Origin of the sequence: Actinobaculum sp. 352, from assembly GCF_003957265.1 — a bacterium.
GTDB lineage: Bacteria > Actinomycetota > Actinomycetes > Actinomycetales > Actinomycetaceae > Asp313.
On record NZ_RQSN01000007.1, the window covers coordinates 1 to 57,671 of the forward strand.

General features: G+C 60.2%; 45 protein-coding genes, 4 tRNA genes, 1 rRNA gene and 1 pseudogene (1 of these 51 running past the window's edge). 15 read left to right on the plus strand and 36 right to left on the minus strand.

Annotated elements, in window-relative coordinates; all coding sequences use genetic code 11:
• From EKN07_RS12575 to argH, 5 genes are all read right to left on the minus strand, one after another.
• Positions 1 to 193, minus strand: a 16S ribosomal RNA gene (locus EKN07_RS12575); the annotation flags it as partial.
• A gap of 750 nt (positions 194 to 943) precedes the next feature.
• Positions 944 to 2,200, minus strand: a complete 1,257-nt coding sequence (tyrS, locus tag EKN07_RS08120; RefSeq protein WP_108715683.1) for a tyrosine--tRNA ligase — start codon at positions 2,198 to 2,200, stop codon at positions 944 to 946.
• 118 nt (positions 2,201 to 2,318) lie between these two features.
• A complete protein-coding gene (locus tag EKN07_RS08125; RefSeq protein WP_125482454.1) occupies positions 2,319 to 2,783 on the minus strand; it encodes a hypothetical protein in 465 nt (154 codons plus the stop codon).
• A gap of 239 nt (positions 2,784 to 3,022) precedes the next feature.
• Positions 3,023 to 3,670 (minus strand): DNA-3-methyladenine glycosylase, encoded by a 648-nt coding sequence (locus EKN07_RS08130; protein ID WP_108715685.1) that lies wholly within the window; start codon positions 3,668 to 3,670, stop codon positions 3,023 to 3,025.
• Positions 3,670 to 5,094, minus strand: coding sequence for an argininosuccinate lyase (argH, locus tag EKN07_RS08135; RefSeq protein ID WP_240611193.1), 1,425 nt, complete (start codon positions 5,092 to 5,094; stop codon positions 3,670 to 3,672). Before argH ends, EKN07_RS08130 begins: the two co-directional genes overlap by 1 nt.
• Before the next feature lie 59 nt (positions 5,095 to 5,153).
• On the opposite strand from argH, the gene argF reads away from it, so the two are divergent.
• The gene (gene argF / locus EKN07_RS08140) at positions 5,154 to 6,143 is read left to right on the plus strand and encodes an ornithine carbamoyltransferase (RefSeq protein ID WP_108715687.1); all 990 of its coding nucleotides are present in this window, start codon (positions 5,154 to 5,156) and stop codon (positions 6,141 to 6,143) included.
• A gap of 291 nt (positions 6,144 to 6,434) precedes the next feature.
• Here argF and EKN07_RS08145 read toward each other — a convergent pair whose 3' ends face one another.
• The 11 genes and pseudogenes from EKN07_RS08145 to EKN07_RS08195 form a co-directional block, all read right to left on the minus strand.
• Positions 6,435 to 7,193 (minus strand): NADPH-dependent oxidoreductase, encoded by a 759-nt coding sequence (locus EKN07_RS08145; RefSeq protein ID WP_108715688.1) that lies wholly within the window; start codon positions 7,191 to 7,193, stop codon positions 6,435 to 6,437.
• Positions 7,194 to 7,342: 149 nt separating this feature from the next.
• On the minus strand, positions 7,343 to 8,584 hold the full coding sequence (locus tag EKN07_RS08150) for an argininosuccinate synthase (protein WP_126146135.1): 1,242 nt from the start codon (positions 8,582 to 8,584) through the stop codon (positions 7,343 to 7,345).
• Positions 8,585 to 8,697: 113 nt separating this feature from the next.
• Positions 8,698 to 9,189 carry an arginine repressor gene (gene argR, locus EKN07_RS08155; protein WP_126146136.1) on the minus strand — a complete coding sequence of 164 codons (492 nt, stop codon included), beginning with the start codon at positions 9,187 to 9,189 and terminating at the stop codon, positions 8,698 to 8,700.
• Complete coding sequence (locus tag EKN07_RS08160; protein WP_126146137.1) at positions 9,186 to 10,367, minus strand: acetylornithine transaminase; 1,182 nt, start codon at positions 10,365 to 10,367, stop codon at positions 9,186 to 9,188. The genes argR and EKN07_RS08160 overlap by 4 nt, the downstream gene beginning before the upstream one ends.
• A 236-nt stretch (positions 10,368 to 10,603) precedes the next feature.
• Positions 10,604 to 11,488: pseudogene (gene argB / locus EKN07_RS08165) on the minus strand (acetylglutamate kinase); the annotation flags it as partial.
• A complete protein-coding gene (gene argJ, locus EKN07_RS08170; RefSeq protein WP_126146138.1) occupies positions 11,485 to 12,642 on the minus strand; it encodes a bifunctional glutamate N-acetyltransferase/amino-acid acetyltransferase ArgJ in 1,158 nt (385 codons plus the stop codon). The pseudogene argB and the gene argJ, both read right to left, overlap by 4 nt.
• Positions 12,639 to 13,685: an N-acetyl-gamma-glutamyl-phosphate reductase gene (argC, locus tag EKN07_RS08175; protein ID WP_126146139.1), complete on the minus strand. Its 1,047-nt coding sequence runs from the start codon at positions 13,683 to 13,685 to the stop codon at positions 12,639 to 12,641. Before argC ends, argJ begins: the two co-directional genes overlap by 4 nt.
• A 55-nt stretch (positions 13,686 to 13,740) precedes the next feature.
• Entirely contained in the window at positions 13,741 to 15,354 is a 1,614-nt protein-coding gene (locus EKN07_RS08180; RefSeq protein ID WP_164546639.1) for a GTPase, read from the minus strand.
• Positions 15,351 to 17,075, minus strand: coding sequence for a dynamin family protein (locus tag EKN07_RS08185; RefSeq protein ID WP_126146141.1), 1,725 nt, complete (start codon positions 17,073 to 17,075; stop codon positions 15,351 to 15,353). The genes EKN07_RS08180 and EKN07_RS08185 overlap by 4 nt, the downstream gene beginning before the upstream one ends.
• A complete protein-coding gene (gene hisS, locus EKN07_RS08190) occupies positions 17,072 to 18,391 on the minus strand; it encodes a histidine--tRNA ligase (protein WP_126146142.1) in 1,320 nt (439 codons plus the stop codon). Before hisS ends, EKN07_RS08185 begins: the two co-directional genes overlap by 4 nt.
• Positions 18,392 to 18,544: 153 nt before the next feature.
• Positions 18,545 to 19,276: an MBL fold metallo-hydrolase gene (locus tag EKN07_RS08195; protein WP_126146143.1), complete on the minus strand. Its 732-nt coding sequence runs from the start codon at positions 19,274 to 19,276 to the stop codon at positions 18,545 to 18,547.
• Positions 19,277 to 19,561: 285 nt separating this feature from the next.
• On the opposite strand from EKN07_RS08195, the gene EKN07_RS08200 reads away from it, so the two are divergent.
• Positions 19,562 to 20,914 carry a DUF349 domain-containing protein gene (locus EKN07_RS08200; protein WP_126146144.1) on the plus strand — a complete coding sequence of 451 codons (1,353 nt, stop codon included), beginning with the start codon at positions 19,562 to 19,564 and terminating at the stop codon, positions 20,912 to 20,914.
• Positions 20,915 to 21,592: 678 nt separating this feature from the next.
• On the opposite strand, the gene EKN07_RS08205 is transcribed toward EKN07_RS08200, so the two are convergent.
• The 20 genes from EKN07_RS08205 to EKN07_RS08300 all read right to left on the minus strand — a co-directional run bounded on the left by EKN07_RS08205 (position 21,593) and on the right by EKN07_RS08300 (position 41,379).
• Positions 21,593 to 23,902, minus strand: a complete 2,310-nt coding sequence (locus EKN07_RS08205; protein ID WP_126146145.1) for a bifunctional (p)ppGpp synthetase/guanosine-3',5'-bis(diphosphate) 3'-pyrophosphohydrolase — start codon at positions 23,900 to 23,902, stop codon at positions 21,593 to 21,595.
• Positions 23,903 to 24,066: 164 nt separating this feature from the next.
• Positions 24,067 to 24,612 carry an adenine phosphoribosyltransferase gene (locus tag EKN07_RS08210; protein WP_108715700.1) on the minus strand — a complete coding sequence of 182 codons (546 nt, stop codon included), beginning with the start codon at positions 24,610 to 24,612 and terminating at the stop codon, positions 24,067 to 24,069.
• Complete coding sequence (secF, locus tag EKN07_RS08215; RefSeq protein ID WP_108715701.1) at positions 24,609 to 25,739, minus strand: protein translocase subunit SecF; 1,131 nt, start codon at positions 25,737 to 25,739, stop codon at positions 24,609 to 24,611. Before secF ends, EKN07_RS08210 begins: the two co-directional genes overlap by 4 nt.
• Positions 25,739 to 28,060, minus strand: a complete 2,322-nt coding sequence (gene secD, locus EKN07_RS08220; RefSeq protein WP_126146146.1) for a protein translocase subunit SecD — start codon at positions 28,058 to 28,060, stop codon at positions 25,739 to 25,741. Before secD ends, secF begins: the two co-directional genes overlap by 1 nt.
• A gap of 46 nt (positions 28,061 to 28,106) precedes the next feature.
• The gene (locus EKN07_RS08225) at positions 28,107 to 28,523 is read right to left on the minus strand and encodes a preprotein translocase subunit YajC (protein ID WP_108715703.1); all 417 of its coding nucleotides are present in this window, start codon (positions 28,521 to 28,523) and stop codon (positions 28,107 to 28,109) included.
• A gap of 245 nt (positions 28,524 to 28,768) precedes the next feature.
• On the minus strand, positions 28,769 to 29,794 hold the full coding sequence (ruvB, locus tag EKN07_RS08230; protein ID WP_108715704.1) for a Holliday junction branch migration DNA helicase RuvB: 1,026 nt from the start codon (positions 29,792 to 29,794) through the stop codon (positions 28,769 to 28,771).
• A gap of 3 nt (positions 29,795 to 29,797) precedes the next feature.
• Positions 29,798 to 30,382 (minus strand): Holliday junction branch migration protein RuvA, encoded by a 585-nt coding sequence (ruvA, locus tag EKN07_RS08235; protein ID WP_126146147.1) that lies wholly within the window; start codon positions 30,380 to 30,382, stop codon positions 29,798 to 29,800.
• A 63-nt stretch (positions 30,383 to 30,445) separates the two neighbouring features.
• Positions 30,446 to 31,084: a crossover junction endodeoxyribonuclease RuvC gene (ruvC, locus tag EKN07_RS08240; protein ID WP_108715706.1), complete on the minus strand. Its 639-nt coding sequence runs from the start codon at positions 31,082 to 31,084 to the stop codon at positions 30,446 to 30,448.
• Between the two features lie 118 nt (positions 31,085 to 31,202).
• Entirely contained in the window at positions 31,203 to 31,961 is a 759-nt protein-coding gene (locus EKN07_RS08245; RefSeq protein ID WP_108715707.1) for a YebC/PmpR family DNA-binding transcriptional regulator, read from the minus strand.
• Positions 31,962 to 32,149: 188 nt separating this feature from the next.
• Positions 32,150 to 32,755, minus strand: a complete 606-nt coding sequence (locus EKN07_RS08250) for an NUDIX domain-containing protein (RefSeq protein WP_108715708.1) — start codon at positions 32,753 to 32,755, stop codon at positions 32,150 to 32,152.
• Entirely contained in the window at positions 32,748 to 34,193 is a 1,446-nt protein-coding gene (locus EKN07_RS08255) for a PrsW family intramembrane metalloprotease (RefSeq protein ID WP_108715709.1), read from the minus strand. Before EKN07_RS08255 ends, EKN07_RS08250 begins: the two co-directional genes overlap by 8 nt.
• 34 nt (positions 34,194 to 34,227) lie before the next feature.
• Positions 34,228 to 34,791 (minus strand): hypothetical protein, encoded by a 564-nt coding sequence (locus EKN07_RS08260; RefSeq protein ID WP_108715710.1) that lies wholly within the window; start codon positions 34,789 to 34,791, stop codon positions 34,228 to 34,230.
• Complete coding sequence (locus tag EKN07_RS08265) at positions 34,788 to 35,918, minus strand: glycosyltransferase family 4 protein (protein ID WP_276308069.1); 1,131 nt, start codon at positions 35,916 to 35,918, stop codon at positions 34,788 to 34,790. Before EKN07_RS08265 ends, EKN07_RS08260 begins: the two co-directional genes overlap by 4 nt.
• Positions 35,915 to 37,012, minus strand: a complete 1,098-nt coding sequence (locus EKN07_RS08270) for a phosphatidylinositol mannoside acyltransferase (RefSeq protein ID WP_108715712.1) — start codon at positions 37,010 to 37,012, stop codon at positions 35,915 to 35,917. Before EKN07_RS08270 ends, EKN07_RS08265 begins: the two co-directional genes overlap by 4 nt.
• Positions 37,009 to 37,641, minus strand: coding sequence for a phosphatidylinositol phosphate synthase (gene pgsA, locus EKN07_RS08275; RefSeq protein ID WP_108715713.1), 633 nt, complete (start codon positions 37,639 to 37,641; stop codon positions 37,009 to 37,011). The genes EKN07_RS08270 and pgsA overlap by 4 nt, the downstream gene beginning before the upstream one ends.
• Before the next feature lie 102 nt (positions 37,642 to 37,743).
• Positions 37,744 to 39,795, minus strand: a complete 2,052-nt coding sequence (gene thrS, locus EKN07_RS08280; protein WP_206435702.1) for a threonine--tRNA ligase — start codon at positions 39,793 to 39,795, stop codon at positions 37,744 to 37,746.
• 442 nt (positions 39,796 to 40,237) lie between these two features.
• Positions 40,238 to 40,831, minus strand: coding sequence for a hypothetical protein (locus EKN07_RS08285; RefSeq protein WP_108715715.1), 594 nt, complete (start codon positions 40,829 to 40,831; stop codon positions 40,238 to 40,240).
• 286 nt (positions 40,832 to 41,117) lie between these two features.
• Positions 41,118 to 41,192 (minus strand) — tRNA-Val (locus EKN07_RS08290).
• A 5-nt stretch (positions 41,193 to 41,197) separates the two neighbouring features.
• Positions 41,198 to 41,268 (minus strand) — tRNA-Cys (locus EKN07_RS08295).
• A 38-nt stretch (positions 41,269 to 41,306) separates the two neighbouring features.
• Positions 41,307 to 41,379 (minus strand) — tRNA-Gly (locus tag EKN07_RS08300).
• Positions 41,380 to 41,543: 164 nt separating this feature from the next.
• Between EKN07_RS08300 and EKN07_RS08305 the strand changes: the two genes are divergently transcribed.
• The 13 genes from EKN07_RS08305 to EKN07_RS08365 all read left to right on the plus strand — a co-directional run.
• A tRNA-Val gene (locus EKN07_RS08305) sits at positions 41,544 to 41,615 on the plus strand.
• 677 nt (positions 41,616 to 42,292) lie between these two features.
• The gene (glgX, locus tag EKN07_RS08310; RefSeq protein WP_108716678.1) at positions 42,293 to 44,683 is read left to right on the plus strand and encodes a glycogen debranching protein GlgX; all 2,391 of its coding nucleotides are present in this window, start codon (positions 42,293 to 42,295) and stop codon (positions 44,681 to 44,683) included.
• Between the two features lie 406 nt (positions 44,684 to 45,089).
• On the plus strand, positions 45,090 to 47,642 hold the full coding sequence (gene treY, locus EKN07_RS08315) for a malto-oligosyltrehalose synthase (RefSeq protein WP_126146149.1): 2,553 nt from the start codon (positions 45,090 to 45,092) through the stop codon (positions 47,640 to 47,642).
• A complete protein-coding gene (treZ, locus tag EKN07_RS08320) occupies positions 47,635 to 49,446 on the plus strand; it encodes a malto-oligosyltrehalose trehalohydrolase (RefSeq protein ID WP_108715717.1) in 1,812 nt (603 codons plus the stop codon). Before treY ends, treZ begins: the two co-directional genes overlap by 8 nt.
• 388 nt (positions 49,447 to 49,834) lie before the next feature.
• The gene (locus EKN07_RS08325) at positions 49,835 to 51,130 is read left to right on the plus strand and encodes an extracellular solute-binding protein (RefSeq protein WP_108715718.1); all 1,296 of its coding nucleotides are present in this window, start codon (positions 49,835 to 49,837) and stop codon (positions 51,128 to 51,130) included.
• A 57-nt stretch (positions 51,131 to 51,187) separates the two neighbouring features.
• A complete protein-coding gene (locus EKN07_RS08330) occupies positions 51,188 to 52,111 on the plus strand; it encodes a sugar ABC transporter permease (RefSeq protein ID WP_108715719.1) in 924 nt (307 codons plus the stop codon).
• Position 52,112: 1 nt separating this feature from the next.
• Positions 52,113 to 53,057, plus strand: coding sequence for a carbohydrate ABC transporter permease (locus EKN07_RS08335; protein ID WP_108715720.1), 945 nt, complete (start codon positions 52,113 to 52,115; stop codon positions 53,055 to 53,057).
• Positions 53,054 to 54,004, plus strand: a complete 951-nt coding sequence (locus tag EKN07_RS08340; RefSeq protein WP_126146150.1) for a glycoside hydrolase family 68 protein — start codon at positions 53,054 to 53,056, stop codon at positions 54,002 to 54,004. The genes EKN07_RS08335 and EKN07_RS08340 overlap by 4 nt, the downstream gene beginning before the upstream one ends.
• A gap of 415 nt (positions 54,005 to 54,419) precedes the next feature.
• Positions 54,420 to 55,454, plus strand: a complete 1,035-nt coding sequence (locus EKN07_RS08345) for a LacI family DNA-binding transcriptional regulator (RefSeq protein ID WP_108715722.1) — start codon at positions 54,420 to 54,422, stop codon at positions 55,452 to 55,454.
• 291 nt (positions 55,455 to 55,745) lie between these two features.
• Positions 55,746 to 56,327, plus strand: a complete 582-nt coding sequence (locus EKN07_RS08350) for a hypothetical protein (protein WP_126146151.1) — start codon at positions 55,746 to 55,748, stop codon at positions 56,325 to 56,327.
• A 16-nt stretch (positions 56,328 to 56,343) separates the two neighbouring features.
• Positions 56,344 to 56,589, plus strand: a complete 246-nt coding sequence (locus EKN07_RS08355) for a hypothetical protein (RefSeq protein WP_108715724.1) — start codon at positions 56,344 to 56,346, stop codon at positions 56,587 to 56,589.
• Between the two features lie 160 nt (positions 56,590 to 56,749).
• Positions 56,750 to 57,340, plus strand: coding sequence for a DUF3000 domain-containing protein (locus tag EKN07_RS08360; RefSeq protein WP_108715725.1), 591 nt, complete (start codon positions 56,750 to 56,752; stop codon positions 57,338 to 57,340).
• Positions 57,324 to 57,671: the 5' portion of an HRDC domain-containing protein gene (locus EKN07_RS08365; RefSeq protein WP_108715726.1), read on the plus strand. It continues 858 nt past the right edge of the window; only the first 348 of its 1,206 coding nucleotides appear in the window; its start codon is at positions 57,324 to 57,326; its stop codon lies beyond the right edge, outside the window. The genes EKN07_RS08360 and EKN07_RS08365 overlap by 17 nt, the downstream gene beginning before the upstream one ends.

Genomic DNA, 57,671 nt, shown 5'->3' on the forward strand with positions numbered 1-57,671 from the left:
CACCAAGGGAATACCCGGTATTAGACCCCGTTTCCAAAGCTTATCCCGAAGAAGAGGGCAGGTTACTCACGTATTACTCACCCGTTCGCCACTAACCCACCCCAACCCAAAAGCCAGAATGAGCCCGTTCGACTTGCATGTGTTAAGCACGCCGCCAGCGTTCGTCCTGAGCCAGGATCAAACTCTCCACAAAAAACAAAAAGAGAGCCAAACCCAACCCAACAAAAACAGCAACCAACCACCCACCACAACAGCAGACAGCCAGCCACCAAACAAAAAACAAAAACCAGACACACTATCAAGCACCCAAACACCACACCCACACCCCAGAAGACCTCGGCGTTACCGCCTTGGCCTCCGGAAGGGGCACTCAGCGAGTCTACCAGATTTCGCCTGTCGCGTCAAACGCGACCGCTCGATTCCTTCGAAGAACTCGCCACCCCAGAGCACACTGAACCCGCAGATTTTCCTCATTGGATTCCGCCGCGCTCCGGCAGCAGATAAGAGACTACTCAGCTGGCAGGACCTGGTCAAGCCAGGATCGGGTGAGACAGCCCACGCGCGCCTTTCCGCTGCAATCTTCGCTATATGGGCTAGTCACGTGGCGGGCCGCCATGGAATCGAGTCTGGCTACACCGCCCGCCACCGGTCGAAGAACCATTTGCCTCTTCGTAGATCGCTCCGTCGGCAGGTTCCGCGCCTGATGCGTTCTGGCGGCGCTGATCGTGGCCGGGGCACGGGCCGCGAGGCTCCCCTCGCGCCTTGCCTTCCGAGCCTTCAGATGAACACACGAAGGACGGGTCAATACGCAAGATGACGGCTCCGAGTACATTGCCTACGGCGCAGGCAAAGTCCGTGCCCCGATACCAGCGGGAACGGCCCGATGCCTACGCCGATGCGAAGAGAGCCAACTGCTTACATGAACAACTGGGACGGGCAAGCCCTATTGCACCCGCGCCACCGCAAGGTTCTTCTTGCCCTTGCGCAGTAGCACGATGCCGCCAGGTAAAACATCGCCGCTGCGCACCTCCTGACCATCGACCACCTTCCGGTTGTTAACGTAGAGTCCCCCGGAGGCAACGGTACGTCGTGCCGCGCCGATGCCCTTTTCGAGTCCGGCCTGAACAAACGCGTTGACGACAGGCTCCCCAAAAGCGATAGTCGCCTGTGGCAACTCGGCCACGGCATCGGCCAGGGTTTCGGCATCCAGCGCGCTCAACTCCTCACCGCCGAATAACGCCCGGGATGCCGCAATGACGCGCTCGGTGGCATCGGCTCCGTGGACCCACGTCGTCACGTCCTCCGCCAGAATGCGCTGTGCCTGCCGCGCCGCCGGGCGCTCCTGCACCATTCGCTCCAACTCCTCAATTTCCTCCCTTGTGCGGAAGGTGAAGATTTTGAGCATACGTATAACGTCGTCGTCGGCGATATTGAGCCAGAACTGGTAGAACTTGTATGGGCTGAACATCTCCGGGTTCAGCCAAATTGCCCCACCCTCCGTCTTACCGAACTTCGTGCCGTCCGCCTTGGTAATAAGCGGGTTGGTAAGAACATGCACGTCGGCGTTCTCCACCTTGTGGATGAGTTCCATTCCTCCCACAAGGTTGCCCCACTGATCATTGCCGCCCACTTCCAGCGTGCAACCGTAACGTCGGTACAGCTCCAGGTAGTCGTTGGCTTGCAAGATCTGGTAGCTGAACTCCGTGAAGGAGATGCCCTCGTCGCTGGCGAGCCTACGTGCGACGATGTCCTTTGCGAGCATCGTGCCAAGACGGAAATGCTTGCCCAGGTCACGCAGGAAGTCGACCGCGCTCATGGACGCCGTCCAATCAAGATTGTTGACGATACGCGCCGGATTCTCCCCCTCGAAATCGAGCAAGCTCTCCAGTTGTCCGCGCAGAGCGTCCGCCCACCGCGCCACCACGTCCTTCGTGTTCAGCGTGCGTTCCCCCTTGGCACGCGGATCGCCGATAAGACCCGTTGCTCCCCCTACCAACGCCAGCGGATGGTGACCCGCCAACTGCAGGTGCCGCATAACCTTCACCGCCACCAGATGACCGTGATGCAAAGAGGGCGCGGTCGGATCGAAACCGCAATAGTAAGTGACCGGCCCGTTGTTCAGAGCGCTGCGCAGCGCTTCCAAATCGGTGTGCTGAGCAATAAGCCCGCGCCACTGCAGTTCGTCGAGGACGTCAGTCACTTCTCCGCCTTTCCTACGGTTGGGCCCGACCATCGGGCACATGCCTAAGTCTGCCCTGTCAGCACTAAGATCGCTAATCTCGCCCTGCGCTTGGTCTACCCGCCCACGTCCTTTGCCATCATCGACGTACGAGCCGTTGCAATTCGAGTACCACCTGCATAGGAATTTCCGTGCCGGACATGCGCGGAGTCCACCGCACACCGGGGGCAACAAGCCGCAACATGCTCAATGGCACCGGGGCGTCTAACTCCATGAGATCCGTGAACTCTATATCGACGTAGCCCGTCTCACGAGAGCGCGCCAGCGGATTCCAATGCGGTCCCAGACGGATCTCACTGCAAATCTCCACAAGCGCCACCGCACCGCGTGGAGCCTGCCCGACCTTGACGACGACGCCGCGGTCTCCCGCGGCCATGCCGCGGCGACGCGCCCCGGTGTTCCATCTAGAACGAATCCGCGCACCAGCATCCAATTGCGGAATCCAGCGCCGCCAGTCAGGGTAAGGGTCATAGGCCAGCTTCGGATTCACCAGGAAAAGGAACGCCCGTTGCTCCCTCTCAGGCTCAGGTTCTCTCTCAGTCACCACGGCACCGCTTCTTTCTCACCGCAACACTGCCGCCCTCGGTGCGGTGGTGACCCGCAATACCGGCTGCACCGACGCTGGCGCTGCATCAACGGGTACGGCTGCCGACTTCAACCGAGCCGATTCCATCGCCGATCCGGCACTATCAGCACGACCGACGCCGTCCGCGCAAAAGGCCCGCACGACGGACGCAAGGCCCCCACCGAGGCGCCCGCTAATCACTTGCGCTCTCATAGCCTCTATGACCGCTTGGCCGAGCGACGCCGCGGAGGTGCTGCCCGACGATATGCCGACACCGTCGGGTCGCCATCAATCCAGTAGCGCCACGGGAAGGCTTGTCCGTCACCGCCAATTCCGGAGACTCCCACACGCCCACCACTGCGTATCGTGCCGGGAGCCGGTCCCTCCCTGCTCGTCACCGCGACGACGACGTCGTCCGGGGCGGCGGCGTCGTCAAAAAGCACGCCGTCGAGAGTTATCGGACTGCCATCGGCTGAGTGATCGATGCCGAGGCACCGCACCAAATTGGCAGGTCCACGCGCCAGTTCGCGATCTCTTATCACTCCCGGTCGCCGCTGACGCGCAATCTCCAGTCCCTCCACCACCTCACCGGCACGCAGAAGCACTCCCCCGGCCGTTCCTTCCGGCCACGCAACCAGATTTAGGCAATAGTGCATTCCGTAGGTGAAATACACGTAGGCATGGCCTGGAGCAAGATACAGCGAGTTGTTCCGTTCCGTCCTTCCCCGGAAGGCGTGGGAGCCGGGATCAACCTTGCCACAGTACGCTTCGACCTCCGTCAATCGAACACGCACTCCGGCAACGTCGATATAAGCGCCGAGCAGTTGCGGAGCCACCTCCACCGGACTCGCCGCCAGGTCAAGCATCAGCGCGCCACGATTCGTGACTCGGTGAAACCGCGGCGGTGTTCCACAACTGAGCGTGCCTTCGCGAGCTGTTCCGCAACGCGGACCGGGGCCGTTCCCCCTCGACCCGAACGCGCCGCTACCGCCCCGGCCACATTGAGAACATTGCGCACCTGCGCGGTCAGCCTACTATCGATACCGGCAAGGTCCTTGTCGCTCAGGTCCCACAGTTCTATTCCGCGCCGTTCGCATTCGCGCACGCAGGCACCGGAGATCTCGTGTGCCTGCCGGAAGGGAACCCCCTGCCGGACCAACCACTCGGCAATGTCGGTCGCCAAGGAGAATCCCTGCGGTGCCAGCTCCGCCATACGCTCCAGTTGCAGCGTCATAGTGGCGAGCATTCCCGCCACTGCCGGCAACAACACATCTAAGGTATCGACTTGGTCGAACACCGGTTCCTTGTCTTCCTGCAGGTCACGGGCATACGCCAGTGGAAGGCCCTTGAGTGCGGCCAGTAAGCCCGCCAAATCTCCGATCAGGCGCCCAGACTTGCCACGCGCGAGTTCGGCAACATCGGGGTTCTTCTTCTGGGGCATAATCGACGACCCGGTGGAATAGGCATCGTCGAGAGTGACGAAGCCGAACTCCTTCGTATTCCAAATGATGACCTCTTCGCTGACACGAGAGATATCGATACCGATCTGCGCCATGATGTACGAGAACTCGGCCACGACATCTCGCGAGGACGTGCCGTCGATTGAGTTCTCGCTGACAGTGGCGAAACCGAGGTCCGCGGCCACGCTTTCGGGATCCAGCCCCAGAGTGTTGCCCGCCAAGGCTCCCGAGCCGTACGGACTGGCTGCCGCCCGCGCATCCCAGTCCACAAGCCGGTCGATATTGCGCAGCATCGGCCAGACGTGGGCGAGTAACTGGTGAGCGACCAACACCGGTTGGGCGTGTTGCATGTGCGTTCGGCCCGGCATCACGGCGTCTCCGGCAGCCGCGGCCTGCGCCACCAGCGCGTCAACGACGTCGAGGAGCTTACCACCGACAACACGGGCCTCGTCACGCAGGTACATGCGGATCAAGGTGGCGATCTGATCGTTTCGGGACCGCCCGGCCCGCAGTCGACCTCCGAGTTCGTCTCCCGCTCGCTCCAGGAGCCCGCGTTCCAATGCTGTATGTACGTCCTCATCATCCGGAGCGGGAACGAAAACACCCGCCGCCACATCCCTATCGAGTTCGTCCAGTGCAACGAGCATGGCACGCAGTTGGTTGCTGTCCAAAAGTCCAGCGGCATGCAGCGCTCGCGCATGCGCCCGTGAACCCGCAATGTCATAACGTGCCAAACGCCAGTCGAACTGCGTGGAACGCGAGAGCTCGGTTAGTGCATCCGCCGGAGCGCCGGCGAAGCGGCCACCCCACAGTGCGATGTGATTACTCATAGTGACCATGTTATGCACCCGGCTGTGTTCGTGGTGTAGGCGCCCGCTACACTTGCGGCATGGATCTCAAGGGACGCTCTTTCCTCAAGGAACAAGACTTCACGCCGGATGAGTGGCTGTCATTTGTCGATCTGGCCGCGCAGCTCAAACACGAGCGGCGAACCGGAATGGAGACTCAGCGACTGGTCGGCAAGTCCATCGCGCTGATTTTCGAAAAGACTTCCACGCGTACACGTTGCGCCTTCGAAGTCGCGGCATTCCAGCAGGGTGCACACACCACGTACCTGGACCCGCAAGGCTCTCAGATCGGCCACAAGGAATCCATCGCCGATACTGCGCGTGTTCTGGGCAGAATGTTCGACGGCATTGAATTCCGTGGTGATCGCCAAGCCGATGCCGAGAAATTAGCGCAGTACGCGGGTGTACCCGTCTTCAACGGCTTGACCGATCACTGGCATCCCACGCAGATGCTTGCCGATGCACTGACGATTCGTGAGCACACGAATAAGCCGTTTACCGAGGTTGCGCACGCGTATCTTGGCGACGCCCGTTTCAACACCGGCCGTTCCTTGCTGGTATCTTCCGCGATGCTCGGAATGGACGTGCGGATCGTGGCACCCGAGGCCTACCAGCCCGATGCGCAGGCCGTGGAAATCGCGCAAGAGGCGGCGAAGATCACCGGCGCACGGATCACAATCACGGACGATGTGGAAAGCGGCGTGCGCGGAGCCGATGTGGTCTCCACCGATATTTGGGTATCCATGGGTGAGCCGAAAGCGGTGTGGCAAGAGCGCGTCAATATCCTGCGCCCCTATCAGGTCAATAGGGCCGTTATGGATCTGACAGGCAATCCGGATGCAATTTTCATGCACTGCTTGCCATCATTCCACGATCTTGAGACCAGCGTCGGCAAAGAGGTCTACGAACTCACGGGAATGGAGGCCCTCGAGGTAACCGATGAGGTTTTCAACAGCAGCCGCTCGGCCGTTTTCGACCAGGCGGAGAATCGTATGCACACCATCAAGGCAGTGCTAGTTGCGACGCTGTAGGCCAGCACTGTAGCGCATGCTCGCCAGAAGACCTCCGACGCTCATGCCGGGCTGGACGCGGGCGCAAACGTACACGGCAACCCATGTTTGCTGGACGCGGCAATGTGCATTAGTCGGGGCATCCTGGGCTCGACGCGCCACGTACACTTATCGCGCCACGTACACTTATCGCGGCCTTGTGCGTTCGATGCGAGCATTGCGCCGCATCGTGGGAGCACCGACTTGGCCATGCTATGCCTCCACACGCCATAGCATGGCCAAAGATCGCAGGGGCGTTATTCGCCCCGGGTCTCACAGCGCCAGATCGTAGCCCTGTTTGCGTACTACGCGCAGCAGTTGCGCACGGTTCGGCTTTACCACCGCCATGCGTGTGACCGTTTGCTTGGTGAACGAGTCCACCGCACGGCCCGGTTCGCGCAGGTCATAGTACGTCTGCAGGACGTCGTCGTAATCCACCAGCGCCTCGCCCCACGACTCCGGCTCGGCGTAATGGTTCTCCATCACGCGCAGTTTCATCTCCATCCGCGGCTTCAGCTGCGGTTCCTGGGCCGGTGTGCCAATGCACAATCCGACCACCGGGAAGGTCAGCGGTGGGAGAGCTAGTAAATCAATCACACGCTCGGCGTCGTTGAGAATGTTGCCGAAGTAATTGGTTCCCAGCCCCAGCGATTCCGCGGCGACAACTACGTTTTGTGCCATGAGGCAGGCGTCGGTGAAACCTTCCGTAAAAGCATCCATGGATGCCGGGCCGGGTCCGGGCGCGTCCTGTTCTTCCAGAATGCTCTGTGATCGATGCGTATCTACGATGAAAATCCACAGTTCGGGAGCTTCGGCCATATACGCCTGTGTCGCGACCTCTGCAAGATCCTCCCGTAGCGCCTGATCCGTTACACGGATGATTGAGGCATGCTGCATATTGCGCGACGTAGCAGTGCGCCGCGCCACCTCTAGCAGCTGCTCAAGCTGCTCGGGCGGAATCGGCTGCGTGCCGAACTTACGAATTGTTCGATGGTTCAACTGGCTGGCAATCGTGCTATTCAACGGGTCCATGCCCCAAGTATGACATCCCCGCAGCTGTCGCGACCATGCCTGGCACATTCCAGAGTCGACGGTGGTGACGACCAAGTAAACGCAATCCGGCACCCACTGCGAGCTAGGGCCTCGGCGGGCACCGGATCTACGTTATTCAAACAGGAGAATCAGTGGAGATTCGGCTTCCCCATGGCCTCACCGCGCCCGAACCGGACGTCGCGGGCGGCCGCCAGTTTCGAGGTCAGACCGAAGATCTCGATGAATCCCTTGGCGTTGGCCTGGTTATACGTGTCCCCGGCATCATACGTGGCGAGGTTGAAGTCGTACAGCGATGTGTCCGAGCGGCGGCCGGTCACAACGGCGCTTCCACCGTGCAGTGTCATCCGGATATCACCGGACACGTACTCTTGCGTGTCGTGAATGAAGGCGTCCAGAGATCGCTTCAACGGCGAGAACCACTGCCCCTCGTACACCAGATTCGTCCATTGGTCGGAAACGGTACGCTTGAAGCGCGCTTGGTCACGATCCATCGTGACATTCTCCAACTCCCGATGAGCCGTGATCAGCGCCATGGCGCCGGGAGCCTCATAGATCTCACGCGACTTGATACCCACAAGCCGGTCTTCGACGATGTCGATGCGGCCAATGCCCTGCGCACCAGCGCGTCGGTTCATCTCCTGAATGGCCTCCAGTGGTGTCACGGCCCGGCCGTCAATAGCAACCGGGATGCCTTTGTCGAATGTGATCGTCACCTCGTCGGGTAGCGGCGGATACGTCGGATCATCGGTGTAGTTGTAAACGTCCTTCGTCGGAGCATTCCATAGGTCCTCGAGGAAGCCCGTCTCAATCGCCCGCCCCCATACGTTTTGGTCGATGGAGAACGGGTTGTGGTGAGTGGTCTCAATGGGCAGCTTATGTTCATTAGCGTAGTTGATGGCGAATTCACGCGTCATGGCAAGATCACGGACCGGTGAAATGCAGGTCAGATCGGGTGCAAGCGAGGTGATTCCGTTTTCAAACCGTACCTGGTCATTGCCCTTACCGGTGCACCCGTGAGCCACCACGGTAGCGCCGAACTGCCGCGCTGCGGTCACCAGATGCTTGACGATAACCGGCCGCGAGACGGCGGAAATCAGCGGGTAGGCATCCATGTACAGGCCATTGGCCTGAAGTTCCGGCATGCAGTACTCGGTCGCAAACTCGTCGCGCGCATCGGCCACATACGCCTCGACCGCCCCGCAATCCAGTGCCCGTTGCCGCACCGTCTCAAGGTCTTCGCCTCCCTGTCCGACGTCGACGGACACGGTGACTACTTCCATTCCCGTCTGCTCACCGATCCACCCAATGGCCACCGACGTATCCAGGCCGCCCGAATAGGCAAGAACGACACGATCCTTGTGTTCCGACATCTCATCTCCTTGTATCTTCCGGCCCGCGCCGGAGCGTTTCTCATTATGCTTGACTTCACCGCCCGACGGCGGACAGCTCATTTCTCGAATATCGGCCGCGTGCGCGCTGCGTGCTAGGCCAATGCCAAAAGTTCGCGTAGTAGCCTCTCCGCCTGCCTCTCATCGTTGGCGATTACAAGGACGGTGTCGTCGCCGGCGATGCAGCCCAGCACGCCGTCCAGCATGGCCCGGTCAATTCCCGACGCCAGCAGTTGTGCCGCTCCGGGCGGCGTGCGCAGAACGACTTGATTGGCGGCATGTTGCGCGCTGATCAAGACCTCTGAGCACCATCTATCGAGCTGGGCGCGTGCGCCCTGCGCGGCAGCAACCGTTTCCCCCGGATCCGGGATCTGATACACCTGCTGACCGGAGCTGTTTCTTACTTTCACCGCTCGCAACTCCTCCAAATCGCGCGAGAGGGTCGCCTGAGTCACGGAGATTCCTTCGTCTGCCAGACGCGTGCGCAACGCTCTCTGGGATCCAATGGCATCCTTGGCCAATAGCTGCACGATGAGAGCCTGCCGTGCAGCGCGGGTCGTAGGAATCGCGACCTGCGACGCACTCATAATCCGGCCTGCAGTTCTGGTGCCAGTTCACTCATGGCGGCGACGAAGGGCGCCAGGTCTTCTTGCGTGACCACCAGTGGAGGTGCCAGCCGGATAGTCTGCGGATTCGGCGCGTTTACGATAATTCCCCGCTCCAGCAATGAGTCGCGTGCGCGAGCCGAGTCATTGACTTCGACCCCGAGGAGCAAACCGGCGCCGCGCACCCGGTATCCACATTCTTGCAACTGTGCAGCCAGCCAGGTACCGACCTCCCGCACATGTGGAAGCAACTTCTCCACCTCTTCCAGCACAACAAGGGAGGCCGCACTCGCCACCGGATTTCCACCGAATGTGGAACCGTGACTACCCGGGCCGAGTAGACCGGCAGCATTTCCCACCGCGACGCAGGCCCCAACCGGGAAACCGCCGGCCAAGGCCTTTGCCAAGGTGACGACGTCGGCGCGCACATGCTCTGCTGAGCAGAGCCACCGACCGGTTCGCCCCACGCCTGTTTGCACCTCGTCCATCACAAGTAGTGCGCTATGAGCATCGCAGAGTTCCCGCGCACGTATTAGTGCCTGCTGACTCAGTGGGATGACCCCGGCCTCTCCCTGAATCGGCTCGATGAACAGTGCGGCGACGTCGTCATCAAAGGCTTCTTCCAACGCCTGCGCCGTCGGCTCGACAAATGTGACATTATCGGGCAGCGGGACAAAGGGATCACGCATTGCGGGCTTTTCCGTGACCGACAACGCACCGAGTGTGCGCCCATGGAATGAGTGTGTTAGTGCCAGCACCCGGCCACCGGGCTTATGCAGCCGGGTCACCTTCAATGCGGCCTCATTGGCCTCGGTACCGGAGTTGGCGAAGAAAACCCGGAACGAGGCGCCGTCGTAACCCTCCGCCGCAAAAATGCCGCGCAGTCTTTCTGCCAGTTCCACCTGAGGCGGCGTCGTAAAGAAATTCGACACATGGCCGAGTGTGCGCATTTGCGTTGCCACCGCTTCGACCAGGCGCGGGTGCGCGTATCCGAGCGCGTTCACCGCAATGCCACCCAGCAGGTCGAGATAAGGCGTGCCTGCGTCATCCCACACCGTCACGCCTTCGCCTTTGACCAGCGCAAGCTGCGGCGGGCCGAAGGTATTCATCACAACCCGGCCGTACCGCTGGCTCAGCGTTGTTTCCGGTCTCGCTGTCATTCTGATTCTCCCTGGTGGGCCATATCTTTTTCTGAGCCCTCTCCAGGGTCTCGCTCCATTGTCCCGTCTGGTTCGGCCGCCCCGCCATGCCCGACCGCGACGTTCGATTCGCCTGCCACGCTGGTTTCCTTGTCAGAAATCCGCGCGACTGCCGGAGAATCTCCACCCTGCCTGCGGTGCGCATCAGCAGCCTTCTGCTTCTCCGCCGCCAGCCTGTGCACGTCGCCATCCCAGGAGACAACCGTTCCAATCCCGGCGTTGGTAAACACTTCCAACAACATGGAATGCGGCATGCGCCCATCGATGACATGTGCACGGGGCACGCCGCGATCAACCGCACGCAGCGCGGCCTCCATTTTCGGCGCCATGCCAGAGTCCAACGACGGTAACAGCTCACGCAGTCGACCGGCAGAGATCTTGTCGATGAGAGATGACTTATCAGGCCAGTTCAGATATAGACCCTCGACATCCGTCAACATGATCAACTTCCGGGCTCCCAATGCCACCGCAATCGCGCTGGCTGCGGTATCAGCATTCACGTTCAAGACGTCCTGCGGTCGCTCCACATCCACCGCCACCGTGGAGACAACCGGAATCCGGCCTGCATCCAGCAACTGACTGATGGCCTGCGGATTGACTTCGACGATGTCGCCCACATGCCCCACATCAACCAATCGTCCGTCGATCATCGCCCTTCGCCGTTGCGCGGTCAGAAGCCCGGCGTCCTCTCCGGACAGCCCAACCGCATACGGTGCATCAACATTCATCAAGGACACAATCTCGCGCTGCACCTTACCGGTTAGCACCATACGCACGACATCCATGGTGTCGCTGGTAGTCACACGCAGTCCGCCGCGGAACTCGGATTCGATGCCAACACGCTCCAACATCCGATTGATCTGCGGACCGCCGCCGTGTACCACCACCGGGCGGATACCGACGTGGTGCAGGAAGGTGACATCTTGCGCAAATGCCGCCTTGAGTTCTTCGGAGAGCATGGCATTTCCGCCGTATTTTATGACGAAGGTCTGACCTTCGAACTCCCGAATCCAAGGCAAGGCCTCGACCAGCACCTCGGTCTTCTCGCGCGCACGTTGCAGGCGATTCAGAATCTCACTCATGATGAATACGCCGAATTCTCCGTCACATAGTCATAGGTCAAATCGTTGGTCAACACGCGGACGGATTCCGCGCCTGCCTTCAAATCAATACCGATGGTCACCAAGCGATCATCCATATTGACGTTCTCACGTGGATCACCAATCCCGCCATTGCGGCATACCGTCACACCATTGATGATGACATCAACCGCATCCGGGTCAAACGGCGCACTGGCCTGGGGCACGGTACCCATTGATGCCAGAACCCTTCCCCAATTCGGATCATTGCCGAAAATGGCGGCCTTGAGCAGATTGGAGCGCGCGACGGCCCGGGCTACAGCCAAACCAGCGTCTTGCGACGACGCGCCGGTAACTTCGATCGCGATATCGTGCGAGGCTCCTTCCGCGTCCCCGATAAGCTGTGCCGCAAGATCTTGCGCCACTCTTGTTAATGCCGCGGTGAACTCCTCCGGCTCGGGGCGGTATCCCGAGGCGCCGTTGGCCAGCAGGATAACCGTGTCATTGGTAGACATGCAGCCGTCAGAATCGATGCGGTTGAATGACATCTCGACCGCCGCATCCAGGGCAAGTTGCGCGGTCTCACGACTCACCGAAGCATCGGTAGTAATCACCACAAGCATCGTCGCCAACTGCGGCGCGAGCATACCGGCGCCCTTTGCCATACCACCGATCGTGAAATCTCCGGTGAGTGCGGCCGTTTTCGGAACGGTGTCTGTTGTCATAATCGCACGGGCAGCCGCCTTTCCACCCTCATCCGTTAGCGCCTCGAGGGCCATCCCGACGCCGCGCCGGATAGCGCGCATATCCAACCGCTGCCCAATCAACCCGGTTGAACAGACGGCTACATCCGCCGCCGCCACATCAAGACTGCGGGCGACGAGGTGCGCGGTAGCCACAGCATCGGCGTAACCGGCCTCGCCCGTGCAGGCGTTGGCGCCGCCCGAGTTCAGTACCACGGCGCGTAGACTGCCGTCACTCACAGCTGAACGGGTCCACGCCACCGGTGCCGCATAGACACGATTTGAGGTGGTCACCGCCGCCGCACTGTATTCAGGGCCATCATTAACGACAACGGCGATGTCCTCGCGCCCATCTTCCTTCAATCCTCCGGCAACTCCGGCCGCACGAAATCCCTTGGCAGCGGTAACTGTCACGGTGCTACTCCATTCACGGTCAGGCCTCGGCCTTCGGGCAGGCCCAGCGCCACATTGAGGGACTGAATTGCGGCTCCCGCCGTCCCTTTCACTAAATTGTCGATAGCACATATCGCGGTCAATCGTCTCCCATCACGATCCAGAACCGCCTTGACCAGCGCTGTATTTGAGCCCTGTACCATGGCCGTGGTGGGCCAGGCCTGACTGATCCGGACAAAGGTTTCGGGGCGATACGCTGACGTATACGCGTCCACGACGTCGTCGGCAGTCGCTCCCGGCCGCACCGGAATTGACACCGTGGCAAGAATCCCGCGAGACATCGGGACAAGAACCGGAGTGAATGCCAGTGTCGTAGTTGTTCCACCTGCCGCACGCAAGTTCTGGGCGATCTCCGGAATGTGCCGGTGACTGCCACCGACAGCGTAAGGCGCACCGGATCCCAGCGCCTCGGCTGCCAGCAAGTGAGGCTTCAATCCTTTTCCGGCACCCGAATAGCCGACGGAAAGGATGGCCACAATATCCGCACCATCTGCCAGCCCCGCCTTGACCGCGGGCTGAGCGGCCAACGTTACAGCCGACGCGTTGCATCCCGGCGAGGCGATGTAACGTGATCGGCGGAGAATCTCCCGCTGCGATGGGCCCTGCGCCCTTGCCAATTCCGGCATGCCGTAGGCCCATGGCGCGGCTGCCTCGCTGCCGTAGAAGGATTCCCAGTCTGCCGCAGACTCGAGCCGATGGTCCGCACCAAGGTCAACGATGTAGCACTGCGGATTAAGGGATTGGATCTGCGCGGTGATACGCCCAGAGGTTCCATGGGGTAGGCCGAGGATCGCAATATCGGCGTCGGCGAGAACCTCTGCCTCGGTCGGCTGAACCTCCTGCTCGGCCAGCGAGCGCAAATGCGGTTGATACTGCTCCAATGCGCCGGTGGATGTTCCCGCGCATAGAGCACCGACCTCCAGATCCGGATGCGCTTCGATCAGGCGGAGAACCTCGCCTCCTGCATACCCGGTTGCTCCGGCAACCGACACCTTCCACGTCATGTGTATAACTATACGTGCAGGCGTATTATTCAGCGGTCGCGTCCAGCATCCGGCGTTAGTCGCTCTCCCCCGTGGCGCGCACACGCCGCAGGGATCCCACGCAGCTCCAGAATGTCGCATATTGCTCGCGTGCCTGCGTAATCGGTTGCAAGACATTCTCCTCCGCCTGCTGGGAGATCCCGGCCGAAAGACGCTTTGTCACGCGCTCACGCAGCCGGTCCTTTCCCCGGTCGATCAGCGCACCCGCCATGAGGGACAACATAATGCCCAGTAGCAGTCCGCCGACCGCCAGCAGAAGGGGCAGAGGGAAGATTCCCGCATACGGCGGCTCCGGCAGTCGTATGTGCAATACATCCACCAGCCATAGACCAAGCAACCAGACGATTCCAAATAGCGTGGTCAGGAAGGCCAGCCACTGCATCGCACCCAGCGGGAGCCACCACAACGGCCGACGTTCCTCCTCCAGATCTGCGCGTGCCAGGACCTCGTCGGCAGCTGCACGGAAATCCTGCGCGGAGGCGACGGCGGATTCGGCCACCCGCTCCCGCCAGACCCGCGGCATCGGGCTCACCGCCTCTTCCGCGTATCGTTGCACCGCACTGCGCGCACCCACGGCCAGTACGGGCGAGGTTGCCAAAGAGGTGACCGGGGCGATCCCCGACTCGGTGGTTTGGCGCCGCAGATGGAGGCGGGCAAGCGGATCCTCTGCACGCAGATGCCACAAGACCTTCAACGGACATGAAGTCGCTCGCTTCGCGCGCAGTTCGTAGGACCGCGCCGCCGCCTCGACAACAATATCGGAACCGCTGGCGCGCGCAATCGCAGCTCCGGCTTCCGCAAAACTCGGCTCCTGGGCAGCGCCGGGCTCCTGACCTCCCTGCTCGTACACGGCGTCCCGTAACTGGGTTCCCACCGTCCGCAGATCAGCCGCAAGCCGCTGCGCGGCCGCCTGTCTGGTTCGCGCGACGGAGAAGACGCGTTCGCGCAGCTCATCAATCCCTTCACCCGTTGCCGCCGATGTCGCCAAGACTTCGACAGTCACTCCATCGGCCTGCACCAGCTTTTGCGCGTCACTGAGTACGCAGGGCACCTCGGCGGGATCAATGCGGTCGATCTGGTTGAGAACGACTAGGAGAACAGCCGAGTGCTCGACCTGTGCTCGCAAGAAGTCCTCGTGAATTACCGCATCGGCGTACTTCTGCGGATCGAGAACCCACACAATCACATCGGAACGCGCTACCAGATACTCGGCCTGCCTCCGATTGTCTTCCTCCGTGGAGTCGATGTCCGGCAAATCCAGCAGTACTAGATTTCCCTCGTCCTCGGGCAGGTCCTCCACCGTGTGTTGATTCTCGACGCCCATCCAGTCCAGGAGAGCAAAAGATTGTCCCCGGCTGACCGCCAACGCTTCACTGGTGGTCGGGCGACGCATCGTCACCTCGGCCACGTCGTGGGCCGCAAATGCGTTCAAAAGTGAGGACTTTCCCGAGCCGGTGGCACCCGCAAAGGCAACCACTGTATGTTCGAGTCCCTGGGCTTGCCTGCCGCGCGCACGTTCCAGCAATTCGGCCGCCTCATCCGTGGCCCGGCCAGGAAGCTTTCCAACAGCGAGATTCACTGCAACATCCAGTTGCTCCAGACCGTCGACCAAGGTCACTGTGTCTGTCACCGCGATTCCTTCCCACGTGCTGCTGCAACAGCCGCAAACGCCGCCACGACGGCGTCGTAATTGTCAGAATCCAAATCGATACCGGCAACGGCATCGTCGAACGGCGCGGTATCGGCAGCCAGGAAAGCCGAGGCCCGAATAAGCAGGCTCTCGCGCGCCTGCCGTGCCATCCTCCTGACCGCATCATCGCCGAAAACGGCCTCGAGCAGTCGCTGCGCCAGCACGGCGGTTCCACCCGCCACCGCTACCTCACCACCTGTGAGCCCCGCCGTAGAAGCGAAGATGGTAATCATCAATGCTGCCCCGAGAAGGTTCACACCTACCGATAGCGCCCGGGCCGTCGCCATTCGACCGTGACCTTCCTCGCGAATCATATCGATCACATCACGTTGCCACGCCCGAATGGACTCAGTTGCTGCTTCGCTTCTTTCCACATGGCTGCGCACGTTACGGCGCGCCGCGTCCAACAGTGGCTGGGCGCCCGGAATGTTCGTCCACGCGGTGCTGATCGCGGCAAGGGTATCTTCACACTGGGCCACGAACAGGCTATGCAGCGAATCCTCAATGGCATCTTCCGTGGCAGCCCCGTCCGGCTTGCGTTTTCCGCGTATCCAACTCCCCATGCGGTCGCGCAAAGATGATACGCCGCCCTCCAGCCGTTTCATCCAAGCACCGGTACCGATGATTTCCTGCCATCGTTCCAGCACCTCGCCTCGTAGCATGCTTCCATCTCCAAGAGCAGACACAATGCTCTGTTCCGTGGCGGCGGACGCGTCCTCCACAGCGGCAGCGAGTCGGTCGCGGGTGCCGAATTGCTCGGTTAGTCCTTCGAGCACCGCCCGCCGCTGCGCCAGCAAACCGTCGACAGCTCCCCCGAGCGTCTGGCGTGCAACGGATGAACGGGCCCCAGCGTCGCGCGCAAGACCCTGCAACCAGCCACGCACAGGCGCAATGTCCTCGCGCGGGATGAAGCCCTCCTCGTCGAGGCGTTCGGTAATTGAGAACAGCGGTACGGCACCCAGTCCGCGTTCCTCGAGGCGGCGCGCCAGGTCCGGTCGTACTTCGGCTCCGGCACCCATCGGAAGCCGGTTCAGGACCACGGCCACCACCACATTACGTGCGGCCGCCTCGTCGAGTAAAGCCCACGGTATCGCGTCCGCGTAGCGGGCGGCGCTCGTCACAAAAACCCATAGGTCCGCGGCATTGAGGAGCTGCCCCGCCAAACGCCGGTTCTCCTCGACCACCGAGTCGATATCGGGAGAGTCGAGAAGCGCCAGACCGCTGGGGAGATGGTCACTTGCGGCCAAAGCCAGCTCACTGTGTGCATCTCCAGCACCGCGGTCCGCCGCCACACGCTCAAGACCGGGAAGGATACGCGTCGGCTCGAACCACTGCGCATCCTGCGTGTTATGAAGCAGAAGTGGGCGGCGGGTTGTCGGGCGGATCGCGGACACCGCAGCTACACACTCACGTACCAAGGAGTTGACCAAGGTGGACTTACCCGAACCGGTTGATCCGCCGACAACGGCTAGCAGTGGCGCATCCAACGACTTGTAACGCGGCAGGATGTAGTCGTCGAGTTGGCTGACGATGTCTCCACGCTGCTCGCGTGCTTCTGCCACCGCGGGCGTCTCCAGTGGATAGGTGGCGCGGTCCAGCGAGCCTCGCAGCTCTTCTAAGGGTTCCAGAATGTCGGAATATGACAGTGTTGGGATACTCACTCGGACTCACTTACAAGGCGCGGATAGAGGTCTTCCTCCGCCGGTTTCCACGTGGCCGGGTCGGCCGCGATTTGTTCTCCGGAACGGATGTCCTTGACCTGTTCGCCTTCCTCCGTGTTGAACCAGACATATGGGATGCCCCGGCGATCTGCGAAGCGAATCTGCTTGCCGAATCTGGAGCTGTTTGGCGAAACGTCTGCCGGGATGCCACGCCGCCGCAGTGCCATGGCCGTCCTCTCGGCATGCCTGCGTTCCTCCTCATTGTTCACAGCCACTAGCACAGCGGTCGGAACGGAGCGCGTCGCCTTGACGAGACCACGATTGATAACACGCGACACCAGGCGTGAGACCCCAATCGAAAGCCCCACACCCGGGTAGACACGCTTTCCGTCACTGGCCAATGAATCATAACGACCACCGGAACATACGGAGCCAAGATCCTCGTGTCCTACCAAGGTCGACTCGTAGACCGTCCCGGTATAGTAATCCAACCCCCGGGCGATCTTCAGATCGGCGACAACCGACCCGGGAAGCAGGTCATTCGCACCTTCAAGCAGAGCTGCTAGCTCTTCGAGTCCCTGCTCCAATAGCTCCGATGTGTAGCCCAATTCACGTACATGATCGACCACCGAGGCATCCGCACCGTAGATGTCTGCCAGCGCGAGGGCGAGACGCACCTGTTCTTCGGTGGCTCCCACCCGTTCCTGCAGCATTTCCGCCACGACCTGTGGCCCGACTTTATCTAGTTTGTCGACGACGCGCAGCGTTTCGTCCACGTCCTGGATACCGATGGCCTCGTAGAAGCCCTGCGCAACCTTGCGATTGGAAGCGCGCACGATAACGCGGGGAATGGGTAACTTACCGAGCGCATCAACCATCACCAGCGGCAGTTCGATTTCGTGGTGGAAGGCCAGTGTATCGGTGCCGATAATATCGACATCAGCTTGCACGAATTCCCGGTAGCGACCGTCTTGTGGTCGCTCACCGCGCCACACTTTCTGCATCTGGTAACGCTTGAAGGGGAACTCAAGCTTTCCGGCGTTCTCCAGCACATAACGCGCCAGTGGCACCGTGAGGTCGAAATGCAGTCCCAGTTCGGAGTCGCGCTCATCACCCTGCAGACGCCTGAGCAGGTAAACTTCCTTGGACGTCTCACCCTTGCGTAACAGTTGATCCAGTGGCTCAACAGCACGTGTTTCGATGCCGGCAAATCCGTGTAGCTCAAATGTTGAACGCAGGGTGTCCAGGATGCGCTGCTCGACAATTCGCTCAGCGGGCAACCACTCGGGGAATCCTGACAGAGGGGCAATCTTCATGGCGCATATTCTTTCACGATTCGGCCCTATACCTCATTTTGGCAGGCCGTAACAGGGCAAAAGGTAACTGTCGGCATCCATTCGATGCGCTTTCGATGCGAGGTGCATCGGCATGTGCCGACGTGGCGACGCCTCAATTGGCGTACTGACGTTCTATTCTCCAGCGGCCATCGCTTGGCGCAGGTAGTAAGAATGTCTAATCTCGCGCCCCATGGTCGAGGACGGCCCGTGCCCCGGGAAGAAGATCGTTGCCGGGTCGATAACCTGCACCAGTGTGCGCAACGACTCGGCGGCCGCCCGCGGGTCACCACCGGGAAGATCGGTACGCCCCACCCCATTGTTGAACAGAACGTCTCCGGTCAGCATAAGAGCTGTTCCCCCGGCCCACTCCGGAATTCCGGGGGCCTCACGGTCCTCGTTGATCGATCCCGAGAAGAGGAACACCGTTGACCCTTCGGTGTGTCCGGGCGCAGGAACCGCGCGTAGCCAAACTCCGGGCACAAGTTCCATCCCTCCGCCTTCGAACATGGCCGCCGGAACGCGCAAACAGACCCGCGGGCGTTCCCACTCGTGGCCCGAGAAGGTAACGAAGGCACTCGCGTAAGCCGCAGATGTACTCGTGGGGTCGTCAAGGCGGTACATATCCGGTTCCGGAATGTAGACGGGAGCGTCGCCCGCAACCAGAGCGGCATCCCATACGTGATCCGAATGCCCGTGCGTGCACAGAACGGATGCGAGTTCCAAGCCTCGCGTCTGTAAAGTCGCTTTCACCCACTGGGCCGCTCCCGCACCGGGATCAACAACCAGCGCCTGCCGTTGATCTGAATCGGCAAGGATATAGCAGTTGGCCTCGATAAGTGTTTGAGAGTATCGCAGCAGAATCATGTACCCACCGTATTACGTTGAGCACCTTCAATGCACGGAAGTTACTCATTCGGCCGGGTCATATCATTCCAGTCACGCTTCGGCTCTTCCTTCACTTGTCGCGTAGCAAGTATCACCGTGCACGGCCGCTTTGAGGCAGTACGCCATGTCCCGTCGCCTCCGCAGCCCTTCCGCTGGTAGATTATTTCAGTCAGTGGCCGAAGTCGACGGCGAAAGAACGTAGACTGGCATCGTCACTGCCGTACGAACGACGTCGACCGGCGTCGTCTCCTCTAAGGAGCCCACATGAGTGAGTCCACTCCCGCACCGAAGCCGCACCCTGTTCCCAAACCTATTCCTCGGCCACGTCCGGCCACCCCGCAGTCTTCTGGCACATCAACTCCCCTTGACGAGGCCGCAGCTGCCCGCGCCGCCGCTTGGGGCCGAGTCGACGATGATGGCAATGTCTGGCTGCGCTCCGGCGACGGCGAACGGATGGTTGGCCAGTATGCCGCTGGCGGGTCCGCCGAGGACGCGTTGTCCCTGTACATACGGCGATACCTCGATCTTGAGGCGCAGGTTACGCTGCTGACCACTCGAATTGAACACATCAGCCCCGAGGAGGCTTCCGCCTCGCTGAAGGCTCTGGACGAACAACTCGTCAATCCCGCCGTGGTCGGTGATGTTGATGCACTGCGCACCCGAGTTACCTCACTGCGTGAACGCATCAGCGCCCGTCGGGAGCAGTTGAACGCACAGCGGGAAGAGGCACGTGCCCAGGCGCTGGCCGAGCGCACGCGGCTGGTGGAGCGAGCAGAAACAATTGCCGCTGCGGATCCAGACAAGATCCATTGGCGAAACTCACGAGACGAACTCGGGCAGATTTTCGAGCGGTGGCAGGCCGCTCAGAAGGCCGGACCGCGCATCGATAGGCCCACCGAGGAAGCGCTGTGGAAGCGCTTCTCACGCGCGCGCACCCAATTTGATCGTATGCGTCGGCAGCATTTCGCAGCTCTCGAGACACAGCGCAGCGAAGTGACCGCGCGGAAGAATGCGCTCATTGAGCGCGCGGAAGCACTGTCTGCGTCGACCAACTGGAATGCGACCGCCGCCGAGTTCCGGCAGCTGATGGATGAATGGCGCCAGGCGGGCCGGACCACGCGCAAGGACGACGATAAGCTCTGGGAGCGTTTCCACCGCGCGCAACAGGCGTTTTTCGATGCGCGCTCCGCCCATTTCTCCGCCCGCGACGAGGAACTCAACGAGAATCTGGCCGCGAAGCTCGCGCTCGTCGCCGAGGCGGAGAAGATTCTGCCCGTACGCGATCCGGAGGCGGCACGCGCAACGCTGCGCGATATTGAAGACCGTTGGGACGAGATCGGCATGGTTCCACGCGGTGATATCACCCGCACCGAGGGGCGGCTGCGGGAGATCGAGGATGCGGTACGTGCCGCCGAGAACGAGCGGTGGCGGCGAACCGACCCCGAGAAGCAGCAGCGTTCCGACGGTATGGCGGCCCAGTTGCAGAAACTGATCGCTGACCTCGACGAGGAAATTGCGGCCGCGCAGGCTGCGGGTGATACCAAACAAGTAGCGCAGCTGGAGGAGAACAAAAAGGCCCGTCAGGCATGGCTTGATCAGGTCACGAAGGATCTCTGAGTCGCCTGACCTTTGAGTTCGCCAAATCTTCCGAGCTATCCAATTCGCCCTGTGGGAAGCTGCTGTTGGCGGTTTTCCACAGGGCGTTTTCCTGCCAATGCGGTGGATTGCAGATGCGGTGGGCCTGCCCCAACCGCTATGAATCATGCATGGCACAAAACGAAACAGTCAGTGGACCACAGCGAATCCTAGTCCGTGAGGGCCTGCTGGTTGAATACGCACCGGGAAGAGCCGCACCTGCGGATCTGACGACCAGACCTTGCCTCCGCGCTGCCCTACTCGTACCCCTGCTACCTGTTGGCGCCACGGCCGTTTCGTTGAGCGCGCTGTGGATCCACACCGGATGGTGGCCTCCCGACCGTCCGCCGACAGTTCTAGGTGCGCATTCCGGGCACAGTCGGCCACCTATCGTCTTGCGACGTAGCATTCCCACCGAGTATGTGCGAATGATCGGTGGACTCGCGGTGACGAACCCGGCTCGAACGGGCGCTGATCTGCTTCTAATGGAACGAACAGATGTGGCCATTGAGGGCATTCTCCGACTATTTGATACCTGCCTGAGTGTGCACGAGCTCCAGGCCCATCTCCAGCTGGAATCGCGGCGCCCGGGCCTGCCACGAGCCCGTGCCATAGCCGCACAGCTCCCCGCCTACGTGCGGCACCGCAGGCGGATTGCTATCAGGAGCGCTCACGCGCGCCTGTCCGCCCCTTCACGCCGGTGACACGGTGGGCGTCGTAGACCCCCTCGATCTTGCGCAGCTCACGTAACACCTGTTCGAGGTGGCGTGGGTCCGCCATTTCAAAGACGAAACTGCACACGGCTACGCGTTCCTTCGTAGTCGTCATGTTTCCTCGGAGCAGATTCACTCCGTGTTCGGAGAGAACACGGGAGATATCCGAGAGAAGGCCCTGCCGATCTAGCGCCTCGACTTGGACCTGAACCAGGTAGACGGCGTCGGCGCCCTCAGCCCAGGCGACGTCAATGAAACGCTCCGGCTCCTTGCGTAGCGATGTCACATTCGGACAGTCGGACCGGTGGACCGACAGTCCGTTGCCACGCGTCACGAAACCGACAATTCGATCCGGCGGCACCGGGGTGCAGCATTTGGCAAGTTTCACCATCACATCCGAGGAATCCAGGGACTGAACGACGACAGCAGAATCGCCGCCTACCGTACGTCGGTGCTGGATGCGAGTCGGAGTGACCGCTTCGGCCAGGGTCTCCTCGACGCCGGCCTCGCCCCCCTGCGAACTGATCAGACGCCGCACAACGGTCTCGGCGGAGAGGCCGCCCGATCCAATGGTTGCGTATAGGCCGGTGACGTCGTCGCAGTTCAAATCCTGCGCGACAGCACGCAGAGTGTCATGACTCATCAGGCGTTGGACCGGCTGGTTCTTGCGTCGAATCGCCTTTGCCAGTTTCTCCTTGCCCTGCTCCACGGCCTGGTCACGCTGTGAGTGCTTGAACCACGACTTGATCTTCGCGCGTGCCCGGGGAGAAGCAACGAAGTCGAGCCAGCCCTGTGAAGGTCCCGCATCGGGACTCTTCGCGGTAATGATCTCCACCGTATCGCCTGATTCGAGCCGGTGATCTAGGGTTACCAGCCGATCATTGACTTTCGCCCCCACCGTGCGATGGCCGACCTCAGTATGAACCGCATAGGCGAAGTCGACGGGTGTCGAGCCGACGGGCAGGCCCATGACCTGCCCCTTGGGTGTGAAAACGTAGACCTGGTTACCGGAGATTTCAAAGCGCAACGAATCGAGGAACTCTGCGGGGTCGGCGGTCTCGCGTTGCCAGTCCACCAGTTGCCGGAGCCAGTTCAGCTGCGTCTCCTGCTCCGATGCCTTCTCGTCGCCCTTCTTGCGGTTCGCGTTCGGGTTCTCCTTGTAGCGCCAGTGAGCGGCAACACCGTACTCGGCTCTCCGGTGCATGTCATATGTGCGGATTTGGATCTCCAACGACCTGCCTCCAGGCCCAATAACGGTGGTATGGATCGACTGGTAGAGGTTGAACTTCGGGCTGGAGATGTAGTCCTTGATCCGCCCTTGGATCGGAGTGAATACCGTATTGGCAACACCCAGCGCGGCATAGCAGTCGGGAATAGTCTCCACAAGCACCCGCACGCCGACGAGGTCGTAGATGTCCTCGAAGTCCTTACCGCGCAGAATCATCTTCTGGTAAATCGAGTAGTAGTGCTTGGGACGTCCCGTGATCGTGCATCGGATATGCGCGTTACGCAGTTCACGCTCGAGAATCTGCTTGATCTGGGTGATGTAAACCTCACGTTCTGGTGTTCGCTCGGCCACCAGCCTCTCGATTTCGGAATACACCGCAGGGTAAAGGGTGTGGAAGGACAAATCCTCCAGCTCCCATTTGATGGAGTTCATGCCCAGCCGGTGCGCGAGAGGAGCGTATATCTCCAGCGTCTCACGTGCCTTGTTTTGCGCCCGGTCTGCGGGCATGTATTTCCAGGTCCGGGCGTTGTGGAGCCGGTCGGCCAGCTTGATGAGTAGAACACGGATGTCCTTCGACATGGCGATAACCATCTTGCGGACCGTCTCCGCCTGGGCGGCTTCTCCGTATTCCACTTTGTCCAACTTGGTGACGCCGTCCACAAGCAGCTCCACCGTCGAGCCGAACTCGGAGCGCACCTGCTCCAAGGTGTACCCGGTGTCCTCCACCGTGTCGTGCAGCAGGGCGCCGACAATCGTGTCTTCGTCTAAGCCGAGTTCAGCGAGGATGGTGGCAACTGCAACCGGATGGGTGATGTACGGTTCACCCGATTTGCGGAACTGCCCTTCGTGGCAGCGGTTGGCGATATCAAAGGCGCGGATAATCCGCGCCTTGTTGACGCTCTTCGTGCCCAGCGCGCGCATAAGGGGTTCCAGAGCAGGCGGCACCGGTGAACTGCCCCGGTTCGCCAGCCAGTTCAAGCGCGAAAATACCCTGGGTGTTGTCACCTCGCCGCTTTGTTGCTCCGCCATGGAACAATGATAGCCGCCGGGAGGTACCAATGCGCTTTACCGTCAGCGATTGCCGCTCAACGGCCGCTGGCTCGCTGGCATCCCACCGCCTCGCTGGCGCCCCACCACCTGGGACACTGAACTGAATCCACCAACACGTGCGAGTCTATTGGATGTAACCTCACTCAGTAGGACAAGACCGAGTCGATACGCCGATTCTCCAACTTGCGCCGACCACCCAACGCGGTCAGTTCAATCAATACGCATAGTCCCACCGGAATGCCTCCCGCCTGCTCGATAAGCTCGAAGGCGGCATTCGCCGTTCCTCCCGTGGCAAGCACATCATCAATCACCAGCACACGCTGCCCCGGTGCGACAGTGAAAGGCTGCAGCTCCATACGCGCCGATCCATACTCAAGCGAATAATCGACCCCAACCACCGGGCCAGGGAGCTTGCCCGCCTTCCGGACAGTGAGCATACCGACCCCCATGCTCACCGCGAGCGGAGCGCCGAGAATAAAACCGCGCGACTCAAGGCCCGCGACCGAATCAACCTGTCCGCGGTAGCGATCAGCGAGCACGCGGATCAGTTCTGCAAACGCCTTGGGATCGGCGATCAAGGGCGTAATATCGCGAAACAGGACTCCTGGATTGGGAAAGTCCTCCACCTCACGCAGGTGGGATTCAACGAGTGCTGTGAACTCCGGAGAAAAGCCGTTATCGTGGGTCACTTCTTGCTCCTGCTCTTACGCTTGGGTTGTGCTCCAACACCGAGATGTTGTCCAGACACTCGAATCATGCCATGTGTCGGGTTGAGCGCGTCGTCGTATTCATCTCCGACATCCTCTCCGGCAGCGACACGTGCGTCGCGCTCCTCCAACCGTGCCGAGCGTGCCGCGAGCACTCTCTCCGTATGGTCCCGAATCTCCGGGCTACGCTCCATCAGGGTTACAGCCAACGGCGAGGCGACGAAGATCGATGACACGGTCGACAGAATCAGACCGACGAACATGACCAATGCCAGATCACGCAGCGTCCCCGCACCGAGAAGAAATACTCCGATGAAAAGGATAGAGGCGATCGGCAGAATAGATGTGACGGATGTGTTGATCGAACGGATCAGAGTCTGATTCACGGCGAGGTTAGTGGACTCCGCGAAGGTGTAGCTCGTCTGCACGGTCAGTTTTGCCGTGTTTTCGCGAACCTTGTCGAAGACCACGACCGTGTCGTAGAGCGAATAACCCAGAATCGTTAACAGGCCGATCACCGTGGAGGGTGTGACCTCGAATCCGCATAGACAGTAGACCCCCACCGTCACGGCTAAATCGTGGAACAGGGCAAGAATCGCACCCACCGCGTTGCGCCAACTGCGGAAATACAGGGTCAGGCCCACCGCAACAAGAAGGATGAACACTACGAATCCTTGGAGGGCCTTCACAGAAATGTTCTGGCCCCATGTAGGTCCGATATAGGTGGATGTCACATCGGATGTGTCAACGCCATAAGCTTCCGCCAACCGGGTGCGGATCTGCTCGGTCCGCGCGTTGGTGAGTTCCTTATCCGAGGTCTGAATACGCAACGTGGAGTCACCAACTTGAACCACCCGCACATCAGTTCCTGCGGTGTATTCCGCGAGCACATCCGAAGCGAGTTGCTGCTCCGTCGTCGTCGCATTCGACACGGTGAACTGCGAACCGCCCGTAAATTCGATGCCCAGATTCAGCCCTTTGACGCACACGGCAACAATGGACAACAGTACCGCCACGCCGGCGATGGTAAACCAGATCTTCCGCTTGCCGACAATGTCGAAGGACTTATCGCCACGGTAGAGATCGTTTCCCCAGGAGGCCAAAGACATCACACATTCTCCTCTTTCGAGTCGGCAGATGTACCACCGCCGGTTATTGCACCGTCGTTAGAAACCGCCGCAGCCGTTTCGCGAGCACGACGGCGTTGCAGCGCACGCCGCTGGGCCAGCGACAGTCCGACCATTTCCGGATCCTCCGCTGCCGCTTCTTCGTTCACCTGGCGCTCCTCATCGGATGTCGCCGCCTTGGCCGTCTGCGCTGCGACATCGACTGTTTCGGAAGCAGCGCGGCCTTCGGAGCCCTCCACTGCGGAATCCTCTTCCTCAGTGGCGGCCTCTTCACCTGCCGTGGACCGATCCGGCTCGGAACTACCGGCTTGGGCGCGCCTGGTTCCGGCGTCGGCCGCGTCGAGTGGCGCCTGATCCGACTTCTTCTTCCGACGTGCGGACCCCGTTTCCGCCGTAGTGGCCTCTTCCGCCTGGGCGCGACGCCGTGAACGAGGCCTATCCGAGAAGGAGCCCGCTCCCCGGTACAGTGGTTCGCCGCCCAGCGCGACCGGATCCATACCAGAGAAGCGGCGTCCCTGCCCGAAGAACTTGGTGCGAACCAGCAACATCATCACCGGGTAGGTGAACATGGTGACAATCACCAGGTCGAGGATGGTGGTCAGGCCGAGAGTGAAGGCGAAACCACGCACCGAACCCACCGCGAGGAAGTACAGCACCAGCGCGCATACCAGGTTGACGCTGTCGGCCACGATAATCGTGCGCTTGGCGCGATGCCAGCCACGATGGACGGCAACCCGCAGCGAACGACCGTCGCGAATTTCGTCGCGGATTCGCTCGAAGAACACAATGAAGGAGTCAGCGGTAATGCCGATGGAGATAATGAGTCCGACGACGCCGGCCAGTGACAACCGGTATCCGATGGTCCAGGACAACAGACAGACGATCAAATAAGACAGTCCGGTTGCCAGAGCAATAGATCCAATGGCGACAAGACCCAAACCGTGATACTGCCAGAGTAGGTAGATAACGATGAGGACGATGCCGATCAGACCCGCCAACAGACCTGCCTGCAATGATTCGGAGCCGAGCGTGGCCGAAATCTGTTCCTCGGACTGCACCTCGAAGCTCAACGGTAGCGATCCGAAATTCAGTTGATTCGCCAGGGTCGTCGTGGACTCCGATGTGAACCCAGAACCGGAGATCTGCGCGTTACCACCGGAGATAACACCCTCTGGCCGCGCTGCCGTGATGATGTTGCCGTCGAGTGTGATGGCGAAGAGATCGCGTGGCGATTCAAGACTGATAAGCCGTGTTGTCACCTCGGTGAAGGTGTCGGCACCCGACGAATTGAAGTTGATGTTAACAACCCAGCTGCCCTTCTCCGTGTCGAAACCGGAGGCAGCACGCGAGAGCTCGGTTCCCTCAATCTCCGCCGGGCCGAGGATGTACTTCGCACCGGTGTCGTGATCGCAGGCCACCATCGCCTTATCCGGATCATCGGACTCGGCCGACACGTGGGCACTCGGGTCTGTGCAGTCCAACAGATAGGACTGGTAGAGCACCTGCTCGGTAATCCATGCCGGATCTGAGGGGTTCTCCGGCGTTGTAGCGGGCTCATCGGAAAGCTGACCGTCGCCGTCAGTGTCTGCCAGAGCCTTGGCCTGTTCCTCGAGCTCCTCCGCGCTGTATGTTGCCTGCACGGAAGGCGTGGCATCGGCCGTGGCTTCCCCTGACGTGGCGTCGGACGTTGCAGCCTGAGTGCTGTCAGATTCGCTACCTTGCGCTGCGGCATCATCTGCCGCATCCGCGTCGGAGCCGTCGACCGCTGTATCCTCGCCCGTACCAGTTTCCGCGTCAACCGTTGCCTCAGACGTTGCCCCATCGACCGTTGCCTGCGAGGCGGCGTCGTCGGAGCCTTCGGACCCCTGCGAGACAGTATCCGGCCGCAAATCCGTCGGATTCACCATTTGCAGTACCGGCCGCATACGCATGACGGCGGAGGTACGGACCAGGTCCAGCGTCTCCTGGGACGGGGTCCCCGGAATACCGACGACGATGTTCTGCCCACCCTGCGACGTGATTTCTGCTTCTGCCACGCCAGATGCATCAATACGCTGCCGGATAATCTCAATGGCCTGGTTGACGTCTTCCTGCGTGACCGTCGACCCGTCAGTTGTCACCGGGGTCAGAATGATCTGGGTACCGCCTTCCAGGTCAAGCGCGAACTCGGGAACCCATTTCGACTTGTGCGTTGTCACGGTGCCGACTATGAGGGCAGCAAGAAGAGCGATGACGAGCACAATAAGAAGGATGAGCCGCCGCCACGGAGTTACCGCGGCTCGCTCACTGCGGTGCGAAGCCATATTGTTCGTATTTCTTTCAGAGCTGGTTACTACGTCGTGGACCTAATCAGAGAGCCGAAGTGCTCTCATCGTCGCTGCGGCTGGGGACATCGGTTTCCTCTGCGGCGGACTCGGCCACAACTCCGATGGACTCATCGGTGTCTTGCAGGCCGTCCGCAAGGTCGGCGTCCTCGACAGTTTCATCCCCAGAGGATGCCAACGGCAGATCGGAGGCGCCGCTTATCGCCGTGCGGATCCACACCGACTCATGCCCATCGGGGGACTGCAGCGTGATTGCATCCCCGTCGATATCCACGATTGTGCCGTAGAAACCGGATGTTGTGACAACGTTCGCTCCTACTTGAATAGCAGCGTCTCGTTCATTGGCCATACGCTCGCGCATCTTCTTGCTCGAGCGACTCATCCACCAGACCATCAGAATGAAGGGCAGGAAGATGACGAGCAGCATCAGTTCGGGTGGCACGTGGTCTCCTTTATCGTAGGCCCAGTCACCGTAGGGCGGTCTTGCGTATAAGAGCCGACCCGGTTCCGGGCAGACACATACGCCGCTAGTGTACTCGCCACACCCGGGTTCCTACGAAGCCGCACGCAAGCCGTGTCCTTGATCACGTTTAGCTAAGCGCCCTGCTAGGGTGCTGCGGTAGTCTTCCCACAGAACCACGACCAGCAACAATACCGTTCCGTTGTTCCCTGTGGCGCGCCGTACTGCTATCCGAACAGCGTGTCGTTGAGCGGCGGTGGGGTTAGCCCGAGATGACTCCATGCCAGCGCCGTCGCCGCCCGCCCCCGCGGTGTTCGTACGAGGAAACCCTCCCGTACCAGGTAGGGCTCGGCAACTGTCTCAACGGTTTCAGGCTCCTCTCCAACCGACACCGCCAAGGTGGTCAGTCCTACCGGCCCTCCTCCGAAACGCTTGCACAACGCCTCCAGCACGCCACGGTCCAAACGGTCCAGTCCACGCTTGTCCACCTCGAACATGTCAAGCGCCGCACGCGCCGCCTCCAGATCGAGAATGCCCGTCCCGCGAACCTGCGCCCAATCCTGCACACGCCGCAGCAGCCTATTGGCGATACGCGGCGTCCCGCGCGAACGGGAAGCTATCTCCCGCGCTGCGTCGGCGGTAAGTTCCACGTTCAGCTTCACCGCGTTTCGCCGCACAATAGTGCTCAAGTCCTGCTCCGCGTAATACTCCAGGTATCCGGTAAAACCGAAACGGTCACGCAGCGGAGCGGGCAGGAGGCCCGCCCGCGTCGTCGCCCCCACAACCGTGAACGGCGGCAGTGGTAACGGAATTGAGGTAGCACCGGGCCCCTTCCCCACCATGACGTCAACACGAAAGTCTTCCATGGCCAGGTAGAGCATCTCTTCAGCGGTGCGGGCCAGTCTGTGTATCTCATCGATGAAAAGGACGTCGCCCTCCTGCATCGAGGAGAGCACTGCGGCTAAGTCTCCCGTATGTTGTATCGCCGGGCCCGACGTTAGGCGCAGCGCGCCACCTGCCTCATTGGCGATAATCATGGCAAGCGTCGTCTTTCCCAAGCCGGGCGGACCGGCCAGCAGGACGTGATCAGGTGTTTTTCCCCGACCGATGGCCGCCTCCAACACCAAGGACAACTGCGTGCGTACCTTCTCCTGCCCAACAAACTCGGCAAGCTGGTGCGGACGGAGTGCAGCTTCGGCGGCCCGTTCAGAGTCACCAGCTTGCGGATTGACCAAGCCATCGTCTTCCAGCATTGACTATTTCCTCGCTCCAAGGAATTGTAGGCAGGCGCGCAGCAAGGTGGCCGTATCGGCTCCGGCCTGCTCCTGGCGAACCGCATCGAAAGCCACATAGGCGTCCCTCTCGGGCCATCCGAGGCCGGTGAGTGCCTCAATGACATCCGCGCCGTCCATCGCACTGCCCGCCGCCGTCTCTCCGCGCGCAGGTCCAAGTTTCTTATCCAGTTCGAGCAGCAGGCGCTGCGCGCCCTTCGCGCCGATCCCCGGCACGCGCTGCAACGCCTTCGCATCGCGTGCTCCGACTGCACGCCGGAGGGCGTCCGGGGTGTGCACGCTCAATATGGCGAGGCCTGTACGCGGGCCTATGCCAGAAACGCCTTGCAACACTTCGAAGGTGTCTCGCTCCTCCGCCTCATCGAAGCCGTACAGCGTCAGAGAGTCCTCACGCACCACCAAGGTTGTATGCAAGAAGGCCTCGACCCCTTCGCGCAGTTTCGCCAACGTTGCCGCCGTGGCACGGATAGTCAAGCCGATGCCGCCTACCTCGATAATGGCGACGGCCGCCTTCACAGCAAGCACTTTCCCACGTACCGTTGCGATCATCCGGCCCCCTATTCGAACATCTGTTTGAAGTAGCTTAACATGCCGAAACCCAAGCAACACCCACTAGGAACCGCGTCGCACACTTGGTGCCACGGCCCCGTGACGGCGTGACATCCGTTCGGCACCGGCCCACATGCGCTGCGCGGGCGTGAGGTCACCGCCACTTGCCCGTGGCAGTGTGCCGGCACCGCCATGCTGCATGCGATCCGGCTCCGCGTCCAGTGATGCGGCTCCCCCACGCCACGCCTGCGTGATGGCGATCGCAAGCGCGTCGGCGGCGTCGGCAGGCCGTGGAAACTCCTTCATACCAAGAATTCGTTGCACCATGAGCTGCACCTGCCGTTTCTCGGCGCGACCATTCCCCGACACGGCGGCCTTCACCTCTGAAGGGCTATGCAATCCGATAGGAAGATTAGCTCGTGCGGCGGCCAGCATCACAATGCCCGCGACCTGTGCCGTCCCCGTGACCGAACGAACATTGGCCTGGGAGAACACGCGCTCCACCGCGACAACATCGGGGCGAAAGATTCCCAATGCCTCATCGATTCCCTGCGCAATGATGAGGAGGCGCTTATGGGGTGCCATCTCCGGATGGGAGCGCACCACCCGCATATCGACCAGGCTGACGCGTCTACCGCTGTCGCAGTCGACAACCCCGACGCCACAGCGTGTCAGACCCGGGTCCACGCCGAGAATCCTCATGTCTTTAACCTATCGTCGCCCAGCCGAAAGTCGGTAGGAGGCACGGCGAAGGGCTGGCACATGTGCCAGCCCTCACCGTTGTGGATGTATACGTGACACTGCGCAGGATCAGCAGCCCCTACTCCGCATCCAGTTCGGCCAGAATCTCGTCGGAGATGTCGACATTGGAGTACACGTTCTGTACGTCGTCGCACTCATCGAGTGCGTCGAGTACGCGCAACACCTTTTGCGCCCCTTCCTTGTCGACCTCCACCTTCATCGATGGCACGAACTGCACCTCGGCAGAGTTGTAGTCGATACCGGCGTCCTGCAATGCCATACGCACCGCGACGACGTCGTTGGGTTCACTCTCCACCGAATAGCTTTCGCCCTCGTCAACGACGTCCTCTGCCCCAGCATCCAGGACGGCCGTCAGAATATCGTCCTCTGACAGTGAGTCGGCCTTGGAAACCTCAACAACGCCCTTGCGAGTGAATAAGTACGACACCGACCCGGGATCGGCGAGCTGTCCACCGTTGCGCGTCAGAGCGGTTCGCACCTCCGATGCCGCACGGTTCCGATTGTCAGTGAGGCATTCGATGAGAACGGCCACTCCACCCGATGCGTAGCCTTCGTAGGTGATCGACTCGTAATTCACCGCGTCACTGCCCTCACCCGATCCACGCTTGACCGCTCGATCAATGTTGTCGGCGGGAACCGAGTTCTTCTTCGCTTTCTGAATCGCATCGTAAAGTGTCGGGTTACCGGCAGGGTCACCACCGCCGATGCGGGCAGCTACCTCGATGTTCTTAATGAGCCGAGCGAAAAGCTTGCCGCGTTTGGCATCAATGGCAGCCTTCTTATGCTTCGTGGTCGCCCACTTCGAATGTCCGGACACAGATTCTCCTTGGACTTGATGACTTCTCCATTACTCATTCTAACGAGTTCGCGGCACCGTACATTTCACCGTGCCGTATGCGCCGTGTCAGTTCTCCCCTGCCGGGGTTATGCCTTTGCGCAGGTGGAGGTTTGCGCAGGGGCATTTTCGGCGGGAAGGAACTACGTCTCGTCGGCCGTCTCGACCTTCTACTCCACATCCTCCTCGGTGGTGTCATTCTCGTCGATAACATCGCACATCCCATCCCAGCCGTTGATCCAGCCCCGCACCAGCGCTCCTAAGCCGACCGGATAGAAGATCTCTCCAGCTCGTTCGGCCTCCTCAATTGTGCTCACATCCCACCAGCGGTATTCGTCGAGCAGCTCCTGTTCCAGTGCACTGAGTTCCTTTCCGGCGACGACGCTACTCGCCTCGGCAGCCGTGACTCGCAGCAGGAAGAAGTACTCGTTCTGCCGCTGCACACCGCGCGTGAATTTGAGGACTGCCCGACGATAGAGCACAGGACCGATAAGACGCTGCGCCTGAGCGCGCAGACCGGTCTCCTCGTACAGCTCACGCACCGCTCCCTCTCGCCGCGACTGGCCTTGAATACCACCGCCAACAGTGAACCACCATCGGAAGTTGGGCCGGTCCATATCGTGGCCACGAATGAGTAACACGCGGTTATCTGGGTCGATAACAAGCACACGAGCCGCCTCCCGGCTTGGGATCCCGTCAACGTCCGGAATCCACTCCGTGCGGGATTGTGTATCCGTGCGGGCGTCGGGTGCGTGCGCCTGCTCAGCCTCATGCATACCCGAATGTCCCTATGTAGGCTCCAGCGGCAGCCTGTCTAGTTTGACCGGTGAACACTAGGCGCAGATCGCTCAGAAGGCTCAATCGGTTTTCTTCCTCCACGCGATTCTCCAGCCTGTTTGCCGTGCCACGTCGCAGCTGGCCGGATCTGGCATAGCCGAGTTGGATCATCTCCTTCTGGAACAACTTCATCGCATCGCGGCCTTGCGCCGGGTTCCCACCGCTGCGTCCAACAGCCACGGCGGCCCATTCGGTAGCAGCCCGTCGATTGGAGAGGGTCTGGATCATTGAGAGTTCGTTGGGAGTAAACCATCCGGCACTCTCGTACTCACGTAACGCAGCTAGCACATGCCGTCGTTCGGAGCTGCGCGCGATAAGGATCACCGTGAGAGTCGCCGCATAGATTGGGATTTGGTACACCAGTCTTTCCCCATCCGACATGTTGAGTACCGCCGAGTAGTTGTGCAGCCCATGCAGCAGCACCGCGATGGCATACCCGACAAGAGTAACGGGAATGACGAAGGGGCGGAATCGCATCGTTGTCCCTATTCCCAGGGATAATCCGGTGAAACCCGTCGCTATCGGGTGAACGAAGGGGTTCAGAATGGCACGTATCTGGAAGACTTCCTCGACGTAGCCAAATGCTTCGCTAGTGGAGGCTCCGGAGTTCAGCGCCTCGGTGTACGCGGAGGTGAAGTAGAGAATGTTCTCGGTAAAGGCGAAACCGAGCCCGACCAGCATTCCGTATACGAGACCGTCCACTGCACCGTTAACGTGCTTGTGGAAGATCAACACCATGAAGACTACGCCGAGTCCCTTACAGGCCTCTTCCATCAAGGGTGCACCGAATACCGCAGCGCGCTCATCAAAGCTTTGTGCTGTATCGCCGGGGCGGTACAGCCAGTTGAAGTAGGTTCCGGTGTTCGAGAACACGATTGTCAACGCCGTAGCAATGCCCGCCCCCCAGGCGAAGGCAGCTACATAGATGCCCACCGGCTCACGTTCCCAGCGGTCGATCCAGGCGACAATGGCGGATATCACCACAACCGGCATAAGCGCCATCACTGCGAATGTTGCAGTGCGTGTTGCTCCCGCCTGGTTCAGGGTCGGCAACAAGTAAACAAAACCGGCTAACCCGGCGCACACAATGATTCCGACACTGATATGCAGCGCTATCTTGTTCCCGCGCGGAGCGTGCCAGCGAGGCTCCTTTTGACTGATCTCGTCGATATTGCTCGGAGGTCGCGTGCCATCCAATGCCAGACCTGTTCCCGCAGCGAACGCCGTGGCCGAATAGCCGACGCCGTTGTTTCCCGTGAGGAACTCGGAACTTGCTGGCGGGGCGTAGTATCCACCTTGCACAGGTGCCGCCCCCCACGGACCACTCTGACTGTTGGTGCCGGACCGGGCCGGGTAGGGGTTGAAATTACTACTCATGTGTCACTCATCATCTATTGCGTGCTGTCGGCGCTTACTCGTCGTCAATGTCAACGGTGACGGGAAGCGGAGCATTCCCAGCCAGATGGAACAACCGGGCCAGTGGATTACGGCGTAGGCGCCGGATCTGGTCCACATGGGAGTTATGGAAGGAGCGAGTCATGCGCACGTCGAGGCGCGCCCGCTCCAGCCTCTCCACGAGGCTTCCAGCACCGGTTTTCTCCTCCGGGTCCATCTCGTCGACCGTTAGCCGTAGTGTACGAGACAAATCTGATTCGAGCGAGCGCCGATCTCCCGGGGACTCGGGCGGCGTCACAGGAAGAAGCACGTCTAAACCGTCGTCGACAATCGGTAGCATGCCTTCCCGCAGGCAGGTATCCGCCGCATCTGCAAGGAGGACTGCTCCCGCCATATCGAGCGCACCATTCACGGCGAAATCGTGGGCATACTGTGCACGGGCAGTGAGGGCATACTCAAGTGCACGCCGTGAGCGGAGTACTTGGCGGTGCAGCCGATCAATACGACGCGCGACGACGACGGCAACCATGGATAAAACGAACAGAAGAAGAACCAGGGCAATCCACCATGGAGCGCTCACTCATCAACCTCCAACCTAGCGGTGCGTACTGCTGTCTCGTACACCGCATATACCTGCGATGCAACGGTTGACCAGTCATAACGATGCGCTTCGGCGCGAGCGCGCTGGACCGTCGCGGCGCGGCGCTCCGGGTCTCGTAAGGCCTCCGCAATGGTTGCGGCCAGCGCCGCAGAGTCGCCGTTGGCGAACTGATCGCCTAAGCTTCCGCCTCCCAGCACCGCCCGAAAAGCGGGAATATCGGAGGCGACGACGAAGCTACCGGCACTCATGGCCTCGATAAGAATGATGCCGAATGACTCACCGCCGGTGTTCGGCGCAAGGTAGATGTCCACACTGGAAAGCAGGGCTGCTTTGTCCTCATCTGAGACTCCACCGAGGAATTCCACCGCATCGGCATCGGCACCGAAGGAGGCACGGGCCTCTTCGATATCCCCCCGGCCGGCCACGAACAGGCGTACACCCGGGAATTGTTCCCGAATGGCGTGAAAAGCCCCGGCGACCACGGGCAGACCCTTGCGCGGCTCGTCAAGCCGCCCGAGAAAGCCGAGGGTGGGCCGTCCGATTGCACCAGTGAACCGCTCGTCCCGTGCAGCCTTCTCAAAATCCGTGGTGTATACGCCGTTTGGAATCACATATGCGTCACCACCCAGGTACTGCACTGCGGTCCGCCGCGCCTCCTGCGATACCGCGATCCGGGCCTGAATCTTCTCCAGAAATGGCCGCAGCATCGGCGTTCCGAGCTCCAGAGCCCGCGAACGGTCCATCGCCGTGTGGAAGGTGGAGACAACCGGACAACTGGCACTCATCAACGCCAACATGGAGACCGAGGGCACGAAGGGCTCATGAACATGCAGGACATCAAACTCCCCCTCACGTAACCAGGCCCGCACCGCACGGTTCACACGCGGGCCGAAGGAAAGTCGCGCCACTGAGCCGTTGTACGGGATGGCGATGGCTGATCCCGTCGAACTGGCGAAGTCAGGAAGCGCATCGGTATCCTCCGCCGGTGCTATCACCCGCACATCATGGCCGCGCCGAATCAGCTCCGCCGCCAGATCGCGGATATGGAACTGGACTCCTCCTGGAACGTCCCACGAGTACGGGCAGGCGATACCTATGCGCATCATTCTTCCTTGCTAGAAGATCTCGATTCTTCCGTTTCCGAGCCACTGGTTCGGATATGTTCGGGCGACTCCTTCTCGGTGTTGATGGGTGTGCCCGGCACGGCGTTTGTTTCCGCCGTGGGTGCCCGTCCGAGTTCCTGTGCGCGTGCCCGGGCTCGCGCCAGTCGCTCCGGGTCGAGGTCGGAGACGAAAACCTTCTGCAGCATGTGCCAGTCGACAAGATACTCGCGCAGGAAAGGTTCGAGTTCTGTCACCCATTCTTGACTCATGCGCCGCAGGTCCGCTTCCCGCTCCCGCGGGGAAGACTGCACAGTGGTGCGGGCGTACACCGCGTCGGCCACATCAATCCGCAGTCCCCAACGGGTTCCCGCCTCGCGCCGCCGCTGCCCCCTTAGCTTCTCATACCGGGTGAAAATCGGGTAAATCGGAACGCCGGTGCGTTGGGCCAACAGTGCTGGCCCGGCTGCGACCAGCATGGCGTGTCCCGCCAGTTGGACCTCGATTCCTGAGGCGGTCAGATCACGATCCGCCAAAATCGGTGTGAGACAAACAGTTTCCTCCATATCGCGCGCCAGCGAGCGCAACGCTCCTCCACCTTTGACAAGCTGGTAGATCGTCATTCCCAGTGAGCGGCGAAACTCGTAAAAGCCCTCCGCCAACTCCGGCGGTTCAAGCTTCTCCGCAATGGTATGCACCTCCGCCAAGTCCATATTCGACCAGGCGCCCGCCAGATCCCAGTTTCCGGCGTGTGTCAGTGCTGCCGTGACGGAACGGCCCGCCGCAAACTCTGCCCGTAATGCGGCGTCGTTGCTAACACGCACGCGAGCGAGAATTTGCTTCTCGTTCAGCTTGCCGAGTCGGAAAACCTCGTAATAGTAGCGCATATAAGAACGCATGGCACGTGCGGACAACCGTCGTGCCTGCCACCGATTCATCCCGGGTTGCAGACGCGCCTGATTCCTGCGTAGCTGGCGTACACCCCCCTGATTGGAAAGCCCCACCACAGTGCCTATGACGTTAAAGAGGCCCCGGCCTGCTGCCTCGGGCAGGCGATTGACGGCCGCCTGTGCGAAAGCGAACATGCGGACCGGATTCACGATGTTCTCGCCTCGCTCGAGTGAGCCTGCCGATACACGACCACCATTCGCTGTATCACGGTGATCAGTGCCGCGATGAAGAGAATCCACATGGCAATGGTCATGATGATATCGCCAAGCTCCATCCCAACTAGCAGCATGGCAACTAGGGTGATGGTCAGCCGATCAGCACGCTCGGCCAATCCGACCGACGCCGTCATACCCAGGCCTTCGGCGCGGGCACGCGCGTATGGCACAACACTTCCCAAGCACAACGCTCCCAAGGCGCCGACCATCGTCCACAGCGCGTAGCGCGGATCACACCAACGGTAGGCCCAGATCAGCACCCCGCTGAGAATTGCCGCATCGGATACTCTGTCCAGCGTCGAGTCAAGAAATGCTCCCCACGATGACGACGTCCCCGTCAGCCGGGCAATCTGGCCGTCAAGATTGTCGAAAATCACGAGCACGGTGATCGTCAGGGCGGCAGCCGTCAAATGATCAAGGGGAACCAGAGTCAGCGCGACTGCGACACCTGCCAGCGTGCCCGTGATCGTCACGGCGTCGGCACTGATATGCGCCTTGACGCACAGCCGGGCTATCGGTCCAAAAAGGACCTGGGCAAGCGGACGACCGGAACGGCTCAGCATTCTGTTACTCCCGTCGGGCGATTTACTCTCGATGCTTCCAGGTATCGCTGGTCGGCGTGCGGTGCCATCGTTCTCATGAGCCGTGCTGGCAGCGGCATGATGCTATTCCTCCGCCCGCTCCGCCGGGTAGAGATGCTCCCGCTCGGGCTCGTTGACACGGCAGGCGATGACATCCGAGATGTGGGCGACGGCGTCATCCACCGGGATGCCGTTCTCCTGCGTGCCATCGCGATAACGGAACGACACCGCTCCGGCGGCGACATCGTCACCGCCCGCGATGATGGTGAAGGGAATCTTGTCCTTGGCGGCGTTACGGATCTTTTTTCCGAAGCGGTCGTCGCTATGATCCACCTCGACGCGGATTCCGGCCGCGCGCAATTTCCCTGCGACGTCGTCGCAGTAGGAATCGAAGGCGTCCGCCACCGGTACCAGCCGTGCCTGCACCGGAGCCAGCCACGTTGGGAACGCTCCCGCGTAATGCTCCGTTAACACGCCAATGAACCGCTCCACTGCACCCAACTTGGCACAATGGATCATCACCGGACGGCGATGCGATCCATCAGAGGCGGTGTATTCCAGATCGAAGCGCTCCGGCTGGTTGAAGTCGTACTGTACGGTGGACATCTGCCAGGTACGGCCAATGGCGTCCTTGGCCTGCACTGAAATCTTCGGGCCGTAGAACGCCGCACCGCCCGGGTCGGGCACCAGATCTAGGCCGGTGGAGGCGCATGCTTCTTCCAAGATTTGCGTCGCCACCGCCCAGTCCTCGTCCGAGCCGATGAATTTGTCTTTCTTCTTGTCGTCGTCGCTGCGTGTGGAAAGCTCCAGATAGAAATCGGTCAGTCCAAAGTCCTGCAGAATACCGAGGAAGAAGTTGAGCAGCTTGGTGATCTCATCCTTGGCCTGCTCCGGGGTGCAGTACGTATGCGAGTCATCCATAGTGAACCCACGCATGCGTGTGAGGCCGTGTACAACACCGGACTTCTCATACCGGTAGTCATGGCCCATTTCAAAGAAGCGCAGCGGAAGCTCCCGGTAGGAGCGTCCCCGCGAGCGGAAAATGAGATTGTGCATCGGGCAATTCATGGCCTTGAGATAGTACTCCTGGCCCGCCCGGGTGATATTTCCGGCGTCGTCGCGTTCCTCGTCGACCTGCATCGGCGGGAACATGGTGTCCGCATAGTAGGGCAGATGGCCCGAGGTATGGAAGAGACCTCCCTTGGAAATCTCCGGAGTATGGACGAAGTCGAATCCTTCCTCCAAATGGCGCTGCCGTACGTATGACTCAATAACATGCCGCAGGATACCGCCTTTGGGGTGGAAGAGCGCCAAGCCGGGGCCGATCTCCTCCGGGAAGGAGAAAAGGTCAAGCTCGGACCCCAACCGACGGTGGTCCCGTCGTTCGGCATCCTTGATTCGCTCTTGGTAGGCGAGAAGATCCTCTCTGGATGCCCATGCGGTGCCGTAAATCCGCTGGAGCTGGTCGTTGGCTTGGTTTCCCTTCCAGTATGCGGCCGAGGACTTTGTCAGCGCGAAGCCGTTGCCGATCAAGCGAGTGGAGGGAAGGTGGGGACCGCGGCATAGGTCGCTCCACGCGACGGTGCCATCGCGGCGCACATTGTCGTAAATGGTGAGCTCTGTACCGCCCACCTCCACGGATGCCCCTTCTGCGCCGCTCCCTTTGGTAGCAATCAGTTCCAACTTGTAGGGCTGCGCCACTAGTTCTGTGCGCGCCTCTTCTTCACTGAGGACGCGGCGGCGGAAGGTCTGCCCCTCCTTGACGATGCGCTTCATCCGCTTTTCGATCTCGCGCAGCATCTCCGGAGTCACCGCATCGATATTGCCGAAGTCATAGTAGAAGCCGTCAGTGACGAACGGACCAATTCCGAGATTCACATCCGGGAAGATGCCTTGCACGGCCTGTGCCATCACATGCGTACAGGAATGGCGCAGGATCCCCAGGCCATCCGGCGAGGAAATATCCACACCTTCGACAACCGCCCCCTCCGGCAAATCGGAAAGCTCCGTGGTCAGATCGCGCAGAACACCGTCTATACGCAACGCGATGATATTGCGCTGCTCGGAATACAGGTCTTTGCCGGTCGTCTTCTCCCCTACCGAAGTTGACTTACCATCGATCACGATCACGGGCACGTTTATTCTCCTTTGCGTCAGGTGCGCACATACGAAGGCACGCATTAGCTCATCTTACCCAGAGAGTGCTTACTCTTCGAGCACATATGCAACTGCCGGAGACGCCATAAGCACAATCATGTAGCCGTAGTCGGCACGGCAAGTACACAAATCCTCCGGCTGACTGCCTGGTCATCCGCCATATGACCGGGTGCCAATCCCCTCTCTCGGCGCCAAACTCTCGTTTTGGAACACTGAGGATGGTGGACGCGGACCGCAAAAAGGGCGTTATAGACTCGCGGAATTGCGCTGCGGTCACTTCGGCGACATTCCGCCGCACTGTGTTCGCCACTGGCCGTAGGAGGTCAAACCGTCTAAGGGTGCTACATGCCAAACATGGATGCTGCGTCGAATATCCCAGCTGGTCAGCGGGAGTCGTCGGCTGATCAACAGCACTGTACTCCTACATCGGCAGCGTCTTGGAAGTCTCGAAGAACCGCTGATGTGCTTCGGCTACCAGCACCCTTCCCGAACGATAGTTGCCGCCATAAACCAGATCGTGGAAAACGACCTCGTTGCCATCGTGCAGGTATAGTGCCGTACCGACTTCCCGCGTCGTCGTACGTCCGTTACCTCGCGGGACGGTGACGGTTTTAACTTCCACACCGGACAGGTCACACCAGCGATAACTCCACTGCCGTGTCAGCTGTCCCTTCTTCGTCTCGAAATACTCAATACCTGCCGGAGTCAGCACCAAAAGACGCGGCGCTTTTTCCTTCCGGTAGTTGTATACCATCAGGAGTTCAAGCAAGCCCAGTACCACTGCAACACCGATAAGAACAACTGGCGAGACTGAGTCACGACCAGCCGTTAGGTAAATCACGAGGAAGAAAACGAAAAACAAGGCGTAGGCGGACGAAAACGCAATGAATCTCTTCTTCGCCAGTCCCGTCTCCGGTTGCAATTGAACACCCCCGGCGGAAACCGCGCCAAGCTGTGCGTTCACCCACTGCCATTCGTCCTGGCTCAACTGCGCGGCGTCATCTGCGATACTCATCAAAACCTCTCATATGCCGACGCGTCACACTGACCAAGACTCCTGTACACAGACGCACATCGCTATGCGTGAGCGCCCTGCTACGGAACATGTGAGTCACCACGACTGCCGACCGGTAGCTGTTTCTTCGCCACATCCGAACCCCATGTGAGCAGAACCTGAAGTAGCGAAGGCTGACAGTAGTCGATTCTTCTGCACCACCCGTATCTCAGTCAAATGAGCGCAAGTGTCATAAAGAGGCGTTGCATTAACTCAGAAGTGCTGCTTTAACAATGTGAGCCACAGTTGGTGGGCGATACTGGGTTCGAACCAGTGACCTCTTCCGTGTCAGGGAAGCGCGCTCCCGCTGCGCCAATCGCCCTTGCGAGGTGGGTACGGGATTCGAACCCGTGTACACGGCTTTGCAGGCCGTTGCCTCGCCTCTCGGCCAACCCACCGTGCGGATTGACAGAACAGAAAGACTGTCATTCCTCCGAGCGGATGACGGGACTCGAACCCGCGACCCTCACCTTGGCAAGGTGATGCTCTACCAACTGAGCCACATCCGCATCGCACCCGCTTCGTTTCACACAGCGACCCGAGCGGCGCTTGTCCAATATAGCGACCTTCACCCCCCAATGTCCAACTCACCGACATGAGGCACATCCCACGCTACGTCGTTTTGCACTCGAGAGGCCGCCCGGGCTATCCTCATGAAGCACTGTCAGTGCGCGGGCGATTAGCTCAGTGGTAGAGCGCTTCGTTCACACCGAAGAGGTCACTGGTTCGAACCCAGTATCGCCCACGATACATACCCATATGGGTACATGCCTGTGCTGCATTTGACATCTCTGCGATGCCAAATGCTCATCACCGCCCCTCATGCTCTCGGACACTGGCAAGCACGCAGATGAAATCTGGCGGCGTGGTTATCACCGCCCCCGCTCTGCAGCACTGGGCAGCCTTGAGCGTACAGGTCAACCAGGCCCAGCACGCCCTCACGCTTTGGGCCACTAGTTCCCAAGCGAAACAGGGCCGAATACTCTGGTCCATCCCCTGCCCTTCGCCGACCAATCCGGTCTTTAGGCCACCAATCCCGTCTCCGCCAGTTCTCCGCCCATCCCCTAAACTCCGCGCTTTTCGCGCAGAACCGTGGAAAACCCGGAAAGCGGAGGCCTTTGGCGAGTGCCGTGGCGCTAGACCTTGACGCCAAGGCGCAGGGAACAAACGCCAACTGCCCTTGGCGAACGCTCGATTGCCCAGACGCCAAAGGCGCATGGATGGAAAACCCACGTCTCGGCAGTGGATGACCCAAGACGTCCGGCCAGAGCCTTGTCTGGCGCCCGCCCCACCTCGAACGGATCTGGACAACCTCACACACATGTCAGATCCGGCTCACGGTACTGCCCCCATATCACTGCAGGACACGGGGATATGAGGGAGATCCACACATCCTGGCCAAGGAGGTGGGAGAATATGCGTATGCAAATCTGGCCTGGACACTCTTACCCTCTTGGCGCGACCTTCGATGGGACGGGGACGAACTTCGCCGTTTTCTCGTCGGTGGCCACAAAGATGGACCTCTGCCTTCTTGACGATGCCGATCAACAGACAATCGTCGAACTACGCGAGGTCGACGGCGGCGTATGGCACTGCTATCTGCCCGGTGTCCGTCCCGGTCAGCGCTACGGCTACCGGGTACACGGCCCCTATGACCCCGCGTCCGGGCTGCGTTGCGACCCCTCCAAGTTGCTGCTCGACCCCTATGCGAAGGCCATCGATGGCCATATCGAGGATAGTCAGGCCGTCTTCTCCTACAACTTCAACAATCCGAGCGAGCGCAACGAGCAGGACTCCCTCGGGCACACAATGACCTCCGTTGTAATCAACCCGTTCTTTGACTGGGGTCACGACCGCCCACCTGCCCACGATTACAGCGACACCGTCATCTACGAGGCACATGTGCGCGGCATGACCATGCGCCACCCCGATATCCCGGAGGATATCCGCGGAACGTACGCCGGCATCTCCCATCCGGCCATTATCGACTACCTGAAGAAACTCGGCGCTACCGCCATTGAACTCATGCCCTGCCACCAATTCGTCAATGACACCGGTTTGCAAGCGAAGGGGCTGAGCAACTATTGGGGCTACAACACCATCGGTTTCTTCGCCCCGCACAACGGCTACGCTTCCTCCGACACTCGGGGCGGCCAGGTCGACGAGTTCAAGGCCATGGTCAAATCCTTCCATGAAGCCGAGATCGAAGTGATTATGGACGTCGTGTACAACCACACGGCGGAGGGCAATCACATGGGCCCTACCCTCTCCTTCAAAGGACTTGATAACGCTGCATATTACCGGTTGGTGGAAGGTTCCCAGGAGCATTATTTCGACACCACCGGTACCGGTAATTCCCTCAACATGCGCTCGCCCCATACCTTGCAGTTGATCATGGATTCCCTGCGCTACTGGATCACCAATATGCACGTAGACGGCTTCCGTTTCGACCTCGCATCGACTCTGGCACGGGAGTTGCATGAAGTTGACAAACTTTCATCCTTCTTCGACATCATCCAGCAGGACCCACTCATCTCGCAGGTCAAGCTAATCGCCGAGCCGTGGGACGTGGGGGAAGGAGGATACAACGTCGGCGGTTTCCCGCCCCTGTGGTCGGAGTGGAACGGCAAGTATCGAGATACCGTGCGTGACTTCTGGCGCGGGGAGCCATCTGTTCTCTCCGAGCTCGCCTTCCGCCTCACCGGTTCTTCCGACCTCTACGAGAACTCCGGCCGACGGCCCATGGCTTCCATCAACTTCGTCACCGCACACGATGGATTTACGCTCAATGACCTCGTTTCCTACAACGAGAAACACAATGAGGCAAACGGTGAAGGTGGCGCGGACGGCGAGTCTAACAATCGTTCATGGAACTGCGGTGCCGAAGGACCGACCGACGATCCAGACATCGTCGCACTACGTGAGCGCCAGCGCAAGAACTTCTTGTCGACACTACTTCTGTCACAGGGTGTTCCGATGATTGCGCACGGCGACGAGATCGGGCGCACGCAAAATGGCAACAATAACACCTACTGTCAGGACAACGAGATTTCTTGGGTGGACTGGAAACTCACGGATTCACAGTTCGATTTGCTGGACTTCACGCGCCATTTGATTGCCTTCCGTAAGGCACATTCGGTTTTTCGACGTCGGCGCTTCCTCAGCGGTGTCTCGACCCGCGGCGGTCGGGAGAAACTGGGCGAGGTCGAATGGTTGCGTCCAGATGCCACGCAAATGCAGGACTCTGATTGGTCCGTCGGCTACGCTCGCTCTCTCATGGTGTACCTCAATGGCTCCGCCATTGCAGAGCCGGACAGCCGCGGAGCGGAGATTTACGACGACGACGTGCTCATCACTTTCAACGGTGACAGTGAGCCGCTCTCCTTCACAATTCCCTCCAGCGCGTACGGCAAGCGCTGGAACAACGTGTTTAACACCGCAGCACGCATTGATCCTGCTGAGGAGTATCTCCCCGGCCAGACTTTCCAGGTCGAAGGCCGTTCCATGCGCGTTTTCATCTGCCAACGGGAGGATCAAGGCTCGCTGTGCCCCGGTAAGAAGCCGAACGAGTCCGTTGGTCGGCTTCGCAGCGATGCGGAAAACGAGGTCGAATCTGCGGCTTCCGCCACCGGAACGGACAGCGGTAACACGCCCTTAAACAATGACTCGCCGAGCGCACAACCCGCGCCCGAACCTGCGGAAAACGCTACTTCGTCCACTTCCATCACGGAGCAAGAAACGGCAGATGGAGTAGACGTGTTGGGCACCGGGGAGGCATCTTCCATGGAGAAGAAGTCTTCCGCCACGGGGTGAATGGTGCACGAAGGCCTCACGTCGATGCCCAGTCGGTATGCGGTCCAGGCGCGTGGTGGATGACGCCGCCGACCGTGTACACCGTGCCCGCGCCCATCATGCGGTCCCGGCACTTTGTGGGTGGAGTGTTGGGTTTCGGGGTTGACATCCAGTGGGCATACGGTCCCCGCTCACTGGTCAGTCCGGGCCCGGCTCGCCGGGCAATAGCCTCGCCCCTCGCCTCGGCATGGGTAGCCGAAACAAGGCATGCCATGCCCGAACTGCACGGGCACGTCTGACCCCGAATAATGCTCAGCGTCAGCACAGTTCCTTCCGGGAACTGTGCTCCCAGGCATCCCTCCCCACAACAGTAGGAAGATGCGGGCACTTCCCCGGACCGTGCAGACAATGTTGTAGTCTCGAGAATATGAGTGATGTCGACTCGCGTCGTAGTACAGCACGGCACACCCACGTGCCGGCACCGGATCGCAGGCAACCTGTATCCACGTACCGCTTGCAATTGGGCCCGCAGTTCACCTGTGATCAGGCAGTGGCGATCCTGCCCTACCTGAAGACCCTCGGTATCACCGATGTCTACTGCTCCCCCATCCTGCAGGCGGCTCCGGGGTCCACCCACGGCTACGACGTCGTCGACCATACGAAGGTGTCGCATGCCATTGGAGGCCGTGAGGCATTTCAACGGCTTGCGGATGCGGCGCATGCCTCGGGCATGGGCGTCGTCGTCGATATTGTTCCCAACCATATGGCGGTGCCCACACCGTTGTATCTCAACCGGGCTCTATGGTCGGTGCTGCGTGACGGAGCCGATTCTCCCTACGCCAATTGGTTTGATATCGATCTGGACGAGGCCGCCGATGGACTGATGATGCCCGTGTTGGGTGACCGCATAGGAACAGTCCTCGCCAAGGGGCAGATCACGGTGGAAACTATGGTCGTGCCCGGATTCGAAGACCTGGGAGAACAGCCCGTTGTGCGATACTTCGAACACGTCTTCCCGGTACGTGCACAAACCGAGTCACTCCCGCTCGCCGATCTGTTGGAGCGGCAGTACTACCGGCTCGCATACTGGCGTGTCGCAGAGGAAGAACTCAACTACCGCCGTTTCTTCGACGTAGATACCCTGGCCGCTATTCGCACCGAAGACGCTGACGTGTTCAACAGTTCGCATGCGTTGCTGCTGGAGCTATTCGACACCGGATATATCGATGCGTTCCGGATCGACCATCCGGACGGACTCTCCGATCCGCGTGAATACCTTGCTCGGCTCTATGAGGCCACTGGCGGCGCATGGGTAGTTGCGGAGAAGATCACGGAGGGCGACGAAGAACTCCCAGCAGATTGGCGCTGTTGCGGCACAACGGGGTATGACGCAGCGTGGCGAATCGGCTCCTTACTTACCGATCCGGTCGGTGTCAATCGACTCACCGCCTTGTATGTTGAACTGTCCGAAGCTACCGATTCCTACCCGACGCTGGAGGCAGGGGCCAAGGCACAGATTTTATCCACCTCGCTACATGCGGAAATGGAACGTCTCACCTCCGTGTTGGCGCAGATCTGCCATGCGGATGTGCGACTGCGCGATCACACGGGGCGTTCCATCCACGATGCTCTCGGCGCGCTCATCATTTCGATGGACCGCTACCGCGCCTATGTCGTACCTCGCGAGAAGCCCTCCGCCAGCGCGGAGAATGCGATCCGCGAGGCGGCGGATCGGGCGACGAAGTTCCTCAGCCCTGACCGCTGTGAATCGTTGGAAGTCGTTGTGGACATCCTTCTCGGACGTGAAGTCGGATCGGCCGGCCGCACCTACGAAGAAGCCCGTGCGGAAGCGATTATCCGGTTCCAGCAGGTGTGTGGCGCCGTTATGGCCAAGGGTGTGGAAGACACCGCCTTTTACCGCTATACAGCTCTCACCAGCGCTACCGAAGTCGGTGGCGACCCCATGCGCGCCTCGTTGACCCCTGACGACGTCGTCGCCTGGACGGGTCGAACCGGAGCGCAGTGGCCCTCTACGATGACCTGCCTGACTACGCACGATACGAAGCGAGGCGAAGACACGCGCGCCGCCATCTCCGTTCTCAGCGAATGGGCGCAAGAGTGGCGTTCACTACTGACCGACCTGCGCGCCCGGCATGCTGCAGCGCGCCCAGCCGAGCTTGACGGCCAGATTGAGAACCTCATGTGGCAGACGATTACGGGAACGTGGACCGACCGTGGCCCGATTGAGTTGGATCGTCTTCTCAACTATTTGCGCAAGGCAGCCCGCGAGCAGAAGTCCTGGACAAACTGGACGTCGCCCGACGAAGCGGCTGAATCGGCACTATTCGGGTATGCGCGTTCCGTACTCGGCGACCCGGAGAGCCTGAGTGACCTCACCGCCTGGCACGAGCGCACGGCGCGTTCACGCCGCGCCGTAACGCTGGCGCAGAAAACGATAGCGTTGACCCTACTCGGTGTGGCGGACAGCTATCAGGGAGAAGAAGTCATCCAAAACTCCCTGGTAGACCCCGACAATAGACGTCCCGTGGATTTCGACAGGATCGCCACTATGCTGACCGCGCTGGACAACCGTGGTTCCTTACCCGGGGATGCCAGCCTGGACCAAGAGAAGCTGTGGATCACATCGCGGATTCTCCGCCTGCGGCGCGAGCGGCCTCTCAGCTTCGTCTCGACGCGCTCCGGCTTCGCGCCCCTGCCCGTCACAACAAGCCATGCCGTGGCCTTTACACGCACTTTCGACGGCGTCCCTTCCGTAGTTACAGTAGCGCAGCGTCTGCCGCGTGCCCTTGCCGACTCCGGCGGTTTCGGCCGACACACCGTCGTCTTACCAGAAGGACATTGGCAAGACGTGTTGACCGGTCACGAGTTTAGTGGCGGACCGATTGAGATCTCCTCGCTTCTGGAATACCTACCAGTAGCCGTTCTCGCCCGTGACAGCAAGGAGTTACCAAATGCCTGATACCCGCCATGCCGCCGTCGGGGGTCGGCCCGATGCGCATGACAACTTGCGCGTGTGGGCGCCCGGCGCGCAGAGAGTCACGCTGCACCTGTTCGATAACTCGCCGCAGGCCGCCGAACTAGGGAACGAGCCGTTACTCCCATTTAATAACGGCTGGTGGGAGAGCCGCGCTCCCCTCCCGCCAGGCACGCGGTATCTACTCGCCGTTGATGACAATCAACCATTCCCGGATCCACGTTCACAACGGCAGCCGCTGGGCGTGCACGGTCCTTCCGAAATCGTCGACGTATCCTCCTTCGCTTTCACAGATGGATCATGGCGGGGTATCGACACGCTCGGCGCTGCAATCTATGAGCTGCACGTCGGCACGTTTACGCCGGAAGGCACCTTCGCCGCGGCGGCCGATAAGCTCCCTTACCTGAGGGAACTCGGGATCGACATGGTGGAGCTTATGCCGATTGCTCCGGTGCCCGGAACCCGCAACTGGGGATATGACGGGGTCTCTATTTTCGCGGTGAATGAGAACTATGGTGGACCGGAGGGCTTGGCGGCCTTCGTGGACGCCGCGCATGCGCTCGGTATCGGTGTATGCCTGGACGTCGTCTATAACCACATGGGCCCAGATGGCAATTACGTCAACTTCTTCGGCCCGTACTTCACGGATCACCACACCACGCCGTGGGGCCAGGGAGTTAACGTCGACGGCCCCGATGCCGCCGAGGTTCGGCAATTCTTCGTCGACAATGCGCTGCAATGGGTGCGCGATTACCATATCGATGCGCTACGCCTGGATGCCGTTGCCTTTATCCTTGATGATTCTCCGCGTCATATCCTGGCGGAAATCTCCGATAATGTTGCCGCCTTTGCCGCAGAATCGGGCCGTAAAATCAGCCTGATCGCGGAATCGGATATCAACGATCCGATAATGATCACCCCTACGGCGGCAGGCGGCTGTGGGATGGATGCGCAATGGAACGACGACGTTCACCACGCGATTCACGCCTATCTGACCGGCGAGTCCTTCGCCTATTACGGTGACTTCACACTTCCGGGCGCATTGGAAAAGGCCTTTCGCCATGCCTTCGTCCACGATGGCATCTACTCCACTTTCCGCCGTAAGGTTTGGGGAAGGCCGGTCCCCGATAGTATCGACAGCCACCGATTCGTCATTTGCACCGAGGATCATGACCAGGTCGGCAATCGCGCGATTGGTGATCGTCCTTCGGCGCATCTCACCTTTGGCCAACAAGCGGTGGCCAATTCGCTGGCCCTCGCATCGCCATTCACTCCCATGCTTTTCATGGGTCAGGAATGGGGCGCTACAACACCCTTCCAGTTTTTCACGGACTACGACGAGGAGCTCGGCCGCGCCGTGGATGCGGGCCGCCAGGCCGAGTTTGCCAATTGGGACTGGCTCGCCGTATATGGCGAGCAAGAAGTCACCGTTCCCTCCCCGCAAGACATAGCGACTTTCACTGCCTCAAAGCTCGACTGGAGTGAACGTGAGAAACCGGAGCACGCTGCCTACTGGCAATTTATCCGCTCTCTACTTTCCCTACGCAAGAAGCTGCCGGATCTAGCCAGCAGCGACCGGGCGCAGACGGAACTCGTGCGCCTGGGCCGCAATGGCTATTTGCGGCGCGGCGCCTGTTACGTGGCGTTCTCCTGCGATGGCAATGCCACAGTTACCGTGCCGCGCGCCGATTTGGTGCCTCTTCTGGAATGGGGATCGCCAGTGATGGAGGCTGACCGTATCGACTTCGTGCAACCGGGCGTCGTCGTGATGATACCCGACGCCCTCTGACTTCTGCACCCGGTTGCTGCGCCCGCGAAGACACCCCGCTTTCTTCTCCTTATCACTTGTTGGCTCGGGCATCACTTGTTGGCTCGGGCTCTAGTTGCTGTACGCACGAGGATGCTCTCTCGGCGAGTGCGTGTTCCAGCGTGTCCGTCTTCCAGTTGCCGTGCGCGCGAGGCGCAGTGCCGAATTCCTGGCTGATTCCCAACGATTCACAGGCGCAGTCGGCATCGCTTCAACCAGCCCGGCCCGAACACACCCACCTTTTGTGATTTCAAGCACTTTTGCACAAACGTTTGGCGCAAACGTTTGCATGCGCTACGCTAAGTGACAGCGGCACAAAGGTGTTCGCAACCACACACGATCTTCCGTCAGCACGGTAGGAAGGACGAAGATGTTCCATAAGAAACCGGTAGCACTTGCTTCCCTCGCGCTTGTCCCCGCGCTCGCACTCGTTGGGTGCAGTTCGCAGGGCAGCCACTCCAGCGGCGATGGCCCGCTTGAAATCACCCTGTGGACCCATTCGGCGGGTAACGAGGGCGAAATGGAAGTCGTCACTCAGATCATTGACGACTTCAACGCGTCACAGGACGACTACAAGGTGGTCCGCCAGGACTTCCCCCAGGATGCCTACAACGATTCCGTTCAGGGAGCCGCAGCCTCCGGCGACTTGCCCTGCATCATGGACGTGGATGCGCCCGTCATGCCCAATTGGGCTAACAACGGCTGGCTTGTTCCGAGTGGTCTAACGGAGGAGGACACCGCTGACTTCCTCCCCTCGACCGTCGGCACATATGACGGTGAGATCTATTCCATCGGGTTCTGGGACGTCAATACGGTCCTCTTCACACGCGCCTCCGTTCTCGAGGCGAACGATATTCGGGTTCCCACCGTCGATGAGCCATGGACCGCAGATGAATTCGCCGACGCCGAAAAGAAGATCCAAGCCTCCGGCGAATTCGACTACGTCATCGACTGGGGCACCGGTTCTTCCGGCGAGTGGTGGCCCTACGCCTACTCGCCGCTTCTGCAGAGCTTCGGCGGCGATCTGGTTGACCGTAGCGACTACAGCACCGCCGACGGTGTTCTGAATGGACCCGAGGCGCAGAAATTCGGCGCCTGGTTCCAAGATCAATTCGCCCAGGGATACGCGTCCAAGTCGGGCGCACAGGACCGGACCGAATTCAAGGACGGCAAAGTCGCCATGCACTATGACGGCATCTGGGAGTACGCCGAGGGCTACGAGGCATACGGTGACGATCTTGTCGTTGCTCCCCTGCCCGACTTCGGCAACGGCTCGAAGGCCGGCGTGGGCTCCTGGCAGACCGGCCTGAGCCAGGCATGCACGGCAGAACAGAAGGAGGGCGGCCTCGCCTACCTGAAGTTCGCGATGAAGGATGAGTACATCGCCCAGTTCTCCGACGTTACCTCCCTTATCCCGGCAACGGAGAGCGCAGCCGAACTCACAACGAAGGGCTACTACGGTGAGGGCAAACCGCTCCAGATTGCTCAAGAAGTCTCTGACAAGTACGGCGAAGTTCGACCGGTCACGCCTGGCTACCCCGTGATCAGCTCGGTCTTCGAAAAGGGACTGCAGGACATTATGAACGGTTCCGACGTCAAGTCCACCGAAGACCAGATGGTTGTCGAGATCGACGCCGATATTGAATCGGCCGGCTACAACAACTAGGAGCATTCGGGGGCGGGATGAGTTTCTGCCCCCGAATCTCACGTGGTAGGAGAAACAATGTCAACCACACAGGCGGCACCCGCCGCTCCCGAGGAAGCGGCGCCGCTACCCATGCGGCGTTCCCGCTTACATAACAACGAGCGTCGTGCCGGTATCGGTTTCACAGCCCCGGCCGTCCTATTGATCGTCGTCTTCCTCGTCATCCCGGTTCTACTGTCATTCGCGCTTGGCTTCACCAATGCGCGAATGGGTTCGATGGAGAACCCGGGATTCACTGGATTGACCAATTTCGTTCGCGCGCTCACGAAGGACCCGACATTCTGGGACGCACTGCGCAATATCGCAATATTCGTACTCGTCGTCGTCCCCCTGCAGGGCGGGCTCGGACTTGTTCTTGCCCTGCTTGTCAACCAGAAGATCAGGGGCATCACCACCTTCCGGGTCGTCTTCTTCATGCCGGTGGTCACTTCCATGGTGGTCGTGTCCATGCTGTGGAAGTTCATGTACCAGAAAGACGGCCTCATAAACGCGATAACGGGCTTGAACGTTGACTGGCTCAATGAGACGCACACGGCCCTGCCGGCCGTCATTGTCATGTCGGTCTGGCAGGGCGTCGGCTTTCAAATGATCCTGTGGCTGTCCGGACTCCAGTCCATCAATCACGATCTGTACGAAGCGGCCTCCCTCGACGGCGCCGGCAGATGGCAGCAATTCCGCAACGTCACAATGCCGGGACTGCGCCCCACCTTTGTTTTCATTTTCATTACCATCACGATCTCAGCATTCTCGCTATTCACACAGATTGATGTGATGACCAACGGCGGCCCGTCAAACGCGACAACCACCCTCGTGTACCACATCATTCAAATGGGTAGCTCGCGCGGCGATGTCGGATATGGATCGGCGCTCTCGCTGATCTTCTTCGTCATCGTACTGGCGGTCACCTTGCTGCAGCGGTTCCTGACCAGAGAAGAGGACTGACATGTCAACGACAATTGCACCGCCGCAGCCATTACCTGCATCGGTTATCGAGCAGAGCAGGTCCGAGGTCAAGAGAGGCAAATGGTGGACGTATATTCCGCTGGCACTGCTGGCGCTCTCGTTCATGTTGCCGTTGCTCTTCATGCTTTCCTCGTCGCTGAAGCCACGAGACCAGATCCTCTCCGATCTGACCTCCTGGAAGGCCTTCCTACCGGTAGGCGACCTGTCCCTCGATAATTTCACCGCCATGTTCAACCGCGTCCCGGCGGGGCGCTTCATGTTGAACTCGATCATCATCACCACGCTCGTCGTGGTTCTCGGCCTGCTGGTCAATTCAATGGCAGGATTCGCACTGGCCCGGCTTCGTTTCCGTGGACGCACGGTCTTGCTGTCGGCGATTATCGCCACGCTGATCGTTCCCTTCGAGACCTACGCCATCCCAATGGTGTACTGGGTGAACAGACTGCCGCGTATAGTGCTCTACTCGGACGGATTCGCCATTGAACAGGGATGGTCGAACAGCTACGAGGTCCTGATCATTCCGTTCATTGCCAGCGCGTTCTCAATCTTCTTGTTTACGCAGGCATACAAGTCTGTGCCACGGGAGATTGACGAGGCCGCGAGGCTCGACGGCGCCAGCTGGTTCCGCGTCTACCGCTCGGTGGTGTCGCCGCTGATCAAACCCACCTTTGCCACAGCGGCGATTCTGACGTTCCTCCCACAGTGGAATTCGTACCTTTGGCCACTGCTGGTTGTGCAGAAGGAGGAAATGCGCCCTGTACAGGTGGGGATGCGCTACTTCTTCGCCTCCGGAACAGCCGAGGGTACACCGTGGGGTCAGATCATGGCGTACACGAGCCTGATTACCGTGCCGGTGATCATCGTGTTCGTGATCTTCCAGAAACAGTTCATTTCATCAATCGCTTCTTCGGGAGTTAAGGGATGAGTCTTCATCTGCGTGACAAATGGGTGTGGGATTCCTGGCCCGTTATCGACGACGACGGGGCCCGTCACCTGTTCTACCTACAAGCGAGTCGCTCCTTGGGCGATCCGGAAGCCCGGCACATGCATCCCTCCATTGGGCATGCCATCAGCACCGATTGGCGCCGATGGAGGGTGTTGCCGGACGCACTTGCGCCGGCACCGCGCAATTCCTGGGATGATGCGACTACGTGGACGGGGTCGATCGTACGTGGCCCTTCCGGTATGTACCACCTGTTCTATACCGGTAGCACTTACTCGGAGAACTGCCGCGTCCAGCGGATAGGGCGAGCGGACTCCACAGACCTCATTCACTGGGAACGCTTTGGCAACTCGCCCCTGGTGGAAGCTGATCGCAGATGGTATGAGAAGTACACGCCGGGAACCGGCTGGCACGACGAGGCATGGCGCGATCCCTGGGTGTTCGAGGACCCCGCAGGAAATGGCTGGCATATGTTGATCACGGCCCGCGCTAACCACGGTGAACTCTTCGGCCGCGGCGTCGTCGGCCACGCCTTCAGCACTGATCTGGAGAATTGGGAGGTACGCGAGCCGCTTAGTACACCGTCGAAATTCGGGCAGATGGAAGTCACCCAGTCCATTCTGCTCGACGGCGAACCCGTCCTCGTTTTCTGCTGCTTGCCACGGGAGTTCAATACGGCACGTCATCCGCTGGGGCAACGGGGCGGCATGTGGATCGCTCGCGGCGAGTCACTGCTAGGGCCGTGGGATATTGATGGGGCGCGAAGAGTGGACCATCCCAGCCTCTATGCGGCGCGGGTGATCGAGGATATCGACGGTATTGCACGCTTGCTCGGCTTCGCTGATCACGAGGCGGGGGCGTTTCGTGGAGAAATCCTCGATCCCGTCGATATCCTCTTGGAAGCGGACGCCGACCGGGTTGAGGCATAAATCGGGGGGCGGCCGACCGGTATCCGTGGTCGACCGCCCCCTGTGTACCTAGCGACAGTCGGTGCTCGGAGGCAGTGGTGTGGTCCGCACGGGCGTCCTCTGCTGGGTCGTCCGGACCGCACCACTGCGTGTCAAAAAAGGGTTCTAACATACTTTCCACAACATACCCGAATATGCCGCGCGCGTGGCAACGGGATATGACTGTGCAGTTCTCACTCCACATGGATACAAGCACGAACTCACTAGCGCACGGGATACTCTGAGAATCAACACAGCAAATGTCTCGACGCGGGCACCGGGCCCCGCACGAGCAGAAACGGATCACACCCGCCCCACTCAGCGTGGTCCCCGGGCATCGTCTGTCGTACAGAGGAGATAATGGGTAGGTCGTCGCTGTAAAGGAGAAACGGAAACAATGGGACGTGTGCGGCTGAAGGATGTTGCCGAGAAGTCCGGCGTTTCAATTGGGACTGTATCGAGAGTCCTCAATAACACGGACTCGCGCATTGCCAAGGACACCGTTGCACGCGTCCAGCAAGCCGCACGTGATCTGGGTTATACCCCTAACGCCACCGCCCAGAGCCTGCGGACCAGCAGATCCAACATGCTCGCTGCACTCACGGACACGATTTTGACCACGCCATTTGCGCATCAGCTTCTTCACGGCGCACAGGACGTGGCCTGGGATAGCGGCTATCTGCTGATAACACTCGGTACCGAAGACAAACCGGATCAGCGCATCCGCGCATACGAAACTCTCGTAGCTCACCAGATCGATGGCCTACTCGTAGGCGCGATGTACCACCGTCCCATTGATTTAGGAGACATTAAACCCATAGTTCCCATGGTGTGCTTCAACGGCGTCCTCGCCGATCCCGCCTACACCAGTTTCGCGCCGGATGACAGACAGGGCGCAGTGGACGCAACCGAGCTTCTCGTCCGGGCGGGACACCGCAATATCCTGCACATCACGGAGAAGGCGACTGACGGCCTCGCGCGGGATCTACGCGTGGACGGGTTTCGTACTGTCACAAAAGCCAACGGCATTCAGGCGACGGTTGTCGAAACCCGGGAACGCAGCGACCGCAGCCGCTCGCAAGCAGCAGAGGAGGCCGCTTACAAAGCCCTTGTCGGCCCGAATCGCCCGACAGCGATATTTGCCTTCAGTGATCTGATGGCGCTGGGCGTACTGAGAGCAGCACGTAGCCTCGGTCTGTCCGTGCCGGAAGACCTCTCGGTCATCGGCTATGACGACCAGGAACACGTTGCCAATGAGAGCTTCCCTCCGCTGACAACGGTGCGACTTCCACATGCGAAAATCGGCGCCTTGGCCGCGCGGGAACTACTCGTCCAGCTAAGCGCCATGCCGGGACAGACCCACAGTGGCACGATTTACGTGCCCTGCCCCCTCATTGTTCGCGACTCTGTCTCTTCCCCGCCGGCCCTGTAACCCAGTCTTCAGTGCTGACGCTTGCCCCAGTCGCCTCCGTTGGGAGCAGGGGTAATTCCTGAGATAGCACGCTGGTTAAGGCACCGAGCTACCCAAAATGATCCGAGATCACTCGGCGCGGGTGCGAGTTGCCAGAAGCAGACGAAGGTCCCTTCTTTTGCACGCAACTTCCAATTCGTCTGGCTGACCCAACATTTCTGACCGCAACAACCGGCCATTACCAAGTATATTGATGCTACAGTAACTACCAAGCGACAACCCGTCGCTCATCTTTTCTACGAGAGGACAGAGATGTTATCCCTAAGAAGATCGCTGGCATCGGCCACCCTTGCGATGTCACTTGCCTTTGTTGGCACAACTGCGCAAGCCACGACGGGCACACCCAACAATCCCGTCACCGTCACTGACCCCGAGCTCGGGGAGATTATCGAAGGCGGCACCACACAGAGCGTTGATCCCACCCGGTACGACTACGTGCCCGACGAGTCCCAACCTATCGCAGCGTCCGCATGGGGACACCAGGCAATAGGCGGGTATAACATCTCATTCAAGGGACTATCGTTGAAGATCCCCGCGGGAACCCTTGCCCACGACATTCAAGGTGGATCCACATACATCCGCCGAGAAGCGGCCCAATACGTGCTCGTCGCATCGGCAAACATATGCAACTATAGGATTGACTTCCAGAACCGGGATCTCCGTGGAAGGATCGTCCGCACCTATACGGGAAACACAGTCAATAAGTGTGCGCGGCTCGTAACAGTAGTGCGGCAAATCAGGAAGCCTTTCCATGTTCAACCCGGCGTGCAGTGCGCCCGACTGTACGCGGGTGGCAAGTTCCGTGGCGAACAGTGCCACAATATCGTCAAGTAAATGAGGAGCTTCTTCCATGGAGAATGAAAAGAAGAAGGTGTACTGGGCGGGACTGATTGTGGGGTGCCTGAGCATTCCCTTTTTCTACTTGGTCATTCCCCAGGCAGCAGCCCTTCAACTGACCATCAATGAATTACGCGCTAAACCCGAGATAACATGGCCTACCAAGGTCGGACTCGCCTGTGCGATAGTAGCCAGCCTGGTGGCTGGATTCCTGGGTGTTGTCATCATCATACGCCTCCTATCTGCAGTATTCATCTGACTATATACGGGTGGGGACACGTCTCGTGTCCCCACCACTGTTCGGCAGGTTCAGCCGTCGCACCTACATCCACTGCCACTGAATAGCATGTTCGCATCCTTGCGGTCGGTACACGGCGTGGCACGGAGGCCCACGGCTCTCCCCCAGCTAGGGTTATGACGTGCCCCAGATCAACGCACCAGCCGACTTCCTCACGGCATTAGATTCCCTGAAGGGCCACACATTCCGGCCCGAACTGCATGTCACGCAGATTCCTCCACCGCAACGAATTGCGCCGTGGGCAGTGGCCCTACAAGCCGAAGTCAACGACTCGCAGAAGCTGGATCCGGATCAATATCGAGGCAATGCTCGTTTTGTCCTTCTTCACGACCCGCAGGGGCAGCCCGCCTGGGGCGCGACCTTCCGCGTTGTTACCTACGCCAGTGCGCCTGTGGATACAGAAATTGGAGATGATCCCCTGCTCGGCGAAGTCGCCTGGGCCTGGCTAACAGAAGCACTGACAAATCACGGCGTCGCGTACCGCAACTTGACGGGCACCGTCACCCGCATTTACAACGAGACCTTCGGTGGACTGGAACTAGCATCGTCTCGGACTGAAGTCGAACTACGCGCATCATGGTCACCCGTGAGCCCCGATGCATCCGAACACCTGGAGGCCTGGGCTGACTTCACCGCACTTATCTGCGGCCTCGGACCAGAGGAGGTAGCATCGTTGCCACACCTGGAGGAAACTAATGATCGAATCCGTTGATGTCACACGGCTGGATGTGCCGCGCGAGGGAATTCCCTCGGTGACAAGTGCAGACATTGACGACGCCGTCGCGCGTCTAGCGTCCGGATACGGTCCCTTCTCCGTGGACACCGAACGAGCCATGGGCATACGTTACTCGAACCGTGCCTACCTGATCCAGATCCGCCGTGAGGGGGCGGGAACCTTTCTGATTGATCCGGTCGGCATTGAGGATCGGCTCGGGCCGTTGGCAGACGTGTTGGCGTCCGACCAATGGATCCTGCACGCGGCCGACCAGGATCTACCCTGCCTGCATGAGTTGGGGCTTTTCCCGCCGGAAATTTTCGACACT

Bases quoted from the DNA above. Each gene is read 5' to 3' on its own strand.
- EKN07_RS08130 (WP_108715685.1), bottom strand. From the start codon at position 3,670: ATGCTTGACCTGGCGGCGAGTCCGGTGGAGGTGGCTCCGCAACTGCTC.
- EKN07_RS08345 (WP_108715722.1), top strand. From the start codon at position 54,420: ATGGGACGTGTGCGGCTGAAGGATGTTGCCGAGAAGTCCGGCGTTTCA.
- secF (WP_108715701.1), bottom strand. From the start codon at position 25,739: ATGTCTTTGGCCTCCTGGGGAAACGATCTCTACCGTGGCGATAAGTCC.
- EKN07_RS08285 (WP_108715715.1), bottom strand. From the start codon at position 40,831: ATGAGTATCGCAGATGACGCCGCGCAGTTGAGCCAGGACGAATGGCAG.
- ruvB (WP_108715704.1), bottom strand. From the start codon at position 29,794: ATGCTGGAAGACGATGGCTTGGTCAATCCGCAAGCTGGTGACTCTGAA.
- treZ (WP_108715717.1), top strand. From the start codon at position 47,635: ATGCCTGATACCCGCCATGCCGCCGTCGGGGGTCGGCCCGATGCGCAT.
- EKN07_RS08160 (WP_126146137.1), bottom strand. From the start codon at position 10,367: ATGACAGCGAGACCGGAAACAACGCTGAGCCAGCGGTACGGCCGGGTT.
- ruvA (WP_126146147.1), bottom strand. From the start codon at position 30,382: ATGATCGCAACGGTACGTGGGAAAGTGCTTGCTGTGAAGGCGGCCGTC.
- hisS (WP_126146142.1), bottom strand. From the start codon at position 18,391: ATGAAGATTGCCCCTCTGTCAGGATTCCCCGAGTGGTTGCCCGCTGAG.
- argR (WP_126146136.1), bottom strand. From the start codon at position 9,189: ATGAGTGCGTCGCAGGTCGCGATTCCTACGACCCGCGCTGCACGGCAG.
- EKN07_RS08195 (WP_126146143.1), bottom strand. From the start codon at position 19,276: ATGATTCTGCTGCGATACTCTCAAACACTTATCGAGGCCAACTGCTAT.
- EKN07_RS08265 (WP_276308069.1), bottom strand. From the start codon at position 35,918: ATGATGCGCATAGGTATCGCCTGCCCGTACTCGTGGGACGTTCCAGGA.
- argC (WP_126146139.1), bottom strand. From the start codon at position 13,685: ATGACGTGGAAGGTGTCGGTTGCCGGAGCAACCGGGTATGCAGGAGGC.
- EKN07_RS08145 (WP_108715688.1), bottom strand. From the start codon at position 7,193: ATGGACCCGTTGAATAGCACGATTGCCAGCCAGTTGAACCATCGAACA.
- EKN07_RS08150 (WP_126146135.1), bottom strand. From the start codon at position 8,584: ATGTCGGAACACAAGGATCGTGTCGTTCTTGCCTATTCGGGCGGCCTG.
- ruvC (WP_108715706.1), bottom strand. From the start codon at position 31,084: ATGAGGATTCTCGGCGTGGACCCGGGTCTGACACGCTGTGGCGTCGGG.
- EKN07_RS08355 (WP_108715724.1), top strand. From the start codon at position 56,344: ATGGAGAATGAAAAGAAGAAGGTGTACTGGGCGGGACTGATTGTGGGG.
- EKN07_RS08330 (WP_108715719.1), top strand. From the start codon at position 51,188: ATGTCAACCACACAGGCGGCACCCGCCGCTCCCGAGGAAGCGGCGCCG.
- EKN07_RS08205 (WP_126146145.1), bottom strand. From the start codon at position 23,902: ATGGCGGAGCAACAAAGCGGCGAGGTGACAACACCCAGGGTATTTTCG.
- EKN07_RS08325 (WP_108715718.1), top strand. From the start codon at position 49,835: ATGTTCCATAAGAAACCGGTAGCACTTGCTTCCCTCGCGCTTGTCCCC.
- pgsA (WP_108715713.1), bottom strand. From the start codon at position 37,641: ATGCTGAGCCGTTCCGGTCGTCCGCTTGCCCAGGTCCTTTTTGGACCG.
- argH (WP_240611193.1), bottom strand. From the start codon at position 5,094: ATGAGTAATCACATCGCACTGTGGGGTGGCCGCTTCGCCGGCGCTCCG.
- treY (WP_126146149.1), top strand. From the start codon at position 45,090: ATGAGTGATGTCGACTCGCGTCGTAGTACAGCACGGCACACCCACGTG.
- argF (WP_108715687.1), top strand. From the start codon at position 5,154: ATGGATCTCAAGGGACGCTCTTTCCTCAAGGAACAAGACTTCACGCCG.
- EKN07_RS08250 (WP_108715708.1), bottom strand. From the start codon at position 32,755: ATGCATGAGGCTGAGCAGGCGCACGCACCCGACGCCCGCACGGATACA.
- EKN07_RS08340 (WP_126146150.1), top strand. From the start codon at position 53,054: ATGAGTCTTCATCTGCGTGACAAATGGGTGTGGGATTCCTGGCCCGTT.
- glgX (WP_108716678.1), top strand. From the start codon at position 42,293: ATGCAAATCTGGCCTGGACACTCTTACCCTCTTGGCGCGACCTTCGAT.
- EKN07_RS08200 (WP_126146144.1), top strand. From the start codon at position 19,562: ATGAGTGAGTCCACTCCCGCACCGAAGCCGCACCCTGTTCCCAAACCT.
- secD (WP_126146146.1), bottom strand. From the start codon at position 28,060: ATGGCTTCGCACCGCAGTGAGCGAGCCGCGGTAACTCCGTGGCGGCGG.
- EKN07_RS08255 (WP_108715709.1), bottom strand. From the start codon at position 34,193: ATGAGTAGTAATTTCAACCCCTACCCGGCCCGGTCCGGCACCAACAGT.
- EKN07_RS08350 (WP_126146151.1), top strand. From the start codon at position 55,746: ATGTTATCCCTAAGAAGATCGCTGGCATCGGCCACCCTTGCGATGTCA.
- EKN07_RS08335 (WP_108715720.1), top strand. From the start codon at position 52,113: ATGTCAACGACAATTGCACCGCCGCAGCCATTACCTGCATCGGTTATC.